Source organism: Glaciibacter sp. 2TAF33 (genome assembly GCF_052114945.1).
Lineage (GTDB): Bacteria > Actinomycetota > Actinomycetes > Actinomycetales > Microbacteriaceae > Cryobacterium.
In genome coordinates this window covers 1-57671 of record NZ_JBFRFS010000015.1, presented here as the reverse complement: position 1 = coordinate 57671, position 57671 = coordinate 1, and the positions used below count along the sequence as shown (strand labels likewise).

The 57671-nt window shown below is 68.3% G+C and carries 44 protein-coding genes, 1 tRNA gene and 2 pseudogenes (1 of these 47 running past the window's edge); 23 read left to right on the top strand and 24 right to left on the bottom strand.

Annotated elements, in window-relative coordinates:
• Both zapE and AB4Y94_RS15535 read right to left on the bottom strand, forming a co-directional pair.
• A protein-coding gene (zapE, locus tag AB4Y94_RS15540) for a cell division protein ZapE (RefSeq protein ID WP_441728859.1) crosses the window boundary here: on the bottom strand, nt 1-410 show its 5' end (the start). It extends 649 nt beyond the left edge of the window; only the first 410 of its 1059 coding nucleotides appear in the window; its start codon is at nt 408-410; its stop codon lies off the left edge, out of view.
• The gene (locus AB4Y94_RS15535) at nt 407-1099 is read right to left on the bottom strand and encodes a YciI family protein (protein ID WP_441728858.1); all 693 of its coding nucleotides are present in this window, start codon (nt 1097-1099) and stop codon (nt 407-409) included. Before AB4Y94_RS15535 ends, zapE begins: the two co-directional genes overlap by 4 nt.
• Before the next feature lie 134 nt (nt 1100-1233).
• Between AB4Y94_RS15535 and AB4Y94_RS15530 the strand changes: the two genes are divergently transcribed.
• Nucleotides 1234-2454: a hypothetical protein gene (locus AB4Y94_RS15530; RefSeq protein WP_441728857.1), complete on the top strand. Its 1221-nt coding sequence runs from the start codon at nt 1234-1236 to the stop codon at nt 2452-2454.
• Nucleotides 2455-2469: 15 nt separating this feature from the next.
• On the opposite strand, the gene AB4Y94_RS15525 is transcribed toward AB4Y94_RS15530, so the two are convergent.
• Together AB4Y94_RS15525 and AB4Y94_RS15520 are read right to left on the bottom strand one after the other, a co-directional pair.
• On the bottom strand, nt 2470-2778 hold the full coding sequence (locus AB4Y94_RS15525) for a hypothetical protein (RefSeq protein ID WP_441728856.1): 309 nt from the start codon (nt 2776-2778) through the stop codon (nt 2470-2472).
• A gap of 8 nt (nt 2779-2786) precedes the next feature.
• A complete protein-coding gene (locus AB4Y94_RS15520) occupies nt 2787-3011 on the bottom strand; it encodes a DUF3107 domain-containing protein (protein WP_441728855.1) in 225 nt (74 codons plus the stop codon).
• 154 nt (nt 3012-3165) lie between these two features.
• Between AB4Y94_RS15520 and AB4Y94_RS15515 the strand changes: the two genes are divergently transcribed.
• Nucleotides 3166-6519, top strand: a complete 3354-nt coding sequence (locus AB4Y94_RS15515) for an ATP-dependent helicase (RefSeq protein WP_441728854.1) — start codon at nt 3166-3168, stop codon at nt 6517-6519.
• Complete coding sequence (locus AB4Y94_RS15510; protein WP_441728852.1) at nt 6516-10079, top strand: UvrD-helicase domain-containing protein; 3564 nt, start codon at nt 6516-6518, stop codon at nt 10077-10079. The genes AB4Y94_RS15515 and AB4Y94_RS15510 overlap by 4 nt, the downstream gene beginning before the upstream one ends.
• Before the next feature lie 305 nt (nt 10080-10384).
• On the opposite strand, the pseudogene AB4Y94_RS15505 reads toward AB4Y94_RS15510, so the two are convergent.
• Nucleotides 10385-11026 (bottom strand): annotated as a pseudogene (locus AB4Y94_RS15505) (phosphotransferase); the annotation flags it as partial.
• A 190-nt stretch (nt 11027-11216) separates the two neighbouring features.
• On the opposite strand from AB4Y94_RS15505, the gene nudC reads away from it, so the two are divergent.
• A complete protein-coding gene (gene nudC / locus AB4Y94_RS15500) occupies nt 11217-12200 on the top strand; it encodes an NAD(+) diphosphatase (RefSeq protein ID WP_441728851.1) in 984 nt (327 codons plus the stop codon).
• 5 nt (nt 12201-12205) lie between these two features.
• A complete protein-coding gene (locus AB4Y94_RS15495; RefSeq protein WP_441728893.1) occupies nt 12206-13981 on the top strand; it encodes an ATP-dependent helicase in 1776 nt (591 codons plus the stop codon).
• A gap of 1012 nt (nt 13982-14993) precedes the next feature.
• Here the strand turns inward: AB4Y94_RS15495 and AB4Y94_RS15490 are convergent.
• The gene (locus tag AB4Y94_RS15490) at nt 14994-16388 is read right to left on the bottom strand and encodes a zinc-dependent metalloprotease (protein ID WP_441728849.1); all 1395 of its coding nucleotides are present in this window, start codon (nt 16386-16388) and stop codon (nt 14994-14996) included.
• A 131-nt stretch (nt 16389-16519) separates the two neighbouring features.
• On the opposite strand from AB4Y94_RS15490, the gene AB4Y94_RS15485 reads away from it, so the two are divergent.
• The 4 genes from AB4Y94_RS15485 (at nt 16520) to AB4Y94_RS15470 (ending at nt 21712) form a co-directional block, all read left to right on the top strand.
• Entirely contained in the window at nt 16520-17638 is a 1119-nt protein-coding gene (locus tag AB4Y94_RS15485; protein WP_441728848.1) for a YlbL family protein, read from the top strand.
• A gap of 91 nt (nt 17639-17729) precedes the next feature.
• Entirely contained in the window at nt 17730-20654 is a 2925-nt protein-coding gene (locus tag AB4Y94_RS15480) for a UPF0182 family membrane protein (RefSeq protein WP_441728847.1), read from the top strand.
• 156 nt (nt 20655-20810) lie between these two features.
• Nucleotides 20811-20884, top strand: a tRNA-Met gene (locus AB4Y94_RS15475).
• A gap of 243 nt (nt 20885-21127) precedes the next feature.
• The gene (locus AB4Y94_RS15470) at nt 21128-21712 is read left to right on the top strand and encodes a class I SAM-dependent methyltransferase (RefSeq protein WP_441728845.1); all 585 of its coding nucleotides are present in this window, start codon (nt 21128-21130) and stop codon (nt 21710-21712) included.
• A 5-nt stretch (nt 21713-21717) separates the two neighbouring features.
• Here the strand turns inward: AB4Y94_RS15470 and AB4Y94_RS15465 are convergent, their stop codons facing one another.
• The 9 genes from AB4Y94_RS15465 to AB4Y94_RS15425 form a co-directional block, all read right to left on the bottom strand.
• On the bottom strand, nt 21718-22860 hold the full coding sequence (locus AB4Y94_RS15465; protein ID WP_441728843.1) for a cysteine desulfurase family protein: 1143 nt from the start codon (nt 22858-22860) through the stop codon (nt 21718-21720).
• Between the two features lie 11 nt (nt 22861-22871).
• Entirely contained in the window at nt 22872-23759 is an 888-nt protein-coding gene (nadC, locus tag AB4Y94_RS15460; RefSeq protein WP_441728842.1) for a carboxylating nicotinate-nucleotide diphosphorylase, read from the bottom strand.
• Entirely contained in the window at nt 23753-25531 is a 1779-nt protein-coding gene (nadB, locus tag AB4Y94_RS15455; RefSeq protein WP_441728841.1) for an L-aspartate oxidase, read from the bottom strand. The genes nadC and nadB overlap by 7 nt, the downstream gene beginning before the upstream one ends.
• Before the next feature lie 2 nt (nt 25532-25533).
• Nucleotides 25534-26886, bottom strand: a complete 1353-nt coding sequence (nadA, locus tag AB4Y94_RS15450) for a quinolinate synthase NadA (protein ID WP_441728840.1) — start codon at nt 26884-26886, stop codon at nt 25534-25536.
• 65 nt (nt 26887-26951) lie between these two features.
• A complete protein-coding gene (locus tag AB4Y94_RS15445) occupies nt 26952-27632 on the bottom strand; it encodes an NUDIX hydrolase (protein ID WP_441728839.1) in 681 nt (226 codons plus the stop codon).
• Nucleotides 27633-27735: 103 nt separating this feature from the next.
• Entirely contained in the window at nt 27736-28497 is a 762-nt protein-coding gene (locus tag AB4Y94_RS15440) for a polyprenol monophosphomannose synthase (RefSeq protein WP_441728838.1), read from the bottom strand.
• 5 nt (nt 28498-28502) lie between these two features.
• A complete protein-coding gene (locus AB4Y94_RS15435; RefSeq protein ID WP_441728837.1) occupies nt 28503-30044 on the bottom strand; it encodes a glycosyltransferase family 39 protein in 1542 nt (513 codons plus the stop codon).
• 65 nt (nt 30045-30109) lie between these two features.
• Nucleotides 30110-31492 (bottom strand): sensor histidine kinase, encoded by a 1383-nt coding sequence (locus AB4Y94_RS15430; protein WP_441728835.1) that lies wholly within the window; start codon nt 31490-31492, stop codon nt 30110-30112.
• On the bottom strand, nt 31489-32163 hold the full coding sequence (locus tag AB4Y94_RS15425) for a response regulator transcription factor (protein WP_441728834.1): 675 nt from the start codon (nt 32161-32163) through the stop codon (nt 31489-31491). The genes AB4Y94_RS15430 and AB4Y94_RS15425 overlap by 4 nt, the downstream gene beginning before the upstream one ends.
• Before the next feature lie 73 nt (nt 32164-32236).
• Here AB4Y94_RS15425 and AB4Y94_RS15420 point away from each other — a divergent pair, with 73 nt between their 5' ends.
• Nucleotides 32237-33064 (top strand): carbon-nitrogen hydrolase family protein, encoded by an 828-nt coding sequence (locus AB4Y94_RS15420; protein ID WP_441728833.1) that lies wholly within the window; start codon nt 32237-32239, stop codon nt 33062-33064.
• An 83-nt stretch (nt 33065-33147) separates the two neighbouring features.
• On the opposite strand, the pseudogene AB4Y94_RS15415 reads toward AB4Y94_RS15420, so the two are convergent.
• Both AB4Y94_RS15415 and AB4Y94_RS15410 read right to left on the bottom strand, forming a co-directional pair.
• Nucleotides 33148-33990 (bottom strand): annotated as a pseudogene (locus AB4Y94_RS15415) (alpha/beta fold hydrolase); the annotation flags it as partial.
• 679 nt (nt 33991-34669) lie between these two features.
• Nucleotides 34670-35872 carry a pyridoxal phosphate-dependent aminotransferase gene (locus tag AB4Y94_RS15410; RefSeq protein WP_441728832.1) on the bottom strand — a complete coding sequence of 401 codons (1203 nt, stop codon included), beginning with the start codon at nt 35870-35872 and terminating at the stop codon, nt 34670-34672.
• A gap of 994 nt (nt 35873-36866) precedes the next feature.
• Here AB4Y94_RS15410 and AB4Y94_RS15405 point away from each other — a divergent pair.
• The 6 genes from AB4Y94_RS15405 to AB4Y94_RS15380 all read left to right on the top strand — a co-directional run bounded on the left by AB4Y94_RS15405 (nt 36867) and on the right by AB4Y94_RS15380 (nt 43795).
• Nucleotides 36867-37652: a PKD domain-containing protein gene (locus AB4Y94_RS15405; RefSeq protein ID WP_441728831.1), complete on the top strand. Its 786-nt coding sequence runs from the start codon at nt 36867-36869 to the stop codon at nt 37650-37652.
• A 120-nt stretch (nt 37653-37772) separates the two neighbouring features.
• Nucleotides 37773-39449, top strand: coding sequence for a S1C family serine protease (locus AB4Y94_RS15400; protein ID WP_441728829.1), 1677 nt, complete (start codon nt 37773-37775; stop codon nt 39447-39449).
• A 216-nt stretch (nt 39450-39665) separates the two neighbouring features.
• On the top strand, nt 39666-40664 hold the full coding sequence (locus tag AB4Y94_RS15395) for a glycosyltransferase family 2 protein (RefSeq protein WP_441728892.1): 999 nt from the start codon (nt 39666-39668) through the stop codon (nt 40662-40664).
• 2 nt (nt 40665-40666) lie between these two features.
• Nucleotides 40667-41473 (top strand): CDP-alcohol phosphatidyltransferase family protein, encoded by an 807-nt coding sequence (locus tag AB4Y94_RS15390; protein WP_441728827.1) that lies wholly within the window; start codon nt 40667-40669, stop codon nt 41471-41473.
• Nucleotides 41460-42362, top strand: a complete 903-nt coding sequence (locus AB4Y94_RS15385) for a glycosyltransferase family 2 protein (RefSeq protein ID WP_441728825.1) — start codon at nt 41460-41462, stop codon at nt 42360-42362. Before AB4Y94_RS15390 ends, AB4Y94_RS15385 begins: the two co-directional genes overlap by 14 nt.
• 89 nt (nt 42363-42451) lie before the next feature.
• A complete protein-coding gene (locus tag AB4Y94_RS15380; RefSeq protein ID WP_441728823.1) occupies nt 42452-43795 on the top strand; it encodes a CDP-glycerol glycerophosphotransferase family protein in 1344 nt (447 codons plus the stop codon).
• Here the strand turns inward: AB4Y94_RS15380 and AB4Y94_RS15375 are convergent.
• The 4 genes from AB4Y94_RS15375 to AB4Y94_RS15360 all read right to left on the bottom strand — a co-directional run bounded on the left by AB4Y94_RS15375 (nt 43792) and on the right by AB4Y94_RS15360 (nt 47131).
• The gene (locus AB4Y94_RS15375) at nt 43792-44712 is read right to left on the bottom strand and encodes a hypothetical protein (RefSeq protein WP_441728822.1); all 921 of its coding nucleotides are present in this window, start codon (nt 44710-44712) and stop codon (nt 43792-43794) included. The genes AB4Y94_RS15380 and AB4Y94_RS15375 overlap by 4 nt on opposite strands.
• A 122-nt stretch (nt 44713-44834) precedes the next feature.
• Nucleotides 44835-45581 carry an ABC transporter ATP-binding protein gene (locus tag AB4Y94_RS15370; protein ID WP_441728821.1) on the bottom strand — a complete coding sequence of 249 codons (747 nt, stop codon included), beginning with the start codon at nt 45579-45581 and terminating at the stop codon, nt 44835-44837.
• On the bottom strand, nt 45581-46363 hold the full coding sequence (locus AB4Y94_RS15365; RefSeq protein WP_441728891.1) for an ABC transporter permease: 783 nt from the start codon (nt 46361-46363) through the stop codon (nt 45581-45583). The genes AB4Y94_RS15370 and AB4Y94_RS15365 overlap by 1 nt, the downstream gene beginning before the upstream one ends.
• Before the next feature lie 75 nt (nt 46364-46438).
• On the bottom strand, nt 46439-47131 hold the full coding sequence (locus AB4Y94_RS15360) for an NTP transferase domain-containing protein (RefSeq protein WP_441728820.1): 693 nt from the start codon (nt 47129-47131) through the stop codon (nt 46439-46441).
• Nucleotides 47132-48540: 1409 nt separating this feature from the next.
• On the opposite strand from AB4Y94_RS15360, the gene AB4Y94_RS15355 reads away from it, so the two are divergent.
• From AB4Y94_RS15355 to AB4Y94_RS15345, 3 genes are read left to right on the top strand one after another with little or no spacing between them, the layout of a single operon-like run.
• A complete protein-coding gene (locus tag AB4Y94_RS15355) occupies nt 48541-49368 on the top strand; it encodes an ABC transporter ATP-binding protein (protein ID WP_441728889.1) in 828 nt (275 codons plus the stop codon).
• Nucleotides 49344-50918, top strand: a complete 1575-nt coding sequence (locus AB4Y94_RS15350; protein WP_441728819.1) for a hypothetical protein — start codon at nt 49344-49346, stop codon at nt 50916-50918. The genes AB4Y94_RS15355 and AB4Y94_RS15350 overlap by 25 nt, the downstream gene beginning before the upstream one ends.
• A gap of 47 nt (nt 50919-50965) precedes the next feature.
• The gene (locus AB4Y94_RS15345; protein WP_441728818.1) at nt 50966-51253 is read left to right on the top strand and encodes a DUF3039 domain-containing protein; all 288 of its coding nucleotides are present in this window, start codon (nt 50966-50968) and stop codon (nt 51251-51253) included.
• A gap of 3 nt (nt 51254-51256) precedes the next feature.
• Here the strand turns inward: AB4Y94_RS15345 and AB4Y94_RS15340 are convergent, their stop codons facing one another.
• Entirely contained in the window at nt 51257-52579 is a 1323-nt protein-coding gene (locus AB4Y94_RS15340) for a nicotinate phosphoribosyltransferase (protein ID WP_441728817.1), read from the bottom strand.
• Between the two features lie 39 nt (nt 52580-52618).
• Between AB4Y94_RS15340 and murI the strand changes: the two genes are divergently transcribed.
• The 4 genes from murI to AB4Y94_RS15320 all read left to right on the top strand — a co-directional run bounded on the left by murI (nt 52619) and on the right by AB4Y94_RS15320 (nt 55854).
• Nucleotides 52619-53488: a glutamate racemase gene (gene murI / locus AB4Y94_RS15335; RefSeq protein ID WP_441728816.1), complete on the top strand. Its 870-nt coding sequence runs from the start codon at nt 52619-52621 to the stop codon at nt 53486-53488.
• Between the two features lie 8 nt (nt 53489-53496).
• Nucleotides 53497-54231 carry a ribonuclease PH gene (gene rph, locus AB4Y94_RS15330; protein WP_441728815.1) on the top strand — a complete coding sequence of 245 codons (735 nt, stop codon included), beginning with the start codon at nt 53497-53499 and terminating at the stop codon, nt 54229-54231.
• Nucleotides 54232-54233: 2 nt separating this feature from the next.
• Nucleotides 54234-54848: an RdgB/HAM1 family non-canonical purine NTP pyrophosphatase gene (gene rdgB, locus AB4Y94_RS15325; protein ID WP_441728814.1), complete on the top strand. Its 615-nt coding sequence runs from the start codon at nt 54234-54236 to the stop codon at nt 54846-54848.
• Between the two features lie 97 nt (nt 54849-54945).
• Nucleotides 54946-55854, top strand: coding sequence for a cation diffusion facilitator family transporter (locus AB4Y94_RS15320; protein WP_441728813.1), 909 nt, complete (start codon nt 54946-54948; stop codon nt 55852-55854).
• A gap of 43 nt (nt 55855-55897) precedes the next feature.
• On the opposite strand, the gene AB4Y94_RS15315 is transcribed toward AB4Y94_RS15320, so the two are convergent.
• Nucleotides 55898-56635 carry a DedA family protein gene (locus tag AB4Y94_RS15315; protein ID WP_441728888.1) on the bottom strand — a complete coding sequence of 246 codons (738 nt, stop codon included), beginning with the start codon at nt 56633-56635 and terminating at the stop codon, nt 55898-55900.
• 102 nt (nt 56636-56737) lie between these two features.
• A complete protein-coding gene (locus AB4Y94_RS15310) occupies nt 56738-57415 on the bottom strand; it encodes a DedA family protein (RefSeq protein WP_441728811.1) in 678 nt (225 codons plus the stop codon).
• Nucleotides 57416-57671: the final 256 nt, after the last annotated feature.

The following is a 57671-nucleotide window of genomic DNA, read 5'->3' as shown; positions in this document are numbered from 1 at the left end:
CCGCGTGAGAATACCACCTCGAGTACCCGGGAGATCAGAACGGCATCGCCGGAGTCGTGCACGTGGAACTCATCGAAGTAGAGCAGGTCGACACCGTCGAGCAGATCGGCGATCGCGTCGCCGACAGCGTCCCCGTGCCCCGGTTCCGCCGCCGTCCGACGCCGCCAGATGGCCTGGTGCAACTGGCGGAAGAACCCGTGGAAGTGCACGCGCCTCTTCGCCGTCGTGGGTAGCCCGTGGAAGAACTCATCGCAGAGCCAGGTTTTCCCGCGGCCGACGGACCCGTGCACGTACACGCCGCGGCTCGGCGGGCCGGGCCGGCCGGCGGCATCCATCGTGGACCCGCGGAGCACGAGCCGCTGGAGGCGGTCGGCCAGCAGGCGCTGGTCGGCGTCGAGTACAGCGGTCACTCGGGTCCGCCCTCGAGAATTCCCCTCAGCCGGGCCAGGTCCGCGGACACGGTCGCGGCGTCAGCGGCGAATTCGGCCTCGGTCACCCCGGGCCGGCGGCTGAGTGTGAAGACCACGAGCGACCCACCGGGTGCCGCGATGACCCGCATCGGATTCCGCACGGTCTCCCCGTTCGGCAGCGTGACGTCGTGGTCGAGCACCCCGTAGTCATTCCGCGGTGCGAACGCGACGACCACTCCGCCCATCGGCGACTCGGCGATCCACTTCCCGTCCACCCGGTGCACCGCGGCGCCCAGGCCGGCGGCCCACGCCGGGAGGTTCTCCGGGTTCCGCACGTAGTCATATACATCGGCGACGGGACGCGCTACGGTGACGTCCACATGACGGGCGACGGATGCCGCGTCCGGGTCCGCCGGGTGCTCGAATGAGATCTCGTCCCAGTCACGCACCTCCCACGATGCGACCACGCCGTTCTCCACGAACGGGTCCCCGGCGGCGAACTCCTCGGCCGACTCGCGCGTGGCGAACACGGCCATCGCTCCGTAGTCCTGCGCGCGGGCGAATGCCCCGATCCGGAGGAGCGTGCCGCGTTCGTGGAACTCGCGGGCGCGGGCCCCGTGGGCGGCGAAGTAGAGCGGCGCCGTCGACGCGATGTTCGGCGCCGGCTCGTACACCAGCACGTACTTCATGATGGCCCCCTTCACGATGACCTCCGGCTTGGTAATCTACGCCGTCACCGGCCGTACAGCGCACCCGCTCTCGTTCGCGTAACGATCGGGTGGGAAGCCTCGACATTGCCAGGCGTCGTCGCAATGGTGAAGCCATGAGCCAGAACGCACAACGCCGTGACCGGGCCGGCCGCGGGTACGCGCCCGCGGTGGGCATGGCGCTGATCGTCGTCGTGCTCAGCGGATGCGCCAACCTCCCCGGCGGCCCGGGCGGCCGGGACACCTGGAACGAGCCCGCGGCGATCGTCGACGGCTACGACTGCCTCGCGCCGAACCTCGGCGGCTGGCTGGTCGAGCCGGAGGTCCAAGGCGACGGGGCGCCCGCGGAGTCGGGCGAAGCCGCCGGCCCCGCGCACCCGGACGCTCCACCGGTCGGCCGCGTGCCCGAGGGCTTCGAGCCCGTCGCCGCGATCCGCTGCAACCTGATGGGAAGCATCGAGGACGCTGACGGCATCTGGAGCGGCACCACCGCCGACACCCTGACCGGTGACCTCGGCCCGCTGCTCGCGGCACTCGACCAGCCCGACGACGCCGCCTGGCTCGGTCCGTGCACCGCCGACATGGAGCTGGTGCCGCCGCTGTGGCTGGTCGACGCGACCGGCCGGGCGATTCACGTGCACTACCCGGTCACCGGATGCGGGAAAACGAAACCCGCCGCGCGGGAGGCGCTCGCGGGCCTCACGACGAGTGAAACCACGACCTTCAAGCGTCGGTTGATCCAGCCCCGGGCGGCGATCCAGGCCGGATGCGATGCCGCGTGGACCGCGCCCAGCGCCGAATGGTCGACGCGGGGCGTCCCGCAGGTCATGACACTGCCGGTGCCGCACTCTCCGTCCACCGCCGGGCCGCACGGGCCGGACTCCGTGATCGGCGCCACGGCTGAGCCCGCTTCACCGTCGTCCGCCCCGATTCCTCACACGGTCGACGGGATGCGCTGGTGCCGTTATGCGACCCAGCCGACCGTTCCCCACGCAGCCGTACCCGATGCCGGGGGGCCCGCATTGGAGGGACTCATCACGCTCCGGACCGGGCGCTTCGTCTCGGGCGGACTACTCGACCAGGCCGACGCCCGGCGTCTGCGTGCGGCAGCCGAGGCCGCACCGGTCGCCGCGCCCGACGCCGCGCCCGACGCGGGGTCGTGCGAACTCGCATCCGTCGCCTTCGTCGTGCTCTGGCCGCTGCGGGACGGCCAAAGCGTCGGCTCGGCGCTGACCGCGGAGCTCGACGGCTGCGGCCTGTTGTACCGGAACGGGGTCGCTCCCCACCCACTGCCGGCGGACGTGCGCGAATTGCTCGCGGGGCTGGCCGCCGCGTGACCCCTCAGGAACGCGCTACGCGCTTTTCGGTGCGCCGGACTTCGTCAGGGCGTGCAGCATCCGCTGGTCGCTGTGCGTGCGTCGGCGCGAGAGCACCAGATCGGCGGAGAGGGAGGCCACCCCCGCCAGGATCAGGGAAACCCACCAGATCCAGCCGCCGTCCCATTTCCAGCCGAGCCAGGTGAGTGCCACCCAGACGACGGATGCGACGGCGATCCCGATCGCAGGAACCAGTGCGAACCCCTGGGTGGAGCGGCCGGGAAGTACGTACCGGGCGGCCAGTCCCACAATCGCGCCGCCGAGGGCGACGAAAAGGAGTTCCATCGGTGTGCCTAGGCGACGAAACCGACGCGACGGGACTCTTCGGTCCCGATCTCGACGTAGGCGAGGGCGCTGGTCGGAACGATGAACAGGCTGCCCTTCGAATCGGTGAGTTTCAGGTACCCGGTCTGGCCGGCGAGGGCTGCAGCCACAGTTTCCTCGACCTCAGTCGCGGGCTGGTTGGTCTCGAAACTGATCTCACGGGGGGTGTTGAAGATGCCAATGCGGATATCCACCAGGTGCGCCTTTCGTTGCCTACCCGCCCAGATTACGACAGAACCGCGGGGCGCCCTGACACCGTTCACTGTCGGCGCAACCGGCCGGCGAGTAGCGGATGCGGGCGAGCGGGTGTGCGCGGCCCTGTCGGTGGTCACCGGTACCGTGGATTTCGTGACCAGTACGGGATTCGAGACGACAGCCGAGCAGACGCTCCCGGGGGATTCCTTCCTGGACGACTCCTTCATCGACGACTCGGTACTGGTTGATTCCTTCCCGCCCGCGTCGATCCTGGATGCCGCCCAGCGCGCCGCCCTCCGGCTGCCCGACGGGACGTCCGCGGCCGTGATCGGTGCGCCCGGCACCGGGAAGACCACCACCCTGGTCGAACTTGTCGCCGAGCGAGTGCTGGGGCGGGGGTATTCGCCGAGCGAGGTGCTGGTGCTGGTTCCGACCCGCACCGGCGCGACGACACTCCGCGACACGCTCGCGCTGCGGCTCGGGGTGCCGAGCAACGGGCCGCTGGCGCGCACCGCGAACTCCGTCGCCTTCCAGGTCGTGCGTGACGCCCATGTCGCCGCCGGCGAAGCCTCCCCGACCCTCCTCACCGGAGGTGAGCAGGACCAGATCATTGCCGAGCTGCTGCAGGGGCATCTCGATGAGGGCACCGGACCGGCGTGGCCCGCCCACCTGGGGCCCGACGTGCGACGGCTCCGCGGTTTCCGCACCGAACTCCGCGACCTGATGATGCGCGCGGTCGAGTACGGCGTGCCGCCGGCGACCCTCGCGCGCCTCGGCGCCGACCACAACCGGCCGGAGTGGGTAGCCGCCGCCGCCTTCATCCGCGGCTACGAAGAGGTGAAGGACCTCGCCCGGCCCGGCCAGTACGACTCCACCGAACTCGCCCAGTATGCCGCGGCACTGGTGCAGGCCGCCGAGCCCGGTCCCGCCGGGGCCGCGTCACTCGGCGCGCTTGCCGGCCTCCGTTTGATCGTCGTCGACGACGCGCAGGAGTCGACCCAGGCCACGCTCACCCTGCTCGCCCAGTTCGCGGCCAGGGGTGTGGCCGTCGTCGCGTTCGGCGACCCCGACATCAGCACCGGGTCGTTCCGGGGCGCCCATCCGGATGCGCTGGGTCGCCTGGGCAGCTACCTCGGCGTCGACCGGGTGGAGACAGTGGTACTCGGCTCGGTGTACCGCCACGACCAGGCCGTGCGCACCGTCGTGCGTGAGGCCACGGCCCGCGTCGGGACCGCTGCAGCCGGGACCCAGCGCTCCGCGGGGCCGGCGAGCCTGGCCGACACGGCGGCCGGCCCGCCGCAGCCTGCTGCGCCGCGGGCCGCCTGGGAGTCCGCACCGGGCTCCGAGGCGGGATTCGTCCAAACCGTCGTCACGGCGACGCCCGCCGACCAGCTCGCCGTCATCGCCCGGCGGTTGCGTGAACGCCACGTGATCGGTCGGATCCCGTGGGGCGAGATGGCCGTGATCGTGCGCAGCGGCTCGCTGGTGCCGGCCCTCGCCAAGGGGCTGGCCGCCCTCGAGGTCCCCACCCAGGTGGCCACCGTCGCCACGGCGCTCCGCGACGAACACGCCGTCAAGGCTTTCATCCTCGCCCTCGACGTGACCCTCGGCCGGCGCCCCCTTGACGGCCAGGCCGCCGTCGACCTTCTCGGCGGCCCGCTGGGCGGGCTCGACCCGATCACCTTGCGCCGCCTCCGCGCGGCGCTCCGGCAACAGGAACTCGACGGCGACGGCGATCGCAGCGCCGACGAATTACTGGTGGAGGCGCTCTCCGTGCCCGGTGCGCTCGCCATGATCGAAACCCGGACCGCCCGCCGGGCGGCAGCGTTCGCGGACAGCCTGCGCGCGGCATCCGCCGACTACCGGGGCGGCGCGACGATCGAGGAGCTGCTGTGGGGGCTGTGGCAGCGGAGCGGCCTCGCCACCGCGTGGCTCGAGCAGTCGCGCGGCACCGGCATCGTCGCCGACGAAGCCAACCACAACCTCGACGCGGTCGTGGCCCTGTTCTCCGCCGCCACGCGGTTCGTGGAGCGCACCCCGGACGCGCCGCCCGTGCTGTTCGTCGAGCACCTGGTCGACACCGACGTCCCCGAAGACACCCTCGCGCCGCGGGCGCAGACCGACGCCGTCGTGGTCTCCACCCCTCCCGGCATGATCGGACGCGAATTCGAGGTCGTGGTGCTCGCCGGCGTGCAGGAGAACGTCTGGCCTGACCTCCGCATCCGAGGCTCACTCCTCGGTGCCGGCGACCTGGCCGCGCTCGCGTCGGGCACCGCGGACACCGCGACAGGTGCCCCCACCGATGCCCGCACCGCGGTGCTGCACGACGAGCTGCGGATGTTCGCCCAGGCCGCCTCGCGCTCCACCCGCGAACTCCTGGTGACCGCCGTCGACAACGAAGACAACCATCCGTCGGTCTTCCTGCGGCTGTTGCCGCAACCTGATCCGGGCGTGGCCAGCCGCTACCCGATGTCGCTGCGCGGCATGGTCGGCCGACTGCGCCGCGACCTGACCGGGGCGCTGCGCCAGACCCCGTCGGGTCGCGGGGGCGCCCTCACCCAGGTCCGGGCAGCGGATGCCGCGGCCACGCTGGCGAGACTGGCCAGGGAAAGCGTGCCCGGCGCCGACCCGGCCGAATGGTACGGACTGCGGGAGCCCTCCACCACCCGGCCCCTCAACGATCCGGAGGCCGGCGACGGTCCGGTTCGGGTCTCGCCGTCGAAGATGAAAGCGTTCGAGAGTTGCCCGCTGCACTGGCTGATCGGCCAGATCGGCGGCGGCACCAGCAACACCGCGGCGAACCTCGGCACCATCATCCACAAGGCGCTCGAGGACGCGACGACGCAGCGCGACATCGCCGGCGACACCAGCACAGACATCAGCACAGACATCAGCCCTGACTCGCTGTGGAATGCGGTGGAAGCGCGCTGGAGCGAGCTCAGCTTCGACGCCGACTGGCAGTCGCAGGTGCAGAAGCGGGAAGCCCGCGCGCTCACCGACCGCCTCGCCTCCTACCTGGCGGATTTCGAACGCGCCGGCGCGACCCTGCTCAGTGCCGAGGGACACTTTGAGCTCGAGGTGGGCACCGCGGTGCTCTCCGGCACCATCGACCGGGTCGAGCAACTCGCCGACGGACGAGCCGTGATCGTGGACCTGAAAACCGGCAAGGGCGACCCCGTCAATGACGCCGGAGTGGCTGACCACCCCCAGCTCGGCGCCTACCAGCTCGCCTTCCACGACGGTGCGATCGACGCTGCACCGGCTGACGCCGAACTGGCCGGCGCACGGCTGGTCATCGTGTCTTCCGGCACGGTCAGGCAGAACTACCGCAATCCCATGCAGCCCGCCTTCGGCCCGGACGAGCTCGCCGCCTTCCGTGACCGGGTCATCGCCGACGCCGCCGGGATGGGCGGAGCCGTCTTCCTCGCCGAGATCGCCGACCACTGCCTCGACCCGTGGTCATTCGGGTCCTGCCGCATCCACGTCATCAAGCAGGTCAGCTCATGAACACCAACAACAACACCAACACCAACACCAACACCAACACCGCCACCAACACCGCCACCAACACCGCCACCAACACCGCCGCGCCCGCGCCGACGATCTCCGCGCCGGCCATCGCCCGGGCGCTGGAGATGTTCCCGCCCACCGCCGAGCAGCAGACTGTGATCGAAGCGCCGCTGTCGCCGGTGCTGGTCGTGGCCGGCGCCGGCAGTGGCAAGACCGAGACCATGGCCAACCGGGTGCTGTGGTTGCTGGCGAACGGCCTGGTGCGTCCGGACCAGATCCTCGGCCTCACCTTCACCCGCAAGGCGGCCGGAGAACTGGGCAAGCGCATCGGTGACCGCATCGCGCAGCTCGAGAAGGCCGGCCTGATGCCGAGGGCCGGCAACACCGGGTCAGCGCCCGGCGCCCCCGACGCCACCGACCTGTTCAATTCCCCGACGGTCGCCACCTACAACTCCTTCGCCAGCCGGCTTTTCAGCGACAATGCCCTGCTGCTGGGACGCGAACCGGAGTCTGTGCTCCTCACCGAAACGTCGGCCTGGCTGCTCGCACGCCGGGTGGTCATCGACCACGGCGACAGTCGGCTGGTCCCGTACGGCAAGAAGCTCGACGCGGTGACGGATGCCGTGCTCGAGTTCAGTCGGATCCTCGCCGAGAATCCACCCCCGTTCCGGCCGGGGGAACCCGCGGTTCCGCACGACCTGGCCGGGCTCGCCGACAGCTTCGGATACCTTGCCGACCTCCCGTACGGCAACCCACGCAAGAACAAGCCGTACGACTCCGTCGTCACCGCCATCGCTGCCGTCGCCCCCCTGCCGGTGCTCGCTGAGCTGGCCCAGCGCTACCAGGACGAGAAGCGTCGGCTGGGGCTGATCGAATTCTCCGACCAGGTCGCCCTCGCGCTCGAGGTGTCGCAACGGGTCGACAGCGTGGTCGCGCACTACCGCGACCAGTACCGGGTGGTCCTCCTGGACGAGTACCAGGACACGTCGGTGCTGCAGACCCGGCTGCTGAGCACACTGTTCGCCCAGCATCCGGTGATGGCGGTCGGGGACCCCCATCAGTCGATCTACGGCTGGCGCGGGGCCAGCTCGGCCAACCTGCTCGGCTTCTCTCAGGACTTCGCCGCCCTGCCGAACGCCGAGCTGCCGACAATGTCGCTGTCCTACACCTGGCGGAACCCGGTGACCGTGCTCGATGCGGCGAACGCGCTGGTCGCACCGCTGAGCGAGGCGCTGCGTGCACGGCCGGGCGGCATCCAGGTCGACACCCTCAAGGTGCCGGACGGCAAGGAACAGGGGAAGGTCGACGGCGCCGTGTTCGAAACCATCGCCGAGGAAGCCAGCGCGATCGCCCGCTGGTTCGCCGAACGCCTGCCGGAGGGCAGCGAACACTCCGCGGCGATGCTGTTCCGGGCCCGGCGAGACATGGACTTCTTCGCCGAGGTGTTGCGGGAACACGGCGTGCGTGCGCACGTGCTCGGAATCGGCGGGCTGCTGTCGACGCCGGAGATCGCCGACGTCGTGAGCGTGCTGCGGGTCGCACACGATCCGTCTTCGGGCACCGAGCTGATCCGGGTGCTCACCGGCGGGCGCTGGCGCGTAGGGCCACGCGACCTGCAGGCGCTCTCCGGCGTTGCCGGCTGGCTGGCGGCCCACGACTGGGCACAGAAGGCCCTCAGTGACGAGCTCAAGGCGAAGGTTCGGGCATCCGTTGCCGCCGAAGACACCAGCTCCCTGGTCGACGCGCTCGACTTCGTCGCCACGGCGCCGGCCGGGCACAGCCAGCTGGTTGGATTCAGTGAAATCGGGCTGGAACGCCTCCGAGCGGCCGGCGCGCAACTGGCCTGGTTCCGCTCCAGGGCCGGCCTGCCGCTCCTCGACTTCGTCCGGCTGATCGAGCAGGAACTGCTGCTCGACGTCGAGCTGGTCGCCAACGAGTCCCGCGGACTGGGCCTGGCCAACCTATACGCCTTCCACGACGCCGTGGCAGCCTTCCAGGACAGTGACGAGCACGGTACCCTCGGCAGTTTCCTGCGCTGGCTGAAACGCGCGGAACTGCAGGATGACATGGGGCCCCGCACCGAACCGGCCGAACCCGGCACCGTGCAACTGCTCACCATCCACGGCTCCAAGGGCCTGGAATGGGACTTCGTCGCCATCCCGGCGCTGACCGAGAACTCCGTGCCCGCCAAGGCGAAGGATGGAGCCGGCTGGCTGCGCTTCGGCGAACTGCCCTACCCGTTCCGCGGCGATCGCGATGAATTGCCCGAGCTGCGCTGGCGCGGCCTGGCCACGCAGGCGGACTTCGACGAGGAGTTCGGGTCGTATAAGGCGGCTCTCGGGGCGCGGCACGACGCCGAGGAACGCCGACTGATCTACGTGGCGACCACACGGGCGCAGCAACAACTGCTGCTCACCGGGTCGTTCTGGGCGGCCGGCAAGACCCAGCGGCGGCCCAGCCGTTTCCTCGCCGAACTGGCCGAAGCCGGCATCGTTCCCGCCCTGCCGGTCGCCAGCATTACCGAGGAAAGACCGGAAACCACGCAAGACGGCACCGAATCCTGGCCGTTCGACCCGCTCGGCACCCGTCGCGGCACGGTGGAGGCCGCTGCCGAGCGGGTGCGGGAGGCGATGGACAGCGAGACGCACGTCGATTCGCCACTGGCGCGCGAGATCACCCTGCTCCTCGAGGAGCGGGCGGAGCGCCAGGCCGGGGCGGGCTTCGTCCCGCTCCCCACCCGAATACCGGCCTCTCGATTCAAGGATTACGTCGACGACCCGCAGGCCGTGGCGGCGGGCCTCCGCCGCCCGATGCCCGAACGGCCCTACCGGGCCACCCGGCTCGGCACGCTGTTCCACGCCTGGGTCGAGCAGCGATCGGGCCTGGCCGGATCCGGCGATCTGATCGACGCCGGACTCGCCGACTTCGACACCGAGCGCGAGTGGGGCACCGCGGGTGGCGCTGGCGCACCGGGTGCGGCGCTCGCCGGTGTCGGGCTCAGTGACGCATCCGCCCCCGGCGCGACTCTCGCCGGCACCGAGCAGGAACAGCTGAACCGGCTCAAGGCCACCTTCGAGTCGTCACCCTGGGCCGGCCTGAAGCCGGATGCGGTGGAGATCGAAATCCACTACGTGCTGGCCGGGCAGGTGTTCATCTGCAAGCTCGACGCCGTCTACCGCACCGCAGACGGCTACCAGGTCGTCGACTGGAAGACCGGGAAGGCGCCCAAGAACGCGGCAGACCTCGAACTCAAGCAGACCCAGCTGGCGCTGTACCGACTAGCGTTCGCCCAGTGGAAGGGCATCGACCCCGATCTCGTCGACGCCGTGTTCTACTTCGTCGCCGACGACGCCATCATCACGCCGGAGCGGCTCTACTCCGAAGACGACCTGGTGTCGGCGTGGTCGTCGGTGTGGTCGTCGGTGGTGGCGGCATCCGTTGTCGCGCCGTCGTCAACGCCGCGGTCGAACCCCGCGCCCGTGTCAGCGACGGGGATCGGCCCGGTCGCTGCAGCGTCGGGCGAGTACTCGAGGGACTCGAACTCCGATAGGTCGTAGGAATCGGTGTGCATCGCGGCGGCCGGCTCGCGGCTCGCCTGTGCTCGTGCGCTTCGGTGCAGCGGAGTCTGGTCCAGCATCGCCTCGACGTCTGACACCTCGAGCACGGGCCCGGTCTCCGGCGAGAGCGGATGCGAGGAACGATTGTGCACCGTGTCCACCAGCCCGTCGAGCATGGCAACGGCGTCGTCGACGATGTTCTGGTTGCGGGTGTCGGTGCCGTGAAGCAGCCAGCGGACCAATTCCAGCTCGGCGTAGAGCATGGCGCGCTGGGTGATTCGCTGGTCGCTGCCCTGGCGGGCTTCGGAATAGGCGGCGACCGCGGTCTCCGCTGCGGCTCCCCGGGAGGCGAGCAGCCAGTGCAAATCGCGGGCCGGGTCGCCGACCGCGAGCCCCGACCAGCCGAGGATCCCCGATACCGCGTCATCGGTGATCAGGAATGACTCCGCCGACAAGGACCCGTGGATGACCGTGGGCGGGAACTGCCACAACGCGTCATCATCGGTGGCCTGCTCCCAGCGGCGCAGCAGTGCCGCGGGCAGGTAGCCGGTGTTGGCGGCCCGGTCGATCAGGTCGATCGTCGAAGTACGGCACTCCTCAGCGCTCTGCTGGGGGAGCCCCGCCGTGCCGATGAACGCGGTGGGGAGGCTGTGGATGGCGGCGATGGCGCGGCCGATGGAGCCGGCCACGCCGGCGTGGCCGGTGAGGGCGTCGGTGTCGTACGAGTCGCCGGGAAGCAGCTCATAGACGACGGCGCGGGTGGAGCCCACCGGCGCCTGGCCGACGAACTCGGGAACGTCGAACGGCAGCCGGCTGCGATTGCCGACCGTCAACGCGCGCAGCGCGACCAGGTCGGCCGACTGCTCAGTCTCGGCGGCCTGGGAGGTGGGAACCCGAGCGATCAGCCGCCGTCCGTCGCGCCCGATGACGAGCGCCGAATCGAACATTCCGTGCGCGCCGTGACTGTGCTTGCGCGCCTGCGCGACGTCCAGGCCGGGAACGGCGGACGTGACCAACGCGGCTAGAGTGAGGTGGGATCTGGCCATGCCTTCTAGGTTAGGTCGAGATCCCCCCGGCGTGGCCACCGCCACGCCTCCACATCACTTCGGCTGCAGCCAGAGATCACACGAGGTCGCCATGTCGTTCGCGTTCACGGCGCGATTGCCGCTCTCCCGGCATGAGGTCGACCGCGACCACATTCGTCGCGCCAGCGACACCCTGTTCGAGACGCTGCGAACGGATGCCGCGGCCCGGGTTCTCCCGTTGTGGCGCGGCAAGGCGCTGGTCGCGGTCGCTTCCGCGGCCGAGCGGGAGACCGGCCGGGCACACCTCGAGCTGGTGCGCCCAGGCCTCGTTCCGGACTCGCTGCTGACCCTCTACCTCGGCCTGTCCCTGGCCACCGACCTCGAGGAACCGGCCGGCACGCCACTGCTCGCCACCGTCCTGTCCGATGAAGCCGCCGCGGACCTGGAACCCGACGAGGGCCGCTGGATCGGCCTCCGGCAGCTGGCCACCGTGCTGCCCGACCGGGACACCGGCGCGTTCGCCGAAGCGCTCGCGCTGGCGAACTGGCATGCGTCGCACGGGCACTGCCCGCGGTGCGGGGCCGAGACAACCGTTGAAGACGGCGGGTGGACCCGCCGCTGCCCGGTCGACGGGAGCCAGGTGTTCCCGCGCACCGATCCCGCGGTCATCGTGTTGATCACCGACGACGCCGACCGCATCCTGCTCGGGTCGAACGCGATGTGGGAACAGAACCGATACTCATTGCTGGCCGGATTCGTGGAGCCGGGGGAGTCGCTGGAGTCTGCCGTGCTCCGGGAGATGCACGAGGAGTCCGGGCTGCGGGTGACGGACGCGGAATACCTCGGATCCCAGCCGTGGCCATTCCCGGCGTCCATCATGTGCGGCTTCACCGCCCGGCTCGCCGACGACCAGCAGCCGCAGGACCTGCTGCCGGACGGCGAGGAGATCCTCGACCTGCGCTGGTTCACCCGCGACGAAGTGCGCGCCGAGGCCGGAAGGGTCATCCTGCCGGGTGCGGCCTCGATCGCCCGCGCCCTGCTCGAGCACTGGCTGGGCGAACCGTTGCCCGCCGGGGCGGACGGGGTGCGCGCGTGAGCGCCATCCGCCCCCCGGCCGGCGAACCCGTCCGCGCCGCGGGCGCCCTCGTCCCCAGTGGCCCGGATGCCCTCCTCGCCGGCCTCGACGACCAGCAGCGGGTTGCCGCCGAAGCCCTGATCGGTCCGGTCTGCATGCTCGCGGGGGCGGGTACCGGGAAGACTCGGGCGATCACCCACCGCATCGCCTACGGCGTGATGACCGGTGCGTACGCCCCGAACCGGGTGATGGCGCTCACCTTCACGGCCCGGGCCGCCGCGGAGCTCCGCGGCCGGCTGCGCCAGCTCGGCGCCGGGGGCGTCGCCGCCCGCACCTTCCACGCCGCGGCGCTGTCACAGCTCAATTACTTCTGGCCGCACGTGGTCGGCGGGCAGGTGCCCCGGCTGCTCGACGGCAAGGGCCGGCTGCTCGGCCATGCCGCCGAGTCGCTGAAGCTCAAACTCGACACCGCCACCCTCCGCGACCTGGCCGCCGAGGTCGAGTGGCGCAAGGTGTCAGGCCTCAGCATCGAGCAGTACGCGGCCGGCATCAGCGCGCGCGCGCAGCCCGGCCGCCTCACCGCAGACCAGGTCGTCGCCATGCAGGAGACCTACGAGCGGATCAAGGACGAGCGCAAGCAGCTCGATTTCGAAGACGTTCTGCTGGCGATGGCCGGGATGATCGAGGCCGAACCGTCCGTCGCCCTGCAGGTGCGTGAGCAGTACCGGTTCTTCGTGGTCGACGAGTACCAGGACGTGTCCCCGCTTCAGCACGACCTGCTCGCGCTCTGGCTCGGCGACCGCCGCGACCTGTGCGTGGTCGGCGACGCCAGCCAGACCATCTACTCCTTCGCCGGAGCGCGCAGCGACTACCTGCTCGAATTCCCCAAGCGATTCGAAGACGCGACCGTTGTGCGCCTGGAACAGAACTACCGCTCCACCCCGGCGATCGTCGCCACCGCGAACCAGCTCATGCGTGGGCGTCCCGGCGCCCTCTCCCTGCACGCCGCAGCCGCCACCGCCGGCCAGCGGGAGATCCATCCGGAGCCGAGTGTGCGCGAGTACGCCACCGACATGGCGGAGGCGCGGGGTGTCGCCCAACGGATCATCGAACTGATCGAAGGCGGCGCGCGCCCCGAACAGATCGCCGTGTTGTACCGGGTGAACGTGCAGGCCGCGGCACTGGAGACGGCCCTCGGCGAGGCCGGGGTGAGCTACCAGATCCGCGGTTCGAAGCGCTTCTTCGACCTCCCGGAGGTGAAGCAGGCGGTGATGTCGCTGCGCGCGGCATCCGTTTCGATCGTCGGTGAGCCGCTGTTCAAGTCCGTCAGCGACGTGCTGCGTTCCCTCGGCTGGAGCCAGACCGCCCCGGAAACCAGGGGAGCGGTGCGGGACAGGTGGGAGTCGCTGAACGCGATCATGGGGCTGGTGGACCAGGCTGTGCCCGGCACCACGTTCCGGCAGTTCACCGACGAACTGATGGAGCGCCAGGCCGGCCAGCACGAACCGACGGTGGCCGCGGTGACCCTGGCCACCCTGCACTCGGCCAAGGGGCTGGAATGGGACGCCGTGTTCCTGATCGGGCTCTCGGAGGGGCTGGTGCCGATCAGCTATGCGGGCACATTCGAGCAGGTCGACGAGGAGCGCCGACTGCTCTACGTCGGCATCACGCGGGCACGTCGCCGGCTGTTACTGAGCTGGTCCGCGTCGGGCCAGCAGCAGCGCTCCCCGCGAGTGCGATCACGTTTTCTGGAAGAGATCGGCATCCGCACCGCTCGTGCGGCAGGTGCACGCGGCGCCTGACCTTCCCCGTCGCGGCGCTCACCGACAGTGATTCACCGAACAGCGGGCGCGAGCCGGTGCGGAAGCGGTCGTCGACCAGGTCGGCGACCCTGGTCGCCACGTCGATCGACGCGCGCGTGGTCTCGGTCGGCGCGATCGCCCTGAGCAGTTGCGCGGCCATCGCCGGCCAAGCCGGGTCGTCGTCGACGTGAGCGAGCTCCAGGCAGTAGAGGCACGGTCCGCTCCCGGGTTCCACGAGCGGTCCCAGCCGGATCGCCGTGTCGCCGAACACGATGGGCAGGTGCGGGATGTCGCGGTTCAGCCAGCGCCCGTGCCGGGCGGGGTCGAGCGCGTAGTGGCCGACGAGGATAGCGAGGTCGATGGCCGGCGCGGGCGGGCGCAGGGCGGGCGGGCTCCCCGCATGTGGGCTCTCCGCGTCTGCGTGCAGCGCGGTCGGCATGGCGGCAGGGACCGCGGCGGGCATCGCTGCGGTGTTGCGCACGGCGTCGATACCGTAGCCGAGCTCATACAGCAGCGAACGGATGCGCGCGGCAGTCGGTCCCGCACCGTCGACGCATACGACCGGAGGGCCGGGCGCCGGCGGACCCGGATCCGGCTGATGCCGATCCCCGTCGCCGAGCAGGGCCGGCCGGAGCCGCCGCAGCAGCGCGAGGATCTCGGCGTCGGAGGCGCCGGCCTCCCGTCCGAGAAGGATCGCGCCCGACCGGGGAACGCCCGCCCGGAGCGCCTCGAGCACCTGCATCAGGGCGCCGGTCACGCCCGGGAACACCACCAGCGGGTCGTCGACGCCGAGCTGGATGGTGTCGGGCGTCCGCCAGACCAGCGGCACCATCGGGTTGATTCGGTAGATCATGCCCCCATGATGCGCGTCCGCATCCATCCCCGCCCGAAGTTGTCCACACCCCATCGCCGAAAACGCATTTGTTGGGGTTATGCGGGCGTCTTGGACCCAACAAGTGCGTTCTCGGCGAAGTGCGCAGGGAGGGGGTAGGGGGAGGGGGTAGGGGGAGGGTTAGTCCTCGCGGGGGCGCTCGGTGTCGTCGTCGCGGAGGAGGTCTTCGAGGGCCGCATCCACCTCGTCGAGCACCGGCTCGGCTCCGGAGGCTGTCCTGGTGAGCCGGGCGATCAGGGCCTGCGGGTCGTCGAGGTCCTCCGATGTGGGCAGGATGTCCGGGTGCGCCCACAGGGCGTCCCTCGCCTCGTTGCCCACGGCATCCGTCACCGCCTGCCACATCGCCGCCGCCTCGCGCAGCCGACGCGGCCGGAGCTCCAGGCCGACCAGGGTCGCGAACGCCGACTCTGCCGGACCGCCCGACGCGCGGCGACGGCGGACCGTTTCGGCGATGGCGTCCGACTTGGGCAGCCGACTGGTCGCCTCGGCCGTCACCACGTCAACCCAGCCTTCGACCAGGGCGAGCATGGTCTCCATCCGGCCGAGGGCCGCCAGCTGGGCGTCGCTCTTGGGCGGGATGAGCGAGCCGTCGACCATCGCCTGGCGCAGTTCCTCGGGGTTGGACGGGTCGAACCCGCTGGCCAGGTCTTCGAGCCGGTCGGTGTCGATGCGGATGCCGTGGGCGAATTCCGTGATCGACGTGATCAGGTGCAGGCGCAGCCAGCGTGAGTGCCGGAACAGCCGTGCGTGGGCGAGCTCGCGCACGGCGAGGTAGATCTGCACCTGGTCGGAGGGTATGTCGAGGCCCTCGCCGAATACTGCGACGTTCTGGGGGAGCAGGGCCGCCTGCTGCTCGTCGAGCAGGGGAATGCCGATGTCGCCACCGGAGACGACCTCGCTGGAGAGCTGGCCCACCACCTGGCCCAGCTGCATGGCGAACAGGGTGCCGCCGAGGCTCCGCATCACCTGGCTGGCGCCGGCGATCATGCCCTGCAGTTCTTCCGGCGCCTGTTCGGTAAGCACCTTGGTGAGGGAATCGGAGATGCTGGTCGCGACCGGTTCGGCCAGCTGGGACCAGAGCGGGAGGGTTGCGGTGACCCACTCCGTGCGAGTCATCAGGCGCGGCTCGCGTGTCAGTTCGGCCACCGAGACCACGTCATCAAGCCACAGCGCCGCGATGTGGAAGGCCTGCTCGAGCTGGGTGCGCTGTTCATCGGTGGCGGTCAGCTGTCCGGCGCGGGCGCGCTCCTGCCCCTGCTTGAGCGCGATGTCCCAGTTGACCCGGCCGTCGCCGCTTCCGCGCAGTGCGCCCTGGAGCTGGTTCATCAGCGCGGCAACGCTCGCCGGGTCGTTCGGCAGCCCGGCGGCGCCGGCCAACTGGCTCGGGTCGATGGACGAGTTGCCGGCGAGGATGTCGCGCAGCATGTCACGGAACTCGTCGCCGGTGCCGCCGTTCTCGCTGTTGTCGTCGTTGCTGGGGTTTTGACCGTCATCGGGTCGTGAGTCGTCGGCCACTTCAGGCACCTCTCAGTTACGTACTTCTACGCTAGCCCCGCGGGAGCTGCCGGGACTGGGAAATGTCCTAGGCTGAGCGACTGCGGTGTCCGCCTGTCGCGAACACCCCTCGACAACCCGGAAGGATCGCGGTGGCCCTCTTCACCGAAGACCAGATGGCATCCGCCCATCGTGGAACGCGTTCCGGCCGTGCCGGCTGGATCGTGCTTGGGATCGCACTCATCGTCGGGCTGATCCTCGCCGTGGCCCCCGCCCCGTACGTCATCGACAAGCCAGGGCCGGTGTTCAACACACTGGGCACAACGGATGCCCTCGGCACGACCACCGCCGGCGCCGGTACGCCGTTGATCAGCATCCCGGGGGAGACCACCTACCCGACGAAGGGCTCACTCGACCTGCTTACAGTGTCCCAGGTCGGCAACCCTGAGCAGCGTCCGAACTGGCTGGCCGTGGCAGCGGCCTGGTTCGATCCCAGCCAGGCCGTCGTCCCGATCGACCAGGCGTACCCTCCGAACGTGTCGCAGAAGCAGGTCGACCAGCAGAACCAACTCGCCATGGTCAATTCGCAGCAGGATTCCATCGCCGCCGCGCTCAGCGAACTCGGATACGACTATCCGAGCACTGTGACGGTGGTTTCGCTGCCCGACAAGTCGCCGGCCGCCGGGCTGATCCGGCCGGACGACCAGGTGGTGTCCGTGAACGGCACCGCCGTCGGCGATATCGCCGAACTCCGCGACGCCCTCAAAGCCAACGGTGCGGGAACCACGGCAACCATCGGCGTGATCCGTGACGGGGCGAAGAAGACCGTCACCGTCACGCCGGTCGCGAACGCCGGCGGCGTGGTCGTGGGGATCAACGTGAAGATGAGCTACCAGTTCCCATTCGACGTGCAGATCCAGCTGGACAAAGTCGGGGGACCCAGCGCCGGCATGATGTTCGCGCTCGGGATCATCGACAAACTCACGCCGGGTGCCATCCAGGGTGGGGCGAAAGTTGCCGGCACCGGCACCATCGACCAGACCGGAACGGTCGGACCGATCGGCGGAATCCAGCAGAAGCTCTATGCCGCCCAGGGTGCCGGGGCCAAGTGGTTCCTCGCCCCCGCCGACAACTGCGACGAGGTCACCGGGCATGTTCCGGACGGCCTGACCGTGTTCAAGGTCACCACGCTCGATGACGCCCTCACGGCCCTGGACGCGATTCGCACCGGTGCCGGCACCGCCTCCATTCCGACCTGCCCGGCTGGCTGAGCCAACGCTGGGCGGATCATGGGAATTCTCTCAGGAGCGCTTGTCTAGGATGGGGGTCTGACCCTGATTTCAGAGCAAGAGGCCTCATCACGTGACATCAGCATCTTCCGCCCAAGCCCCCCGACGGAGCCGAGCGCCGCTCGCGATCACCGCAGCGATCATCGCCGTACTAGTGATTCTGTTCTTCATCTTCGCCGGCCTCTACGCCGACATCCTCTGGTACGACCAGCTCGGGTTCCTCAGCGTGCTGACCACCCAGTGGCTCGCCGGGACAGCACTGTTCTTCGTCGGTTTCATCGGGATGGCCGTGCCGGTCTGGGTGAGCATCCAGCTCGCGTACCGCCTGCGCCCGGTCTATGCGAAGCTCAACTCCCAGCTTGACCGCTACCAGCAGGTGATCGAGCCGCTGCGGCGCCTGGCGATGTACGGCATCCCGGCGCTGCTTGGCCTGTTCGCCGGCGTCGCCGCGGCCACGCGCTGGCAGCCGGTGCTGATGTGGCTGAACCGCACCGAGGTCGGCAAGACCGACCCGCAGTTCCACTTCGACATCTCGTTCTACCTGTTCGACCTGCCCTTCTACCACTCCGCACTGGGCTTCGCCTCCGCAGTCGTCTTCATCTCTGCCCTGGTCGCGCTGGCGACCTGCTACCTCTACGGCTCGATCCGCATCAGCGGCCGCGAGGTTTTGATCTCGAAGTCGGCGCGGGTGCAGATCGCGGTCACCGCGGCCGTGTACCTGTTGCTGCAGGCCGTGAGCATCTGGCTGGACCAGTACTCCACCCTCACCGACGAGGGCGGCCTGATCACCGGCGCCGCCTACACCGACGTGAACGCCACCATCCCGGGCCGCGCCATCCTGGCCGGCATCGCCGCGGTGGTCGCCGTACTGTTCCTGGTCACGGCCATCATCGGTCGCTGGCGCCTCCCGGTGATCGGCACCGTGCTGTTGATCGTCTCCAGCCTGATCATCGGATCGCTCTACCCGTGGGTGGTCCAGCGTTTCCAGGTCGACCCGAGCGCCAAGACCCTCGAATCGACGTACATCCAACGCAACATCGACCTCACCCGGGACGCGTACGGCCTCGCCGACATCGAAGAGATCCCGTACAACGCCACCACCACCGCCGAGCCCGGCGCGCTCCGCGCTGACGCCGAAACCACGGCGAACATCCGCATCATCGACCCGGCCAAGGTCAGCGACGCGTTCTCCCAACTGGAACAGTTCAAGCAGTACTACCAGTTCCCGGCCAACCTCGACGTCGACCGCTACACGATCGACGGAAAGTCGCAGGACACGGTCGTCGCAGTGCGTGACCTCAACCTGGAGGGCCTGAACACCGGTAACACCTGGGTCAACTCCAGCACGGTCTACACCCACGGATACGGCGTGGTCGCGGCGTACGGGAACCAGCGTTCCGCAGACGGCCAGCCCGTGTTCCTGGAATCCGGCATCCCCACCACCGGTTCGCTCGGCAAGTTCGAGCCCCGGGTGTATTTCGGTGAAACGTCGCCGACCTATTCCATCGTGGGAGCGCCCAAGGGCACCAAGCCGGTCGAGCTCGACTACCCGTCGAGTACCGCCGCCGGAGCCGAGCAGACCTACACCACCTTCACCGGCAACGGTGGCCCCAAGCTCGACAACGCGTTCAAGAAGCTCGTCTACGCGCTGAAGTTCCAGTCGGAGCAGATCTTCCTGGCCAACTCGGTCAACGACAAGTCGCAGATCCTCTATGACCGCGACCCGGTGACCCGCGTGCAGAAGGTCGCGCCCTACCTCACGCTCGACTCGGACGCCTATCCGTCGGTTGTCGACGGCAAGATCAAGTGGATCATCGACGCGTACACGACGTCGGCGAGCTACCCGTATTCGACGGCCGTCGGTCTCTCGGACGCGATCGCGGACAGCGAGACCCCGGCGCAGCCGTTCGCGCTCGACAAGATCAACTACATCCGCAACTCGGTGAAGGCCACCGTCGACGCGTATGACGGTTCGGTCACGCTTTACGCCTGGGACACCACCGACCCGCTGCTGAAGACCTGGCAGAAGATCTTCCCCTCCACGGTCAAGCCGATGAGCGCGATGTCGGGTGACCTGATGAGCCACGTGCGCTACCCGGCTGACATGTTCAAGGTGCAGCGGTCGATCCTCAAGCAGTACCACGTGACGGATGCCGGATCGTTCTACTCCAAAGACGACGCGTGGACCACGCCCGATGACCCGGTGGCCCCCACCGGCGACACCACACTGCAGCCCCCGTACTACCTGACCATGCAGATGCCGGGCCAGGACAAGCCGTCGTTCTCGCTGTACACGACCTTCATCCCCGACGCCTCGGGCGCCACCAGCCGGAACGTGCTGACCGGCTACCTCGCGGTGGATGCGGACGCCGGAGCGACCGACGGTAAACGCGCGGCGGGCTACGGCAAGCTCAGGCTGCTCACGCTGCCCAAGGACGACACCGTGCCAGGCCCCGGCCAGGTGCAGGCGAAGTTCAACGCCGATCCGGTCGTGTCGCAGGCCCTCAACCTGCTGAAGCAGGGCCAGTCAAAGGTCAGCAACGGCAACCTGCTCACCCTCCCGGTCGGCGGCGGGCTGCTGTACGTGCAACCGGTCTACGTGCAGTCCACCGGAAACACCTCGTATCCGCTGCTGCAGAAGGTGCTGGTGGCCTTCGGCGACCAGATCGCGTTCGAGGACACCCTCGACAAGGCGCTCGACGTCCTGTTCGGCGGGGACTCCGGTGCAACGGCGGGGGACACCGCTGTGCCACCGGCCGTCACGCCGCCGGCGACCGGAGGCGAGACGCCGCCGACGACCGGCACCACGACGCCCCCGTCGACCCAGACCGGCAACCCGGCGACGGATGCCCAGCTCAAGTCGCTGCTCGAGGTCGCCAAGGGCGCTCTCGCGGACAAGCAGGCAGCGCTGTCGGCCGGGGACTTCGCCGCCTACGGTGTGGCAGATAAGAAGCTGGCCGACACGGTCGCCAGCATGCTGGCCCTGCTCGGCGGTTAGCCCGCCCCGTCCATAACCAGCGCGCCCGAAATGGCGAAGCGCTCCCGCCCCGGCGGTAGCGGTTCGCCATTTCGGGCGCGCTGCTGCGTTTCAGGCCCGGGACGCACTGGGTTGGTTCGACCAGGTCCCAACCGCGTGATAGAGTAATTCTTGTAGCGCGGGGTGGAGCAGTTCGGTAGCTCGCTGGGCTCATAACCCAGAGGTCGCAGGTTCAAATCCTGTCCCCGCAACAGAACAAAAGTCCCGGTCTCGCCTGTGTTCATCACAGGCGGGCCGGGACTTTTGGGTTTAACCGTCTGAGTTCAACAAAACCATTTGAGCTCGACAAGGCGATGCACTGCATGAAGCCGCGGCGCCTCTGTGAACCCTGGGTGGCAGCGCGGGCCTACGCTAGCGTCTACAGGCGGAACCGCGTGTTGCTGGAAGCTGGGAGGCCGGTCATGGGAGTCTACCGGGACAGGATTCTTCCGCGAATGATCCACACCATTGGCGGAGGGAAATCGGTCGAGCCGCTCCGGCAGCGCGTCTGCACGGGCCTGGCGGGCGAGGTCGTCGAAATCGGATTCGGATCGGGGCCCAACGTCCCGTTCTATCCCGCGTGCGTGACCCGCGTTGCCGCGGTGGAGCCGGCCGACAGGGGCTGGAAGCTGGCCGCATCGCGCATCGCTGCCAGCGCTATTCCGGTCGAGCGCTCGGGACTCGACGGTCAACATCTGCCCTTCCCCGACGACACCTTCGACGCCGCGCTCTCCACCTGGAGCCTGTGCACCATCCCAGACCCTGGCGCGGCGCTGGGAGAACTGCGACGTGTACTCAAGCCCGGTGGAGCCTTCCACTTCCTCGAGCATGGGCTCGCTCCCGATGAGGCGGTCCAGCGCTGGCAGCGTCGGCTCGACCCGCTCCAGCAGGTCGTATTCGGCGGCTGCCATCTGGCCCGCCCGATCGTGGGACTTCTGACTGACGCGGGCTTCGTGATCAGCGAACTCGACGTTTTCTACGAGCCCGGGCCCAAATCGCAGGGTGCCGACTCACTCGGAGTCGCGATTTCCCCCTGGTAAACCGCTCAAGCACCGAGCCGCACGACGGCGCCCACCGCGTGACGAACGGATGCCGCTGCCTCGGTGATCTCCGCCGCTGTCGTGGTCGCCGCGAGGGTGAAACGCACCGCGGTCTGGGCGATTTCGGCGGGCACCCCGAGGGCGGTCAGCACGGGGGAGGGCTCGTCGCTGCCGGCCGCGCAGGCTGAGCCGCTCGAGCACACGATCCCGCGGCGCTCCAGCTCCAGCAGCACCGCCTCCCCGCTGGTGCCGGGGAACACGAACGACGCGGTGCCCGGCAACCGGTTCGACGGATGCCCGGTGAGGGTCGCCCCAGGCACCCCGTCCAGCACCGCGGCGATGAACTCGTCGCGGAGCGCGGCTGTCCTCCCGGCCGCTTCCACCCGCTCCCGGTCGGCGAGCCGGATGGCCGTGGCCAGTGCGACAGCGCCGGCCACGTTCTCGGTGCCGCTGCGCTTTCCGCGTTCCTGGCCCCCGCCGTGGAGGAGCGGTTCGATGGGGAGCCGGCCGCGCAGGTAGACGGCGCCGATGCCCTTCGGCGCTCCGACCTTGTGACCGGATATCCCGAGCGCGTCCACGCCGAGCTCGCCCACGTTCAGCGGCAGCCAGCCTGCCGCCTGTACCGCGTCGGTGTGGAACGGAACACCGGCGGAGCGTGCCACCGCAGCCAGCTCGGCGAGGGGCTGCACGGTGCCGACCTCGTTGTTCGCGTAGTGGATGGAAACCAGGGTGGTGTCCGGCCGGAGGGCGCGACGCACCTCGTCGGGGTCGACGCTGCCCGTCGCATCCGTCGGCAGGAAGGTGACGTCGAAACCGTGGAGGCGGCGGAGGTAGTCGACGGACTGGAGGACTGCCTCGTGTTCGATCGGGGTGGTGACCAGGTGGCGGCCCCGCGCCGCGCCGAGCGCGATGCCCTTGACGGCGAGGTTGGCCGCTTCCGTGCCGCCGGCGGTGAAGACGACGTCGCCGGCCCGGCAGCCCAGGACGCCCGCGACGCTGCGCCGGGCCTCGGCGAGTGCGGTCGCGGCGGCTTCGCCCACCTCGTGGTGGCTGGACGGGTTGCCGAAGCTGCCGGTGAGGTGTGGCCACATGGCCTCCAGCGCCTCGGGGCGCACCGGGGTGGTCGCGGCGTTGTCCAGATAAATCATGGTCGAGGCACTCAGGCCAGGGGGAGCGCGAACCCGGCGGCTGCGCGGGTGTGCACCACGACGTCGAGCCCGAGGTCGAGTGACTGAACGCTGTGGGTGAGGGCTCCGACCGAGATGACATCGACGCCGGACGCCGCGATCTCACGGACCGTCTCCAGGGACACGCCGCCGCTGGCTTCGACGATCGCGCGCCCCGCGACGATACGCACGCCCTCTCGCAGGGCGTCCGGCGAGAAGTTGTCGAGCATGATCGAGTCGACCCCGGCCGCGAGCACGGGTTCGATCTGGTCGATGCGGTCGACCTCCACCTCGAGATGGGTGGTGTGCGAAAGCCGTCCCCGCACCTCACGGAGCGCCTCGGTGAGGTCGCGGCCGCCGGCGCTGAGCACGGCCAGGTGGTTGTCCTTGGCCATCACGGCATCGGACAGGCTGAACCGGTGGTTGTGGCCGCCGCCGTCCCGCACGGCCTGGCGCTCCAGGGCGCGGAGCCCCGGGGTGGTCTTCCGGGTGTCGACGATGCGCGCGGAGGTGCCGGCGGTCTCGGCGACGTAACGCGACGTGAGCGTGGCGATGCCGCTCATCCGCTGGACGAAATTGAGGGCGATGCGTTCGGCCTGCAAAATGCCGCGCGCCGGGCCGGACACTTCGGCCAGCAGCGCCCCGGCATCGAAGACGATGCCGTCGTCGGCCAGGCCGCGCACCTCGATACGCGGGTCGGTCAGCCGGAACGCGGCCTCCACCACGGAGCCGCCGCTGAAGACACCCGGCTCGCGGGCGATCAGGTGTGCCGTGGCGATGGCGTCCGCCGGGATCAGTACCTCGGAGCTGAGGTCGCCCCAGGGGGCATCCTCGTCGAGGGCGGCGCGGACGACTGTGTCGATCTGGTGGGCGGTCAGCATGCGAGGGCCTCCTCGGCCTGGGATGGTGCGGTGGCTGGTGGGGTGGTCGTTGGGCTCTGCTCGGTGTGTGGCTGGGCGCCGAGCGCGGAGTGGGAGGGGCTGGTGACGAAGTCGACCGGCACCGATCGTGCCGAGCCGCGGGTCCAGGCCAAGGAGCTGGCCAGTTCGGCGCGCTGCCGAGGGAAGTCGGCGCGGCGATGCGCGCCCCGGGACTCTTCCCGGCCGAGCGCAGCACACACCGTCAGCCGGGCCAGGTCGAGGAGGTTCGCGTCTTCCTGCGCCCGCATCCGTTCGCCGGCGGTCGCGCCGGGCATGGCCGTTGGCCGCCCAGCGCCGGCCAGCGTGGCGGATGCCGCGGCCAGCCCCTCGCCGGACCGCAGGACACCGGCTTCCCGCCACATCAGCCGCTGGAGCGCGTCGCGCGTCATGACCGGAGCGTCGGGTGGCGTGTGCCGCATGGGCGGGAGTGCCGCGTCGCCTGGCGAGGCGAGGGCCGCACCCGGGGTGTGGCGGGACTGTCCGGAGGTTCGCACCGGCCCTCGTGGCATCGGCACAGGCCCAGGCATCGGCACAGGTTCCCCCAGCGCACGCACGGCCCGGTCGGCGAAGACGGCGGCCTCCAGCAGCGAGTTCGAGGCAAGCCGGTTCGCGCCGTGAGCTCCGGTGCGGGCCGTCTCTCCGACCGCGAACAGGCCGGGAAGGGTGCTGCGCCCCCACCCGTCGGTCACGATGCCGCCCATCCAGTAGTGCGCGGCCGGTGCGACCGGGATCGCCTCGACGGCCCAGTCCAGTCCGGCGGCGCGGCACGCCGCGGTGATGGTGGGGAACCGGCTCTCCAGCAGTGCGGGCCCGAGGCCGGTGGCGTCCAGCATCACCGGTTCGCCGTCCTGCGCGGCCATCTCGAGCGCGATCGCGCGAGCGACCACGTCACGCGGTGCGAGTTCGGCGTCGGGGTGCACGCCCAGCATGAACCGCTCGCCGTGGGCGTTTCGCAGCACCGCCCCTTCGCCGCGCACGGCCTCTGACACGAGCGGGGTGCCGGGCACCGCGAGCGCGGTCGGGTGGAACTGGTAGAACTCGAGGTCGGCAACGGATGCGCCGGCTCGCCACGCGGCGGCGATCCCGTCTCCGGTGGCCACGGCCGGGTTGGTGGTGTGCCGGTACAACATTCCGGCGCCCCCGGTGGCGAGGATCACCGCATCGGCGCGGAGGTGCTCCGTTGGCGCAGCCGATTCGCCTCCGACGCCGCCGGTGGAGAAAACGGTGGCACCGGCCACGCGGTCGCCGTCCACGAGCAGGTCCACCACCATGGTGTGCTCGCGGATCACCAGGCGGGGATTCCGCATCATCCGCCGCTGCACCGTGGCGCCGAGCGCGCTTGAAATGGCAGCCCCGGTCGCGTCACCACCCGCGTGCAGCACCCGGGACTTGGAGTGTGCGGCTTCGAGTCCGCGGGTGAGGCCGGACTCGTCGCGGTCGAATGCGACACCGAACCGGATCAGATCGCGGACCCGCTCCGGCCCGTCGGAGCAAAGCACCCGGGCGATCTCGGCGTCGACGAGGCCGGCGCCGGCGTGCAGGGTGTCACGAACGTGCGAGTCAACGGTGTCGTCCGGGAACAGCGCCGCCGCGATACCGCCCTGCGCGTACCGGGTGTTGCTCTCCGACAGCGCGGCCTTGGTCACCAGCGTCACGTCGTGGCCGGCGTCCGATGCGCGGATCGCGGCGATCAGCCCGGCCAGGCCGCTGCCGACGACGAGAACGGATGCCACGGTCAGGCCAGAGTCTCGACGGGCTCGACCACCGGGGCGGGTTCGACCACCGGGGCCGATACCGGCGGCTTGGCTGCCAGCATCCGCTCCAGGGCCACTCGGGCGTGACCGGCCACATCGTCGGACACGGTGATGCGGTTCAGCACCTCGGCCGGCCGCTCTGCGGTGCCCACCAGCGCCTCGAGCACCCAGGCCAGGTAGCCGGAGTGGATGCGGTACATGGTCGAGCAGGGGCACACCACCGGGTCGAGGCAGAAGATCGTGTGCTGTGGGTACTGCGCCGCGAGCCGCTGAACCAGGTTGATCTCGGTGCCGATCGCGAACGTCGATCCGGCCGGAGCGGCGGCGATCGCCTTGGCGATGTAGTCGGTCGAGCCGTATTCGTCAGCGGCGTCGACGACCGGCATCGGGCACTCCGGGTGCACGATCACGCGCACGCCGGGATGGGAGACGCGGGCCGCGTCGATCTGGGCCACGGTGAAGCGCTTGTGCACGCTGCAGAAGCCATGCCACAGGATCACACGGGCGTCGTCCAGCGACGACGCCGTGTTGCCGCCGAGCGGCTTGGTGGGGTTCCACATCGGCATCCGCTCAAGGGGAACGCCCATCGCCTTCGCCGTGTTGCGGCCGAGGTGCTGGTCGGGGAAGAACAGCACCCGCTGTCCGCGCTCGAACGCCCACTCGAGGACCGTCTCGGCGTTCGACGAGGTGCAGACGATGCCGCCGTGCTCACCGCAGAAGCCCTTCAGCGCCGCTGAGGAGTTCATGTAGGTGACGGGAATCACCGGGACCCGGCCGTCGGCGTCCCGCTCGGTGCCGTACAACTCCTCCAGCTGTTCCCAGCACTCGGTGACCGAGTCGAGGTCGGCCATGTCGGCCATCGAGCAACCCGCGGCCAGGTTCGGCAGGATCACCGCCTGCTCCGGCCCGGAGAGCAGGTCGGCGGTCTCGGCCATGAAATGCACGCCGCAGAAGATGATCGCCTCCGCGTCCGGACGGCTCTTCGTGGCCTGCGCCAGCTGGAACGAGTCGCCGACGAAATCGGCGTACTGCACCACTTCCTCGCGCTGGTAGAAGTGGCCGAGGATCACCGCCCGGTCGCCGAGCGCGGCTTTGGCGGAGTGGATGCGCGCATCGAGTTCGTCCGGACTCGCCGTCCGGTAGACGGCGGGCAGTTCGCCCTGTCGCGGGGCACCGGTAGGAATGACGTCTCCCATCGACGACCCGGGCCCGTAGCCCGGTTCGCCCGCGTCGAACTCCCACGGTCCCTTGGCCAGGTCAGGGCTGCAGGTGCTGCCGGCGGAGGCGCCGGTGCCGATCAGGCGAATGGTGGTGTCGACTGATGCGAGGGTCATGGGGTCTGCCTTTGCTGCTGGAAGCGGGGTTCGGGGATTCACGTGGTGGTGGCCGGACGATGGAGTCATGCCCGGGTGCGGTTCGGGGAGGCGGGTGCCGTGTCGTTGTAGCGGTACAGGCGGGGTGGGCGGTGTGGCGCACCCGCTACGCGGAGGCCGGTGTCGACCACGGTGCCGGAGGCCTCGATGGTGCGACGGAAGTTCGCCGGGTCGAGGGCCTTCTGCAGAACGGCCTCGTGAACTTCGCGCAACTGGGTGAGGGTGAATGTCTCGCCGAGGAAGGCATGCGCGATCCTGGCGTACTCGACCTTCGTCCGAAGCCGCCATAGCGCGTACTCGACGATCCGGTTGTGGTCGAACGCCAGCCGGGGCAGGTGGTCGGCGGGGAACCAGCGCACGTTTTCGCCCACCGCAACCACTTCGGCCTCATCGGACTGCACCAGGGCCCAATACACGACTGAGATCACCCGGCCGCCGGGCGAGCGACCGATGTCGCCGAAGGTGTACAGCTGCTCCAGGTATTTCGGGGCCAGGCCCGTGGTCTCGCGGAGCGTTCGGGCGGCAGCGGCGGGCAGTTCTTCATCGACCGGGAGCCAGCCGCCGGGAAGCGCCCACTCGCCGAGATGCGGTTCCCGAGTCCGGCGGACCAACGGAAGCCAGAGTGCGTTAAGACCGGACTCCTCGTCGGGGCGCAGCGCGAAGATCACGGTCGACACGGCGAGCGTGGCGGCTGGTTCTGTGCTCATGACGGGTCCCATCAGTAAAGGTCACGGTGACTCTAACTGCTGGAACCATCATATAGTCATATTGACCAGAACTCGAGCGGATGACGTGGGGTCACGCTGCGGGTCAGGCTGCGGGCTCGCGCGCCGGTGTCGGCTCGGTGGCCTCGGCCTGGCCGACGCCGAGCAGTGTTGCCAGCCCCCAGATCGTCACCCGTCCCATCGCTTCGACCACGATCGTCCCGCTCATCTTCGAGGACCCGCGGGAGCGCTCGACGAACGTGATGGGCACCTCGACGACCCGTAACCCGGCCGAGACGGCGTGCCGAAGCATGTCGATCTGAAAGCAGTAGCCGCGACTGTGAACGTCGGCCAGGATCATCCGTTCCAACGCACTCTCGCTGTACACCCGGTATCCGCCGGTGACATCGCGCTGGGGTAAGCCGAGCATCGCACGCGAGTAAATCGACCCGCCTCTGGAGAGGACGCGGCGGTGCCACGGCCAGTTCCGTACCTGGCCGCCCGGCACCCACCTCGAGCCCATGACGACGTCGGCAGTGTCGGCGGCCGCCAGCAGGCGCGGAAGCTGTTCCGGCAAGTGGGAGCCGTCGGCATCCAGCTGCACGAAACGGTCGTACCCACGATCCAGTCCCCAGCCGAAGCCGTCGAGGTAGGCGGCGCCGAGGCCGTTCTTGAGCGTGCGATGCAGCACGTGCACCGCTGGGTCGGCAGCGCTGAGGGCGTCAGCCAGGCGACCGGTGCCATCCGGGGAGGAGTCATCCACGACCAGCACATCGGCATCCGGGACACTGTCGCGCACCCGGGAGACGATCGGTTCGATGTTGTCCGCCTCGTTGTAGGTGGGGATGATGACCAGCGTTTTCGGCATGTCGGCTACCTCGTCATTTCGATCACGACGGTGCGGTCCACCGGCGTGGAGTGGGCAACGGAGAATCCCGCCTGCTCAAGTGTTCGCAGGCTTGTCCCGCTGGTGTTGTCCCGGCTGCCGCGGTTCTGCAGCAGCCAGACGGTTCCGGTGTTCGCGAGCTGCGGGGTCGCCCGGTTCAGCGGAATCGTGGTGTCCCAGAGCCAGTCGGTCTCGGCATACGGCCGGTCCAGGGTGATGTCCCGGACCCCTTGGAAGGAATCGGGGTATAGGTGCAGGGCCAGGCGGGTCTTCCGGGACGGCCGCACACCTTCGTCGAACACCACAGCATCGCCGGGATGGGCCCCGGCCTGGACGATAGCGGCGACCTGGCGCCAGTCGCTGCCGCCGTCCTTGCCGTACTGCCCGCGCTGGATCAGGTAGGTCGGGGCGGCGAGTCCCACCACCACCAGCACCGCAGTCACCTGAACCCAGCGCAGCCGCACCGAGGCGATCCCGATGGCGATCATCAGCGCGGCGGCCGGCGTGCAGATCGACAGGTAGCGGAGCGAGTACATCGGCGTCACCAGCCGGGTGCCCACGAGCAGCACGGTCGTCGGGATCAGCATCCAGGCCAGCGCGACCAGCACGGCCGGGCGGATGGACCGGCCTCCCGGCAGCGTCCCCCGACGGGTGGCGAACACGGTGACGGCGCCGAGCACGACGAGCAGCCAGGCCACCGCTGCCAGCGCGGGGTTGCCGAACCACTGGTCGACGGCGGCAGTCAGCGGGCTCACCTGGGGGCGACGGCCGATGAAGGAGATCTGCTGCTGCTCGTGGACGCCCCAATACACAACCGGCGCTGCCAGCAGCACCGCGGCAACGGTGGCCGTGAGCCACGGCACCAGCGCGTTGCGGACCGGCGACGCACGGTGGACGAGCAGCACGGCCAGTGCGTGAACCGGGACCAGGAGGATCGTGTACAGGAACATGTATGCGCCGGACGCGGTGACCAGGGCGTATCCCGCCCAGAGCCAGAACGCCACCCGGCCGGTCTCCTGCTGCCGGCGGAGGATGTGCACGAGCAGCACGGTGGCCCAGGCCACGATCGCGGTGGCGAGGGCGGTCGACCGAGCCTCCGCGCCCATGTAGGTGACCCGCGGCAGCACGGCGAAGACGAGGGCGGCGATGATCGCCACCCGGGTGTTGACCAGGGAGCGGGCGAGCACCGCCACTCCGGCCGTCGCCAGACCGACCGCAAGGGCGCTCGGCAGCCGGGTGGAGAATTCGGACGTGCCGAAGAGGCCGATCCAGTAGTGCAGGAACAGGTAGTACGTGCCGTGAACCGCGTCGATGTGCCCGAGCATCCGGAACAGGGACGGCAGCGTTCGTTCGGCCGACATCACGCTGGCGGCTTCGTCGCCCCAAAATGACGGCTGCCACGAGCCGGCGGCGGAGACGACGAACCCGAAGAGCCCCAGGAGCGCCGCTGTTGCCCCGAACCCGCGACGATACGGCAGTCGCGGCGGGGTCGCGGCCTCGGCTGTCGGGGGAGCGAGAACGGCTGTCACATTTCGAAGCTACGGCGCTCGCCGTCGACATTTCCCGAAAGAGCGGTCGACGCGACTGCGAAGACTCACAGGTTGGTCGTGGCCCCCGGGGTGATGGCGGGAAGTCGCACCGTGGCTTCCAAGCCGGCGCCGGTGTTGCGGAGCGTGATGGTGCCCGCTGCGCGTTCGACGATGGTGGAGACGATCGCGAGGCCGAGCCCTGAGCCGCTTGAGCCGTCGGCACGGGAACGCTCCGGCCTCGAGAACCGGTCGAACGCCACCGGGATGTACGACTCCGGCATGCCGGGGCCGGTGTCGACGACGGTGATCACGGCGGCGGCATCCGCTCGGCCCAGGGTAACGGTGACGGTTCCGCTGTCGGAGACGGCGGCCATCGCATTGGAGACAAGGTTGTCCACGAGCTGGCCGGCGTTGGTGCGCGACAGCCGGTACCGAGCGGCGGTGTCGTCGGCGCTGATGTCGTAGGCGACCTCGATGTCCCGGCCGTTGCGGGCGATCCGCGCCCGGTCGACGGATGCCGTGACTTCGCTCACGAGTCCGGCCCAGTTCGTCTCGGGTGGCGCCTGCTCACTCTCCAGCTTCGAGAGCTCGAGGAGGTTCGTCGCCAACCGTGACAAACGTTCGGCGGTGACCGAGGCGTCGTCGATGTCACGCTCCAGCGCCTCAGCGTTGCCGGAGTTGAGATGGGCGAGTTCCAGCTGAGCCTGAAGCACCGCCAGTGGCGTGCGCAGTTCGTGGCTGGCGTCCGAGACCACCTGCTTCTCCCGGTCGACCGAACTGCGCAGTCGCTCGATGAAGGCGTTCAGGGTGACGGCGAGCTGGCTCACCTCGTCCCGTCCGGCCGGCACCGGGAGCGGGGCGGACGAGCCGACGGCGCTCAGGCTCTCGGCCTCTTCGCGAAGCCGGTTCACCGGGCGGAGGGCCGCTCCGGTGAGCAGCCAGGAGGCGACGGCGAAACCGGCGATCAGCACCAACGCTCCGATGATGAGCACCCTGGTCAGCTCATCGAGCAGGAGGTTCAATGCCTCCTCCCTGCGGGCTGCAACGATCGTCCAGGTTCCATCGGCCGCCGTCACAGTCACTGCTGAAACGAGGTAGGTGGAACGCCCGGCCTGCACCGACGACAATTCGTCACCGAGGGTGACCAGCTGCGGGGTCTTCCGGGCGAGGGCCTTGGGGAGGGTGGACACCTGCACCGTTCCGGCGGGGTCGACTACCGCGAGGAGCTGGCCCTCACCCGGTTCGTCGATCGGCTCGGTGGGATGCCCCACGATCTCCGAGATGACCGGCGCGGCGTCGTTCCGCAGCAGGCTCGCCGTGGTCTCCGCGAGGATCGACTGCACCTCCATACGGAAGAAGAAGGCGGCGGTGCTGAACAGCACCGCCGCGATGACGAGGCTGCCGAGGGTGATGCGCGCCCGGATGGAGAGCCCGGGCATCCGCTTCATTCCGTCAACTCCACCGTGTACCCGGAGCCGCGCACCGTGACGATCCTGAAGCCCGCCGCCTCTGAGTCGATCTTCCGGCGCAGATAGCTGATGTACTGGTCGACGATATTCGGATCGATGTGGGCGGTCCCGTCCCAGATCTCGTCGAGGATCGTGGCCCGGTCGACGGTGGAGCCGGCGCGACTGATCAGCAGGCGCAGCAGGGCGAACTCCTTCGGGCTGATCGGAACGGACCGGCCGGAGACGGTGACTTTGAGGTCCCGGGAATCAAGCACCAGGTTGCCCAGTTCGACCTGCAGGGGGGTGCCCATCGACTGTCGGCGCAGCAGTGCGCGCACCCGGGCCTTGAGTTCGGCGAACGCGAACGGTTTGGTGAGGTAGTCGTCTGCGCCGCTGTCGAGCCCGTAGACGCGGTCTTCCACCGTGTCTCTGGCCGTCAGGAGCAGCACGGGCATGGTGCTGCCGGTCTCCCGGATCCGCCGGCAGATCTCGAACCCCGACATCTGCGGCAGCATCACGTCGATCGCGGCCAACGCGAAATCGCCGTTGGCGACGGCGATGAGGGCGTCCATGCCGGTGGCCACCCGGACGATCTCGTAGCCTTCGGTGCCGAGGCCGCGCTCGATCAGCGCACCCATCTGCTCGTCGTCTTCCACGACCAGTATCTTCATGGATTCATGCTGGCATGGTTCGACCCGCGGTGGTGGCCGCAGCCCGGTAAAGGCGCGCGGCTAGGCTGTCGACATGGTTGAACCCGTGCCGACAACGCCCGCCCCCGTCGGCGTGGCCGTTGCCCAGTTCCGCCCGGGTGCCGACCGGGCCGAGAACCTCGCCACCATGCGCTCCCTGGCCGTTCTCGCGAAGGCCCGCGGGGCATCCCTCGTGGTGTTCCCTGAATACTCGGCGTTCTTCGAACCGACGATGGGCGCATCATTCGTGGCAGCGGCGGAACCGCTCGACGGCGCGTTCATCACAGCGCTCGGAGCGCTCGCCGCGGAGCTCGGAATACATGCCGTCGCCGGCATGCTCGAGCAGACCAACGACCCGCAGCGGTTTTCGAACACCCTGGTGGCGGTGTCGCCAGCGGGGGAGCGGGTCGCGATCTACCGCAAGCTCCATCTTTACGACGCCTTCGGCGAGAAGGAATCGGACTGGGTGCTGGCCGGCGCCATCGCGGCGCCGCAGACATTTGACCTGCAGGGGGTGACGGTCGGGATGCAGACCTGCTACGACATCCGTTTCCCGGAAGTCACGCGTCGCCTGGTCGACGCCGGGGCCGACCTGGTGCTGGTGCCCGCGGAATGGGTGCGCGGACCGCTCAAGGAGCAGCACTGGCGCACCCTCGTCACCGCCCGGGCGCTGGAGAACACGATTTACGTCGCGGCGGCCGATCACACCCCGCCGGTGGGTGTGGGCAACAGCATGGTGGTGGATCCGATGGGCGTCGAGCTGGTCACGATCGGCGAGGCGACGGATGTCGCGGTGGCCTGGATCTCCGCGGACCGGATTTCCCAGGTGCGTCGGGTCAATCCTGCCCTGGCGCTGCGACGGTTCGGGGTCGTGCCGCGCTGATCGTGGTGGTGGGTCTGGCGCCCTGGATGGTGGCCCGTTGACGCCGGCAGCAGCGCCGAGAGCGTCGAGAACGGCCGTTCGATGTGCCCGAAGTGCCCGCAGTCCGGGATGGTCGTGGCCTCGAAATCCCCGAGGGCTGCGGCCAGTCGGAGGTCATCAGACGGAGCCACGAACACATCGTGGTCGCCATGCACCGAGCGTACCGGGCAGCTGATGCCGGGCCAGGCCGCGGCCGACGTGCCCCCGGCAGCGTGGGCGGCGGCGCGGGCGAAGGCGCGTGGCCGAGCCTCGTGGGCCAACGCGGCGACAATGCTGCGGTCGACGCGGGCGGCATGCCGGAAGAGCGGGGCAACCAGGAACCATAGCAGCTGAAGCCGGTCGAGGGCACGCACCAGTGCCCGCCCGGCGTTGTCGGCCAGCCCGAACACTCGCATCACCCCTAGCAGTGCGGTGAAGGCAGGCACTTGTCCGAACTGTGCCAGCGGATGCCGCACACTGTCGATCACCGAGAACGTCGTGGCGGAGACCAGCCCGACCGATTCGGTGGCCTCGGGCTGGCGGGCGGCCAACTCGAGGGCGACGAACCCTCCCAGGGAGTGGCCGAGGACGGTCCACCGCCGGTAGCCGAGGCTGCGCGCGACCTCGGCGACGGCATCCGCTATCGCCGGGGCTGTGAAGGAGGCGACGTCGGCGGGTGAGGGGCTGTCGCCCCAGCCGGGGAGGTCGGGGATGACGAGGTCGGCCAGTGCGTGGCTGAGTGAGCCGGCGGCACGTGTATCTGCGGCGCATGAGTGTGCGGCGCAGGCATCTGCGGCGGCCAGGAGTGGCGTCCAGGTGGTCCACGAGCCGGCGGCGCCATGCAGCAGGATCAGAGCCGCTCCGGTGCGCGTTCGTCGGCCGTGGCGCACGGTGAGGCTGCCGAGCATGGTGGGGACGATTGTCGTTGCGAGTCCGAATCGCACGGGATCGGCGCTGACCGGGAACGGGCAGTAGGGCTCTGGCGGACACAGAATGTTACTCGCGACTAGTGCTCTGGCGCTGGCGGCATGAAGCTCGGTGGTCATGTGGTTGGTTCGTCGCGGTGGCAGTCGCGGATTGCCCGCGGCGGACTCGTGCGGCGGGCACGTGCGGCGGGCACGTGCCCGCCGTGCGGCGCCGAGGTGCGGCGCCGGTGCGCCCACTGAGGTCGCCCCTGACGTGGCGGCCCTCCGCGATCGCGCCCGACGCGGTCCTCGCTGCACGCTGCGCCCGCCCGACGTCGCGGCCCCCGTTGAACGCTGTCCCCGCCCGCAGCGCCCACCTCACCGGGCCGATACGCGAAAACAGCAACCTAGCGCCGACGCTGCACGCTGCGCCCGCCCGCAGCGCCCACCTCACCGGGCCGATGCGAAAACCGCATGCTAGCGCCGACGCTGCACGCTGTCCCCGCCCGCAGCGCCCACCTCACCCCGCCGGTGCGCGAATACAGCACGCTCGCGCCCCAAACGGTGTGTTTCGTGATGTTTTGGCGCGGTTGAGCACGATCCCTGCTGTTTTCGCGCACGGCGGTCCCGGCCGCAACCGTGCGCGGCGGCGGCGGCAGCGGACTGGGGGTCCTGATCCGCGCTATACGGCAGCTGGGATGCGAGCAAGCTGTTCTGCCGCGCGCTCCAGCACATCCGCTTTCTTGCAAAATGCGAATCGCACGAGCGAGGCATACTCGCCGTGGTGCTCCGGTGCGCAAAACGCCGTGATCGGAACGGCGACCACCCCGGCCAGGTCCGGAAGCCGGCGACAGAATTCGGCACCGTCCGGGAAGCCGAGTGGCGCAGCATCCGCAACGATGAAATACGACCCCTGCGGACGGGTGATCGTGAACCCGGCCGCGGTCAGCCCATCGGCCAGAAGGTCGCGTTTGGCGCCGAGTTGCGCTGCGGCATCGTGGAAGAACGCGTCGGGCAGGCCCAGGCCCACGGCGATGGCCGGCTGGAACGGCGCACCGTTGACGTAGGTCAGGAACTGCTTCACTGCCAGGATCGCCGTGACAAGCGGCGCCGGTGCGGTGAGCCAGCCGATCTTCCAGCCGGTGGTGTTGAACGTCTTGCCACCGGACGAGATCGTGATTGTGCGTTCAGGGGCGCCGGGCAAGGTCGCGAGGGGGATGTGCGGCACGCCGAAGGTCAGGTGCTCGTACACCTCGTCGGTGACGATGAGCGCGTCGTGCCGGTGGGCCAGCTCAACGATGAGCTCCAGCGTGCGGCGGGAAAGTACGGTGCCGGTGGGATTGTGCGGGTTGTTGACCAGGATGATCCGGGTGCGGTCCGTGATGGCGGCGGCGAGGGCGTCGGCGTCGGGCTGGAAGTCAGGTGCGCGGAGGGCGACCGTGCGGTGGACGCCGCCGGCCATCGTGATCAGAGCACCGTATGCGTCGTAGAAGGGCTCGAAAGTCACGACCTCGTCACCGGGCTCCAGCAGGCCGAGCAGTGTGGCGGCCAGTGCCTCGGTTGCGCCGGCGGTTACCAGCACCTCGGTGGCTGGATCGACGGTCAGGTTGTAGAAACGTTGCTGGTGGGTGGCGATCGCAGTGAGCAGCACCGGCGCGCCGCGACCCGGTGGGTACTGGTTGATTCCGTCGCTGATTGCCTGTCGGGCGGCTTCGAGCACTTCGGGCGGGCCGTCCTCGTCGGGGAAGCCCTGCCCCAGGTTGATCGCGCCTGTCGTGCTGGCGAGTGCGCTCATCTCGGCGAAGATCGTGGCCGCGATGGTGCCGTCAGCCCTCAGTAGCCCCGCCCCGTGTGCTGCACGTTGCCAAGCACCGGGAATCGTCATCGTTCTACCTGCATGCCCTCCAAACTACGACATGACGCAGTCGCAGTCGCAGTCGCAGTCGCCGTCTCCCGTGGCCGGCTCCGGAAATCTTGGAGGGCGATGCCCCCTGCCCGTCAATAATGGTCGCGCCGGAGCCCGGCCGCCTACCTATCCTGCATTGTCCACCACCCGCGCCCCACAACTCCTGCAGAATCACGAACGGGCTGTGCACCTTCCGCGGAAACGCGCGGTTCTCAGTTTGTGCGCTCCAGATTCTGCAGGAGTTATGGCAGACGGGGCGCACTGACGAGCGGCGATACGGACATTTCACGGCTCAAACGTCCGCCCGACTGTGGATAACTCGCCCGCGGAAGCACAATTTGTTCTACTTTGGGCGCATGCGGAGTGCGAATGCTCGTTGGGCGGCGGCCGCCGCGGCCGCCGTGCTCACTGTGCTCGCGCTCACCAGCTGCCAATCCGCGCCGACGCCCGTTCCCACCTCGACTGGAACAGCAGATGCCCCGGTGTTCGCCTCCGACGAGGAGGCGCTCGCCGCGGCGACGGACGCTTATGGCGTCTACCTAAAGGCAAGTGATGACTCGTGGTCCGGAGAGGGGACCACTGAGGAGTTCCTCGCACTTTCAACCGGACAGGCCCACGAAGAGGACATCGCTGCCAACGATCTCTATAGCGACAACGGGTGGAGGAAAACCGGTCACACAAAATTTGATTCCATGAAGTTTCAGTCTTCGTCGATGAGAGCTGATGGCACGTGGGAAGTGCGCACCTATCTATGCCTCGATGTGAGCGAGACCGATGTAGTCGACTCGAGCGGGACTTCAGTCGCGCCCACTGACCGCCCAGTGCGATTGCCGTTGGAAGTCTCATTTGAGTTGCAACCCACCAAAATGCGCAATCTCCTCGTATCGGAGTCTCGAATATGGTCTGGCTCAAGTCCCTGCTGATTGGTGTGTGCGCTGCTGTACTCCTGGCGCCGGGAGTAGTAGAAGCTGCCATGGCTGATGATGGAGCATGTGCACCGCAGTCCGCAGTGGCCGGACTGTGCGACCCGCCACCGGCCAGCGGCGCGATCAACGACGGGGGTGTCGACCTCTCGGCGGGGTACGACGCGAATTCGGGCGGGGGCGGCCGGTCAAATGGCGGGACCAGCGATGGTCCGGGCGCCAGCAACGGCGACGGGCGGGTCGTGGTCGACGACAACGGCACAGCCGTGAACGACCCGAACAACCCGCTCGTCTTCGTGAGGGACGGCTTCACCGTCAACTGCACACCGGGCACCCCGTGCGACCCGAATCTGGTCGTGAGCATCAGCGACGTCGCGAGCTTCAAGCCTGCGGTCCCTAGCCAGGGGATGGAGCCGGACGGCTGGATGGTCGTCGGGCTGCCGACCAATTTCTATGCGGCAGCGTCCGTGCATGTCCGCTCCGGCTTGCTGCTTGGCTTCCCGGCCGATGTCCGCTTCACTCCGGCGGGGTACCGCTGGGACTACGGCGACGGCGACAGCCTCCACTCGCGCACCGGCGGCGCCACTTGGGCCGCCCAAAACCTCCCGGAATTCTCGGAGACCACAACGAGCCACACCTTCCGAGCCAGCGGCAGCCACACCATCGTTTTGGACGTGATCTTCACCGCGGAATACCGCTTCGCCGGCCAGCCGTGGCGAGGCATCCGCGGTACGCTGGCAGTACCGACGCAGCCATTGACCGCTGTGGCAGGGGACGCAAAAACCGTACTCGTTGAGCGCGAATGCACGCTCAATCCAAGCGGGCCGGGCTGCTGACCCGACCGGCACCTTCTCCACCAAGCAAGGTCACGGCTTCGCCATACACTGCTCTAAGCCTCGTCATATAAAACGTTCAGGTTGGAGCGCGAAGCTGGCTGCGCTTGGAAGGAGCACCTCATGACCGACAGCACTCAAACACCCGGCAACAACCCAGAGCCCAACGACGCCGCAGCCTTCGAGGTCAGCGCGTCGGGTGAGACGGCCGTTCCTGCCGAGCAGGCCCCATCCGTTCCGCCGGCGAGTGACGCCGACCCTGCTATTGACGGCTTAGCGGATGCGACCACTCCGGCCGCCGCACAGCCCGCGACCCCGGCGACAGCCCCAGAAACGACAACCGCCGCCGCGCAGCCCACCGCCGCGACCGCCGCTTCCGCGGTACATGCCCCTCACCTCAACGGCTCACACACCGGAGCCGCACCCACCGACGTTTCGCACACCGCGGCTTACCCGACCGACGCCTTCGGGCGCCCCTTGACCGAGAATCCCGGCTACGCGAATCCCGCATACGCCCCGAACACCGCGCCGCAGAGCTACGCCACCGACACCGGCCAGCAGCCGCGCCAGGCCAAGGACCCCGCCAAGCGCCGATCCACCGTCGCGCTCGTCGCCGCGCTCGCTATCGGCGCCCTGGTCGGCGGCGCATCGGGTGCCGGCGTGGTGGCTCTGGTCGACGCCAATTCGAACAACGGTGTGCCGGTCAGCCAGGCCCAGGGACCGTCGAACGTCGTCGTCAACAACAATGACAGCGTCAACAACATCACCGCCGTCGCAGCCAAGGCGTCCCCGAGCGTCGTCACCATCAACGTGTCGAGCGGCGACTCGGCCGGCACCGGCTCCGGCGTCATCCTCACCTCGGACGGCTACGTCCTCACGAACACCCACGTCGTCACCCTCGACGGCGCAGTGGCCGACGGCACCATCCAGGTCAAGGACAACAGCGGCAAGCTGTACGCGGCTAAAGTCGTCGGGACCGACCCGGTCTCCGACCTCGCTGTGATCAAGCTGACGGATGCCTCGGGCCTGACCGCGATCAACTGGGCCGATTCCAGCAAGCTCAATGTTGGAGACGCAACGATCGCCATCGGTGCGCCGCTGGGACTCTCCGGAACGGTGACGAACGGCATTGTCAGCGCCCTCAACCGCAGCATCACGGTCGCATCCTCCGCTGCTCCGACCACGCCGGACGAGACGACGCCCGACCAGAACAGCGGCCAGAGCCCGTTCGACTTCTGGAACTTCGACATCCCCGGCCAGGGCAACCAGTCCCAGGGACAGCAGTCGGCGCAGAGCAGCATCTCGCTCTCCGTGATCCAGACGGATGCCGCGATCAACCCCGGCAACTCCGGTGGCGCCCTGCTGAACAGCAAGGGCGAGCTGATCGGCGTCAACGTCGCGATCGCCAACGCCAGCAGCACCTCGTCAACGGCCGGCAACATCGGAGTCGGCTTCGCCCTCCCGTCGAACCTGGCCAAGCGCATCTCTGACGAGATCATCGCCGGCGGCAAGGCCACCCACGGCCTGCTCGGGGCGACCGTGGGCGACGCTGCGAGCACCGCCAACAGCACGACGGTCGGCGCTTTGATCAGTGACGTCAGCTCCGGTGGGGCAGCCCAAAAGGCGGGGCTGCAGAAGGGTGATGTCGTCACCAACTTCAACGGGGTTCCGATCACGGATGCGACGGACCTCACCGCCCAGGTCCGATCGCTGGCCGCAGGTGCCGACGCGAAGGTCACCTACGTGCGCGACGGAAAGTCGGTCACCGTGGACGTGACCCTCGGCGAGCTCTCCAGCTAGCCGGCGCCTCCTTCCACGCCCTGCGCCGCCGGTCATCGACCGGCGGCGCAGTCGCGCCAGCCCGCGCTCGGCCGAGCCCGTGCGCGCCGAGCCCAAATGTCTCGGCTGGTAGGCTCAATCGTCCTGCTCACCACACGGAAAGACGGCTCACAGGTGCAGAATCTCGGGGACGGATCGACCGGCGCCCTCTTCAGCACCAATGGCGTCTCCTACGTGATGCCCGTGCTGAACGAAGTCTCGCATGTGCGCGACGCGGTCGACAGCCTCCTGGCGCAGGACTACGACGGGCCGTTCGAGGTCACCCTCGCCCTCGGCCCGAGCATTGACGGAACCACAGAGCTGGTGGCCGAAATGTCGTCGGTCGACCCGCGCATCCGGGTGGTCGAAAACGAGATCGGGTCAACACCGGCCGGCCTCAACACGGCGATTCGCGCGTCCCGGTACCCGGTCATCATTCGTGTCGACGCCCACTCGGTGCTTCCTCCCGACTACGCGCGCATCGCCGTCGAGACGTTGGAGCGCACCGGTGCCGACAACGTCGGCGGCATCATGGACGCCCGGGGCACGACGCCGTTCGAGAAGGCGGTGGCCCGCGCCTACGGAACGCGGGTCGGGCTGGGCGGCACGCCGTTCCACGTCGGCGGCGCCGAGGGCGCGGCCGACACCGTGTATCTCGGCTGTTTCCGGCGGGAGAGCATCCTCCGGGTGGGCTTGTTCGACGAAACCATCAAGCGGGGCCAGGACTGGGAACTCAACCGTCGGCTGCGGGAGAACGGCGGAACCGTCTGGTTCACGCCGCGGTTGCGCGTGACCTATCGGCCACGCCCGAGCCTGTCCCGACTGGCCAGGCAGATGCTGTCCACCGGGCTCTGGCGCGGTGAACTGGCGCGTCGTTTCCCGGCCGCCAACGGCATCCGCTATTTCGTCCCACCGGTCATGGTCCTCGGCGTCTCGGTGGGGCTCCTGCTCGGGATTGCGGGCTTGGTTCAAGCCCTGCTCGGGGCGGCGCCGTGGCTCCTGGCCGGCCTCGTCGTTCCGGCGGTCTACGCGGTCTTCGTGATCCTGGCGACGATTGCTGTCTCGCGGCCCGACGGGTTACGTGGAGCGCTCTGGTTTCTCGTAGTCTTGCCGTGCATCCACTTTTGCTGGGGGATCGGGTTCGTCCTCGGCTACCTCAAGCTCACCAGCAATATCACCGCGCACACGGGAAGATGACTATGACGCAAGGCTCAGCGGCTCGGCCGTCGTCGATCGCGGAGCTTCGTGCAGTCGCCCAGCCGCCCGAGGTGCGCCTGCGGGACAACGCCGAGCACTGGACTGCGTCGCTGTACCTGCGGGACCTCTCGCCCTACGTCACCTGGATGCTGCTGAAGACTAACATCTCGGCGAACGGCGTCACCGGTTTGATGATCCTGGTCGGCTGGTCCACCGCCGCCGCCCTGCTCATTCCCGGCATCTGGGGGGCTCTCCTGGCGCTGGTCCTGGGTCAACTGCAAATGTTGGTCGACTGCTGTGACGGCGAGGTCGCCAGGTGGCGACGGACCTCCTCACCGGCCGGCGTGTTCCTGGACAAGGTCGGGCATTACTCCACCGAGGCCCTGATCCCGATCGCACTCGGCGTGCGCGCGGCCGCATACCCATTCCAGTCGCCGGCCGACTTCCTCTGGACGAGCCTGGCCCTGCTGCTGGCTCTGATCATCGTGCTGAACAAGGCGCTCAACGACATGGTGCACGTGGCCAGGGCGAACGCCGGGCTGACCAAGCTCGCTGACACGCACGGCGAGAAAGCGCCCACATCGAGTCTGCTGGCACGCATCCGACGGGTGGCGCGGTTCGTCCCGTTCCACCGCCTGTACCACTCGGTGGAGATGACCATCATCATCTTCGTGGCGGCCGTCGTGGGGCTGTTCTTCGGCCAGCCGCTCGTGGACCGGGTGTTGCTGACTGCTCTGGTCCCGCTGGCCTTACTGGCCCTGGTCGGGCATTTCGTCGCGATCATGGCGTCCAAGCGTGTCCGGTCCTGACGATATCGGGTCGCCGGATTCGGCCATCCCGACGATCGGTGTGGTGCTGCTCACGCAGGGGACACGTCCCGACGACCTGGACCGCGGCATCCGGAGCCTTCTGGCCCAGCAGGGGGTGACGCTGGACATCGTCTGCGTGGGCAACGGATGGCGCCCCACGGGTTTACCGCCGGAGGTGCGGTCGCTGGCCCTGCCGGTCAACCTCGGGATCCCGGCCGGCCGCAATCGCGGCGTGTCGCAGGTCGCCGGCGACTACCTGTTCTTCCTGGACGACGACGCGAGCATCCCCGACCCTCGGTTCCTGGCCACCGCGGTGCGGAAGCTCCGCGCCGATCCCTCGATCGGGCTGATCCAGCCGCGCGTCGTCGATCCCACCGGCGTCGCGTCGCCGCGGCGGTGGATCCCGCGGATCCGGAAGGGATCAGCGACTCATTCGGGCAATGTGTTCTCGGTCTGGGAGGGGGCGGTCATCCTGCCACGCCGCGTGTTCGACGCCACCGGCGGCTGGGCCGAGCCCTTCTTCTACGCCCATGAGGGGATCGAGCTGGCCTGGCGGGTCTGGGACCAGGGCCTTCGTGCCTGGTACGCCGGCGACCTGGTCGCCAACCATCCGGTGATCCTCCAGACCCGGCATGCCGACTACTACCGGCTGAACGCCCGCAACCGGGTCTGGCTGGCCCGTCGCAACCTGCCCGGAGTCTTCGTGCCGGTGTACGTGGGCGCGTGGACGGCGATCCAGGTGCTTCGCTGGGCGCGGAACCGGACCGCGCTGCGGGCTTGGTTCGGCGGGTGGCGAGAAGGCTGGCAGAGCGATCCGGGGGAGCGTCGGCCGTTGTCCGCCCGGACGGTGCTGCGGATGACCATGGCCGGACGCCCGCCGATCGTATAGCGGGCGCGCGTCTAACGATTCAGTACCGGAGAGACCCGTTCGGGGGGCATGCTGGGCGAACGCGGATTATCGATCGGTAGTCTGGATCAGTGGGAATTCGTAACGACGCCAGGCTGGGGCTCAAGTTCGTCAAAGACGTCGCGGCGTCCCGTAAGGCCAGGCGCGCGCTGAGCGGACGCCTGGCGTCCCGACCGCCGCTGCCGAAGCACCACTTCAAGATCGCGGTGTACTACGCGGACGGCGCCGTGAACCTCTACCAGATGCGGCAGTGGTACAAGCCGCTGGCGAAGCTCGCCGAGACCTGGCCGGTCCTGGTGCTCAGCCGTACCGGTGGCGGGTCACTCGGCCTGATCGACGAGTCCCCCCTCCCGGTGGCCCACGTGCGGAAGGTGACCGAGCTCGAGCAGGTCATCGCCGACCAGGACATCCGAATCGTCTTCTACGTCAACCAGAACGCCAAGAACTTCCAAATGATGCGCTACGGGCGGCGCTGGCACGTTTTCATCAACCACGGTGAAAGCGACAAGATGTACATGACGACGAACCAGTTCAAGGCGTACGACTATTCGTTCGTCGCGGGTGACGCAGCCCTGGTCAGGCTGAACAAGGTGCTCTGGGACTACGACTTCGGCAAGCGCGCCATCACGATCGGCCGCCCACAGGCTGACTACTACTCGGGCGACCTGCCCTTCACGCCCGACGGCCGCCAGGTCGTGCTCTACGCCCCCACCTGGGAGGGCGATCGTTCGGCGGCTGCCTACGGATCCGTGGCGACGCACGGGGTCGCCCTGGTGACCTCGCTGCTCGCGACCGGACGGCACCGGGTGATTTACCGGCCGCACCCCCGAAGCGGTGTGGTCGACCATTCGTACGGCGCAGCCAACAAGCAGATCATCGCCATGATCAACGGCGCCAACGGTCGCGACCCTGCCGCCCACCACGTGTACGACGCCGGGTCAGAACTGGGCTGGCAGCTCGCCGTGGCCGACGTGGCCATCGTCGACATTTCGGCCATGGTCTACGACCGGCTGGCGACGGGCAAGCCACTGATGGTGACCCGTCCCCTCAACCCGGCCGCCGAAATCGATACCGGTGGATACCTCTTCGACTGTGAGTGGTTGGACGCCGGCCGATCGGGCGACATTGTGGACGCCCTCGACGAGCTCACGCACGACGACGAGGCCGAGACGAGACTGCGGTCCTGGGTGGAGCGGTACTTCGGCGACACCACCCCCGGGGCGGCCACCGCCCGGTTTCACGCCGCCGTTGCGCACCTGATGGACGAATGGGACATCCACGCTGCGCTTCACGCTGACGACGAGGACGTCGAGGAGGCCGGCTTCGACGGCCTCACGCCCCTGGCATCCGGTGAAATCGCCGAAGAAATCGCCACCGAAGTCATGGGCGGCACCGAGGGCGAACGCGAAGGCTAGCGCTCCGGCTCGCCCGTCGAGTCGTGCAGTGCTTCGATCGACGGTTGTTCCTCGGGAGGCTTCCGACGGCCACCGCGTCGGAGCGCCGGGGGAACAGCCCGGGGAAGAGCCTTCCTGGCGCTGTAGACCATGCCGCTGACGCGGCGTCCCGTCGCTTCGCGCACAGTGTAATCGTGCACGCGCGGGTCGAGCCCCGACCGGTAGGACGCGGGCGCCTGCCCGAAGGCCAGGCGCGATGAATGCACGACCTTGTTGCCCAGGATGCGGTTGCCTGCGCCGCCGATGACCGCTCCGATGCCGAACGGGACCGCCTTACCGATGATGCTCGCACCGCCCTTGGTGGCGAACTGCCTGATGAAGAGGCCCTTCAAGCGGTCGGTCAAGGGGCCCATGATCGCACGGGGAATGTTGTTCGTGACCAGTTCACCCCAATATGCGGTGCGGGCGACCCCTTCGCCGGAGAACTGGTTGGCCAATTGACGGACCAGGTCCGATCCTTCACGACCCAGCATCATGGTCATCACCAGAGCGCGAGCACGGTCAGGATCCTCGATCGCGATGCCGTGGACCTCGCTCACCGATTGGGCGTACAGGGCCGTCGCCTCAAGGAAACCAGCTGTCTCGATTCCGGAGAGGGCCAGCGTGATGCCTGTTCCGACGCCGGGGATGACGGCGGTGGCCCCGACCGCGGCGCCGCCCGTGGTCACCATCGCGAGATAGCGGCGCTCGAGGATGCGAATCAGCTCTGCCGGGCTCGCCTCGGGGTGGCGCTGACGGATGCTCCGAATATGCGCGAGGACCGCTGGCCGCTGGATCGCCATCACGCGGTCGAATCCCTTGACGACGCCGGAGGGAAGCGCGCCGCTTTGCGGCGTGCCGCCGGTGGTCGAAATGATCGGCTTGGTTTTCCTGGCCATGGCTCGAGTTTACGGTGAGTTGTCCAACCCGTGGCGCGACCCCGACGCCACCCTCGACTTTCGCCAGGAGCAGGCGGAACGCGCCCCGTCGACGTCGAGCTGAGAAGCCCGCGCGACATCGCTCAGGCCGACTTGACCCCATAGTCGGCGTTGTACTGGGCAAGGACATCCGTTATCGGACCGTCGAGCACCAGCGCGCCCTTGTCCAGGTACAGGCCCCGCGCGCAGAAGCGGCGGAGGTCGCGCTCATTGTGTGAGACGAAGAACAACGTGCGGCCGCCGGCGAGCAACTCCTCGATGCGTTGGTAACACTTCTCCCGGAATGCCTTATCGCCGACGGCCAACACCTCGTCGACCAGGATGATCGGCTCTTCCAGCCGGGAGATCACGGCGAACGCGATGCGCACCTTCATCCCGCTGGAGAGGTGTTTGTACGGGGTGTCGATGAAGTCGCCGATCTCCGCGAAGTCGATGATGTCGTCGAACCGGGATTCAATCTGCTTCTTGGTCATCCCGTGCAGCCCGGCCGTCAGGAATACGTTGTCGCGCACGCTGAGGTCGTCGACGAAGCCTCCCGTGATCTCGATCAGGGGCGCCACGCCCTCGAGCACCTGCACGCGGCCCTCGTCGGGGAGCACGACTCCGGTCACGAGTTTCAGCAGCGTCGACTTGCCTTGGCCATTCCGTCCGACCACGCCGATCGCTTCGCCGCGTTGCACCGTGAAGGAGACGTTCCGCAACGCCCAGAACTCGCCCGGTCGGCTTCGCCGTTTGTTGCCCGCGAACAGGTCTTTGAAGGTGCGCCTGCCGCGCCGGTTCCTGCGAAAGCGGATGCCGACATCCGTCAGCGTGATGACCGGGTGCGCCACTAGATCTCCTTCAGCACGGCGTGCTCGGTGCGGGAGAAGACGAGGATGCCGAGTGCCAGGAACGCCACCGAGATCGCAGCGCCCACCCCGACGACGAACCAGTCGAGTTGCTCGGGGAAGAACGCCGAGCGATACAGGCTGAATATTCCGCTCAGCGGGTTGAACGCGGCCCAGAAGTGAAGCTGGGCCGGAAGGTCGGTTGTGCCGTAGATGATGGGGGAGGCGTAGAAGAGGAAGCGCAGAACCAGCTTGGCCGCGCGCTCGAGGTCTCGGAAGAAGACGACAAGCGGTGCCACGATCAGGCCGATTCCCGCGGTGAGCACCGCCTGGATCAGGATCGCCAGGGGGAAGAAGACGACATTCGGTGTGACCTGGGCGCCGAAGATGACCGCGAACAATACCAGGACCGGTAGTGACGCCAGGAACTCGATCCCCTTGGAGAGCACGAGTCGGTTGACCCAGATCGTGCGCGGAATCCGGGTGGACCGCATCAGCTTGGCCTCGCGAAGGAACGCGCGTGTGCTGTCGGAGATCGCGCCGTTGAACCACATCCACGGCAGGAGCGCCGAAAGGAGGAAGACGATGTACGGCACGTCGCCGACGGTGCGCTGGAAGACCTGGGTGAAGACGAACCAGTAGATGCCCGCCATCACCAGCGGGTCGAGGATCGACCAGAAGTAGCCGAGCAGCGACGTGGAGTAACGCACCCGTAGGTCACGTTGGGTGAGCAGCCATAGGGAATGACGGTAACGCGCGAATGGGGTGCGCTGTCCAGGGCGCACTTCGGCGTAACTACTCACAAGCACTATCGTAGGTGAGCGCTCCGCGCGACCCTGACCGGGTCAGCGCGAGCCGCCTCACACGTAGAGGTTCGCGCGCACCAGGTCCTCAGCGAAGTCGACCTCCACCGCGTACAGGTCGGAGATGTCGACCGGTTCGACCAGGAGGCGGTTCTTCTCGATTGCCAGCTCGATGCCGCGCTCGAAGTAGTCCTGGTCGCCGACCTTGGTGAGGTGGTGGAGCAGTACCGCTTTGTCGGCACTCGAAATGTAGTTGATGCCGACGGCCTCGCCCAGCCCGCCCTTGACGGTCTTGGAGAGTTCCTTGATGTAGCCCTCGGCGCTGGTCGTGTACTTGACCTCTTCGTCGGACACCTTGGACGTGTTGACGGTCACGAACGACTGGTCGCGGGCGATCATCGCGGCGGCGCGGTCGAGCACGGTCGGGTCGAAGACCACGTCACCGTTCATCCACAGCACTCCGCCGGGAGCGGATGCCTGCAGCGCGCGCATCAGGCTCTTGGAAGTGTTCGTCTGGTCGTACTGTTCGTTGTAGACGAACGAAGCCTGCGGGAATGCTTCGATGATGTGCTCGAGCTTGTAACCGACTACGATTGTCACCTTCGCGTTCTTCCCGAACGCGTGCTCGATGTTGTCGAATTGCTGTCCCATTATGGTTCGGCCATCGTTCAACTCGGTCAGCGGCTTCGGCAGCGAGCGGCCAAGCCGGCTCCCCATGCCAGCGGCAAGAATGACTACCTGGGTGGTCACGATTATCTCCTCAATAAAGGTCTGGGTACGTCACGACGGCTACTTTCTAATCTGAAAGTTTGCGTTCGGTTCACCCATAAGTTCACGTTTAGACACACCGTTATGCCACTCTCACCATACCGTGGCCCCCGATTTGGGGAAAGGGCGGGTAGACAGCGTGTCCATTTCGTGACCCGTTGTTGGGCTGATTCACAGGATGTGCCAATGCAGGACGGCTCGAACCAGCGATGTCGGACGGTCCTTGGTAGGTTAGCGGAGTGACTTCCGTGCCCCCCGACTCCGAGCCAGAAAAGCCTGTCATCGCTGCCCGCGATACGGCTGTTCCGCCCGCAAACGAGGGCCAGGGTGCCAGCGGGCAGTCAACGGATGCCGCCGCCGGCGAAGCGACGCCCAAGCCGGCCCGCAAGACGCCGACACGCAAACCCGCCGGCTCGGCCGCCCAGAGCGCCGCAGCGCGCAGCACGAAGAAGCCCGCACCCCGCAAACCTGCCGCTCGAAAGCCTGCCGGAACCGCGGCTGCCGCCTCCGGTCAGGCGGATGCCGTCGCACCAGCTGGCGTAGTCGCAACACCGGGTGACGTGAAATCTTCGCCGACCGCTGCGGCGAGTACTGCACCGACAACGAGCCCGCCGGCGGCTTCGCCGGGCACGTCTGATCCCGCACAATCAACGACCGCGGACTCGGCTACCGCGAACTCAACGACCGCGAATTCAACTATCGCGAACGCAACGACTGCAAGGTCATCGGGCGCGAAGTCCGCGCACCCCGCACCTGCCAAAGCGGCGCGGCCGGCTGCCGCGAAGTCAACTGCCGCTCGATCGACCGCCGCGAAGTCCACGGCTGCCAAGACAGCGGCCGCCAAGACCGCCGCCGCGGCCAAGACCGGTGCCGCCCGGTCGACCGCCGCACAGGCGGCCGCTGCCCGTACCCGTGCCGCGAAGGTGGCCGAGCTGGAAGCTGCCCAGCGGGCCGCGGAACAGGTAGCCGCCGAGCAGCGCGCCGCGGAGCTGGAAGCGGCCCAGCGTGCCGCCGAGGAGCGTGCCGCCGAGGAGAGCGCTGCCGCCACAAAGCGTGCCGCCGAGGAGAGCGCTGCCGCCACAAAGCGTGCCGCCGCCGAGCGTGCCGCGGAGGAGCATGCTGCCGCCGAGGAGAGTGCTGCTGCCGCCGCTGCCGCCGAGCGTGCCGCTGCCGACGAGGCAGCCGCTGATCGGGCTTCCGCCGATAAGGTAGCGGATCGCGCTTCCGGCGACGACGAGACGACAGGCCACGCCGCAGACCTCAGGTCGCTGTCCCGTGCCGTGGCGACGGCCGCAGCATTGACAGGGTCGGCGGGGACCACCGTCGCTGAATCACCGGCCCCGGTGCTCTCGCCGGAGCCGCTCGCGAAGTCCAGGCCGCCGGCGCGTTCGCTGAGGCCGGCGGGAAAACGTACGCCGCGGGCAACCCGGCAGACCGCAGCGGCTCCGGATCCCACGGCTCCCGTCGTGCTCTCGGTGTCGAACCTCGTCAAGCGCTTCGGTCAGAACGTGGCAGTGTCGGGCATCGACCTCGAGGTGCGCGCCGGTTCGTTCTTCGGCATCGTCGGACCGAACGGGGCCGGGAAGACCACGACCCTGTCGATGATCACCGGCTTACTGCGGCCGGATGCCGGCACCGTTCATGTGCACGGCATCGATGTGTGGGCCAAACCGGTCGATGCCAAACGCATCATCGGGGTGCTGCCTGATCGTCTTCGCCTCTTCGACCGGCTCACGGGCGCGCAGCTGCTCTACTACTCCGGAACCCTGCGCGGCCTGGACGCCGAGACGGTGCGCATCCGTTCAGCCGACCTCGCCGCAGCCTTCGGGCTGGAAGACGCGCTGAACCGGCTGGTCGCCGACTACTCGGCCGGGATGACCAAGAAGATCGCCCTCGCCTGCGCAATGATCCACAGCCCGCGCGTCCTGGTGCTCGACGAGCCATTCGAGTCAGTCGACCCGGTGTCGGCGGTGAACGTGACCGAGATCCTGCAGAAGTACGTCGCGAGCGGCGGGACGGTTTTGCTCTCCAGCCACGGGATGGACATGATCCAGCGGGTCTGCGACCACGTCGCGATCATCGTGCAGGGCGCCGTACTGGCCTCCGGCACCGTCGACGAAGTCCGCGGCGAGAAGTCCCTCGAGGAACGATTCGTCGAACTGGCCGGCGGACGCAAGATGGCGGAAGGCATGGAATGGTTGCACAGTTTCTCGGACTGAAACTCCGGCTTCTGATCAACCTGTTCCGGCGCAGCCCGTGGCAGGTTGTCGGCATTTCGATCGGTCTCCTGTACGGGCTCGCCATTGCGTCGGGGTTCGTGGCCGTCCTGGTGGCCCTGCGTTACGTCGACGACGTCGCCCTGATCAGGAACGGGATGGTCGTGGCCGGTTCAGCCGTTGTCCTCGGCTTCCTGCTTGTACCGCTCGTCTTCGGGGTCGACGACAGCATGGACCCGCGCAAGTTCGCGGTTCTCGGCATCCCGACCCGGCAACTCTCGCTCGGCCTCGCGGTGTCGGCGCTGATCGGCGTTCCTGCGATTGCCCTCACACTGGTCTTGCTCGGCACGGTGTTCACCTGGTCGCGGGGGATTCCGGTGACAATTTTGGCGGTCGTGGCCGGGGCGCTCCTCTTGGCCACGTGCACCCTGGCGTCACGGGTGACCACCTCGATCGCCGCTTTCCTGTTGTCGACCCGCCGGTCCCGCGAGTTCACCGGCTTGATCGGCATCCTGCTGCTGGTGATGATCTCGCCGGTGGTGGTTCTGCTGCTCACAGTCGACTGGGCCCGGTACGGGCTCGACCTCCTCTCCGGGCTCGCCGGCACCCTGAGCTGGACACCGCTCGGTGCGGCCTGGGCGATACCGGGCGATGCCGCAACGGGCGAGTGGGGCGCCGCCCTCCTGAAGCTGTTGATCTCGATCGCGACAGTTGCGGTGCTCTGGTACGCCTGGCGGGGACTGGTCGCGAAGATGCTCGTGACACCCGGCCGGGAGGCGCATCTCAAGCAGTACGGCGGCCTCGGTTGGTTCGACCGGATGCCGCGCACGCCGATCGGCGCGATCGCCGCCCGCAGCATCACCTACTGGGGCCGCGATTCGCGGTACTGGGTCTCGCTGATCATGATCCCGATCGTCCCCGTGATCGCCATCGTTCCACTCGCCGTCGCCGGCGTGCCCCTCAACTATCTGGCGTTACTGCCGGTGCCCCTGATGTGCGTGTTCCTGGGCTGGACGATGCACAACGACGTGGCCTACGACAACACGGCGATTTGGCTGCATGTGGTGTCAGGCACCCGCGGCGTTGCAGACCGCATCGGCCGGCTGGTTCCGGCCTTGATCGCCGGGATCGTCGTCATCGGGCTGGGGTCCGCCGTCAGCATCTATTTCTACGGCGACTGGGCCGCATTGCCGGCAATGCTGGGTGTCAGCACGTGCATCCTGCTTTCCGGGCTCGGCTTCTCCAGCTACACCTCGGCGCGTTTCCCGTACCCCGCCACTAAGCCCGGGGACAGTCCCTTCGCGCAGCCGCAGGCGTCGGATACGGCGTCGGCGCTGATCCAGTCCCTCAGCTTCACCGGGTCGATCATCCTGTCGCTGCCTGCGATCGCCTGCGCGTTGCTGGGCACCTTCGTGGACCCGCTGTGGAACATGCCTGCCCTGTTCGCCGGGATCGGCGTGGGGTTGGTCGCCGTGATCGGCGGAATCTGGCTGGGTTCGCGCACGTTCGAGCGGCGCGGTCCCGAAATGCTCGCGTCCGCACTTCGCGCCTGACTCCGGCAGCTTCCGCATTTGCGGCGGAAGCTATTTAGACTGGACGTATGACTGACGACTTCCGTGCGAGCATCGCAGACCCAGGCCAGCCGGGCGGCGGTACCTCAACGCTCGACCGTGAACTCGAGGAACTCCTGAACCAGGAGCAGATCGAACCGGGCGACCACGAGCGCTTCTCCCACTATGTTCCGAAGGATAAGATCCTCGAGTCCGCCATCACCGGTAAGCCGGTCCGCGCTTTGTGCGGCAAGAAGTGGCTTCCGGGCCGCGACCCGGAGAAGTTCCCGGTCTGCCCGACCTGCAAGGCCATCTACGAGAAGATGAAGGCCGAGTAGCTCCTAGCGGAACACGGTCGGGATGACGGCGTCACCCCGACCGAGACGGAAGGCCTGGATCGGCAGTTCCGCCATGACGGATGCGTGGTGCTCGCGAGCGCGGCGCGTTCCGTCCGCGCCGAGGTACTGTTCGTCGATCACGCCGTTGGTGATCAACGGCACTAACAGGGGGCGTTCCTTCACCGCCTCAGCGTCGGTTTCCGGCTCACCGCCTGGCCCGTCGCCCAGGACAACGACCTCCTGGCGCGCGATTCCGTGTGCGTCGAGGCTCCGGAATGCGTTCTTGCGGCCGCCGACAGAGGCCTTCGAGGCCGAAGTCTTAGCCACGGACACCCAATCGCCGGCATTGTCGTGGTGGGCGACCAGTTTGTAGACCATTCCGGCGGCCGGCGAACCGGATCCGGTGACCACCGATGTGCCGACCCCGAACGAGTCGACCGGTGACCCGGACAGGGCGGCGATCGAGTATTCATCGAGGTCGCTGGTGACGGTGATGCGAGTGTTCACCGCGCCGAGGGAGTCGAGTTGGGCCCGTGCCGCGGCGACGACGGTTGGCAGGTCGCCGGAGTCGATGCGGATGGCGCCGAGCTGGGGGCCGGCCACCGCGACGGCCAGTTCGATGCCCCGCTCGATGTCGTAGGTGTCGACGAGGAGCGTGGTATCCGCTCCGGACGCGGCAATTTGGGCACGGAAGGCGTCTTCCTCACTGTCGTGGAGGAGGGTGAACGAATGGGCCGCCGTGCCCATGGTGGGGATTCCCCAGGCACGTCCGGCTTCGAGGTTGCTGGTGGCGGCGAATCCGGCGATGTAGGCTGCCCGGGCAGCGGCGACGGCGGCGTATTCACTGGTGCGGCGGGAGCCCATCTCCGCGATCGGGCGACCGAGGCCGACCGACACCATCCGGGCGGCCGCGCTGGCCACCGAGGTGTCGTAGTTCAGCACGCTGAGCACCAGCGTTTCCAGTACCACTCCCTCGGCGAAGGTCGCGTCCACCACCAGCAACGGTGAACCCGGGAAATACACCTCGCCCTCCCGATACCCCCAGATATTCCCGGAGAAGGAATAGTCGGCGAGCCAGTCGAGCGTGGGTTGTCGCACAACAGCGTTGTCCTTCAACCAGGTGAGTTCGGCATCCGTGAACCGGAACTGGCGGATGAGTTCGAGCAGGCGGCCGGCCCCGGCGAGGACGCCGTAGCGGCGGCCGGCGGGAAGCCGGCGGGCAAATGCCTCGAACATGCATTCGCGATCGGCGGTGCCGCTTTGGATGGCGGCGTCGACCATGGTGAGCTCGTAGCGGTCGGTGCGGAATGCTGAGGATTCGGTCACGCGGAAAGCCTATCCGCCCGCGCGACTAAGCTTGCTCGGGTGACGGATGCACCGATTGGAATCTTCGACTCCGGCGTCGGTGGTCTCACCGTTGCCCGGGCGGTCAGGGACCAGCTGCCGGGGGAGTCGATCCTCTACATCGGCGACACGGCGCACTCGCCGTACGGGCCGAAGAAGATCGCCGACGTGCGCGGCTACGCCCTCGACGTGCTCGACGACCTGGTCGCACAGGGCGTTAAGATGCTCGTCATCGCCTGCAACACAGCCTCTGCCGCCATGCTCCGAGACGCCCGCGAGCGTTACAGCGTTCCGGTGATCGAGGTCATCCAGCCCGCCGTTCGACGGGCTGTGGGAACTACGCGCAACAACCGGGTCGGAGTGATCGGCACCGTCGGCACGATCAACTCGCGGGCCTATGAAGACGCCTTCGCCGCGGCGACAAACCTGCAGTTGTTCACCCGCGCATGCCCGCGGTTCGTAGAGTTCGTCGAAGCCGGTGTGACCACCGGGGATGAGGTGCTGAGAGTCGCCGAGGAGTACTTGGCGCCGCTCCGCGACGCTGGCGTGGACACCCTGGTGCTCGGCTGCACCCACTACCCCTTCCTGAAAGGCGTCATCTCCTACGTGATGGGGGATGCCGTCACACTGGTTTCCAGCGACACCGAAACCGCCAATGACGTCTACCGGGTGTTGGTGAGCCAAAACCTGCTTCGGCAGTCCGCCAGCCCGCCCGTTCACCGCTACGAGGCCACCGGCGACAGTGCCGATGAGTTCCTGCAGCTGGCCCACCGCCTGATCGGCCCTGAGGTGAATCGGGTCGACCTCGTCGAAACAGGATCGATCAGCCTCGCCGCGCTCGGCGCCCACCGTCTTCCTTCGACCCGCCCCATCATTCCGACCACTCGCTAGGAGTACCAGTGACCGACATTCTGCGTTCAGACGGCCGCACCAACGACGAACTCCGTCCGATCACCATCGAGCGCGGCTGGAGCGCGCAGGCCGAAGGGTCTGCGCTCATCTCGTTCGGCCGCACCAAGGTGCTCTGCACCGCCTCGTTCACCAACGGTGTTCCTCGCTGGATGTCCGGCAAGGGCAAGGGCTGGGTCACGGCCGAGTACTCGATGCTGCCTCGCTCCACGAACGAGCGGATGGACCGGGAATCGGTGAAGGGTCGCATCGGCGGGCGTACGCACGAGATCAGCCGGCTGATCGGCCGGAGCCTCCGCGCGGTCGTCGACATGAAGGCACTCGGCGAGAACACCGTCGTGATCGACTGCGACGTGCTGCAGGCTGATGGCGGGACCCGTACCGCGGCGATCACCGGCGCCTATGTCGCGCTGGCCGATGCGCTGACGTGGGGCAAGGACAAGAAATTCATCGGGCAGAAAGCGCAACCCCTCATCGACAGCGTGGCCGCGGTATCCGTTGGAATCGTCGGCGGGGTACCTATGCTCGATCTGGCATACGTCGAAGACGTGCGAGCCGAGACCGACATGAACGTCGTGGTCACGGGCCGCGGCTCGTTCGTCGAAGTGCAGGGAACCGCGGAAGGGGCGCCGTTCAACCGGGGCGAACTGGACTCGCTCCTCGACCTCGCCCTGGGCGGCGCCGTGACGCTCACCGAGTTCCAGCGCGCGGCCCTGGGCCACTAGCGATGCCGGCCCAATCGCGCAGGCAGGTGGTGCTCGCCACGCACAACCCGCACAAGGTGCTTGAGTTGCGGCAGATCCTGGAGCCGCGGCTTCCCGGTATCGACGTGATCGCCTACGACGGGCCCGAACCCGTCGAGGACGGCGTGAGCTTCGCGGAGAACGCACTGATCAAGGCGCGAGCCGCCGCCGCACACACCGGACTGCCAGCCATCGCCGATGACTCGGGAATCTGCGTCGACATCCTCGGTGGCTCGCCGGGCATCTTCTCAGCCCGCTGGGCGGGGCCGGCAAAGGACCCGGGTGACAACCTGCGGCTGCTGCTCTGGCAGTTGAGCGACGTGCGCGATGAGGACAGGCGGGCGCACTTCACGTGTGTTGCCGCGCTTGCGTTTCCAGATGGCCGGGAGCGGCATGTCACCGGCATCTGGCCGGGACGCATGCTGCGTGCGGCGGCGGGGGGCGGTGGTTTCGGCTATGACCCGATCTTCCAGCCCGACGGGCACGAGACGTCGGCGGCTGCGCTCACCGACGACGAGAAGAATGGGGTGAGTCATCGGGCGCGTGCCTTCGACCAGTTGATTCCGGTGCTCGCGGAGACGCTGGGCGAGGTTCGCTGACGGACATCGTCGGACCGGCGCCGTTGCTGAGAATGGCATTCATTCCCATCAGCTGAGCCCGGTAGCGGGCCTGCGACGACCGCCGTACCGTTGACTCATGGGGCATGATCACGCTGCGCAGCAAGCGAATCGAACGCGGCTGACCGTCGCGATCGGCATCGTCGCGTGCGTGCTCGTCGTCGAGGTGATCGGTGCGTGGCTGACCGGCTCCCTGGCCCTGCTGGCCGATGCCGGCCACATGTTCTCAGACCTGGCCGGGCTGCTCATCGCCCTGGCTGCGACTGTCGTCGCCGCCCGGCCGGCCACCGACCGGCAGACCTTCGGCTTCCAACGGGCCGAGGTGTTCGGAGCGCTGATCAACGGTCTGATCCTGTTGGCGGTAGCCGTTTCCGTAGTGATCGGTGCGGCCTTGCGGCTGCTCACCGGCCAGGCCGGTGAGGTGCAGGGTGGACCGATGCTGGTGGTCGCGGTGATCGGTCTGGTCGCCAACGTCGCAGCACTCCTGCTCTTGCGGCCGGCGGCCGGGTCCTCCATCAATATGCGCGGCGCCTATCTCGAGGTGCTCGGTGACGCGCTCGGCTCTGTGGCGGTCATTGTGGCGGCCGTGCTCGTCCTGGCGACGGGCTTCACCCAGGCGGATGCCATTGCGTCGCTCCTGATCGCGGCAATGATCGCGCCGCGTGCCTTCATGCTGCTCCGCGACGCGGTGCGGGTTTTGAGCGAGTCGGTGCCCGTGGACACGGACGTCGCCCAGATCCGGGACCACATCCTCGGAACTACAGGTGTCGTGGCAGTTCACGACGTGCACGTGTGGGCCATCACGTCCGGAGCGCATGTCTTCTCAGCCCACGTCGTTGTCGAACCCGGAGTGCTCAATTCCGGTGGCGCTGGTCGCCTGCTCGATGAGCTCTCGGATTGCCTGTCCCACCACTTCGACGTGGCTCACTCCACGTTCCAGCTTGAACCGGCCGGGCATGCCGCCCACGAGGACCAGTCGCACCGGTAGGACCGGGTGGGTCCCTGTGGACTGCCCGCGTCGCGGTGCCGTCCTAGTGTCCTGGCTTGGCCTCGTGGCGCCCGTCGCGGTGCGCCTTGAACGCTTCGGGATCGAGAACCAGGCCCGCGGTGTCGACCGAGCTGGCACGTGCCGCGCGCTTCGCCTTCATCGACGACTGCACGTAGTGGAAGATCGTGGGGATCAAGGTGACCAGGACGGCACCGATCAGGATCAGGTCGATATAGGACTTCACGAAGTCGGCGACCGACGGGATGAGGTTCAGCAAGTGGCCGAAATAGGTCAGGCCAGCGCCCCAGATCAGCGCCCCGATGAGGTTGTACAGCGAGTACTTGCGGTAGTCCATATGCCCGACTCCGGCCGCAACCGGTGCGAAGGTGCGGACGATCGGAATGAAGCGGGCGATAATGACGGCCAGGCCGCCGAAGCGGGTGAAGAAGGCGTTGGTGCGGCGGACGTTCTCGACGCTGAAAATCCCGGATTCCTTGCGCTCGAACACGCGCGGCCCGAGCTTGTGCCCGATCAGATAACCCACTTCACCGCCGAGGAAGGCCGCGAAGCCGATGGCCAGGCATACCCACCAGATGTCGATGTTGATCAGGGTGCCCGTGACCAGGCCGGTGATGACCAAGAGGGTGTCGCCAGGAAGGAGGAAACCGATGAGGAGTCCCGTCTCTGCGAAGACGATTGCGCACACCAGCACCAGCGCCCATGGTCCGGCTGAGTTGATGAGGACCTCGGGGTCGAGCCACGGGATAAGGGAGGTGTGAATCACTGAAAATCTCCAGTCGGGTGCGGTCAATTCGGCCACGCGGTGGGGATCGCTAGCACTAGCTATGAGGTTACTGGGTGAATCCGAAAGATACCCGTGGGGTTAACCCCCCGATTCGGCCGGTTCTGCAACGGCATCCGGTGTCGACCGACGTGACTCGCGCCGGTCGAGTAGCCACGCCCGGATGCCGAAGATGATCGACAGGACGATGAAGAAGCCTGCGATCACGTAGGCGGCGCTCTTGACGCCTGGAATCGAGGCAGCGTAGTAGCCGGTGAGGGTGATTCCGACGCCCCAGGCGAGGGCGCCGACCACGTTGCTGCTGAGGAAGCGGTAGTAGTTCATTCGACCGACACCGGCGATGACCGGAACGAACACCCGGGCCCACGGCATGAACCGAGCGATCACGACTGACCACCAGCCGAATGTGCGGTAGAACGACTCCGTTTTCGCGATGGCGGCCTGGGTTCTCCGGCCACCGTGGCGGTCGAGGTAGCCGCGGCCGTAGCGACGGCCCAACAGGAAGCCGACTTGGTCGCCGAGGAACGCGGCGACCCCTGTCCCGACGACCAGCACCACGATGTTGAGGTTCTGCGACGAGGCGGCGACCAGGCCGGAGGCGAAGAGCAGGGAGTCGCCGGTGATGAAGGGGATGAAGACGCCCAGCAGCAGCGCGGTGCCGGCGAAAACGAGTCCCCAGATCAGCAGGTAGAACAGAACGACGCCCACGTTCGAGAGCGTGTCATCGAGCTGGTCGTTGAGGGCGGACAGGCGAAGCATGGGCACCATTCACGAGAGGAGTGAGGCAAGCCTAACCTGTCGGGCTGCGCGCGTCACTCGGGATGTTGCTGTCACTCGGGATGTGGCTCTGGTCGACGTGCTGGGCGGCTTGCGGTGGGGTTGTGGTGGGTTATTGGATGCGGCCGCCGCGGCGGGGGGTTCTGGTGATGTCGATGCTGGCTGGGGGGATGAACCAGGGGATGTTGTCGATGATTTTGATGTCCCAGCCTTCGCTGTGGAGGAGGTGGTGGTGGGG

Bases quoted from the DNA above. Each gene is read 5' to 3' on its own strand.
- AB4Y94_RS15525 (WP_441728856.1), bottom strand. From the start codon at position 2,778: ATGGAACTCCTTTTCGTCGCCCTCGGCGGCGCGATTGTGGGACTGGCC.
- AB4Y94_RS15430 (WP_441728835.1), bottom strand. From the start codon at position 31,492: ATGAAGCGGATGCCCGGGCTCTCCATCCGGGCGCGCATCACCCTCGGC.
- AB4Y94_RS15410 (WP_441728832.1), bottom strand. From the start codon at position 35,872: ATGACGATTCCCGGTGCTTGGCAACGTGCAGCACACGGGGCGGGGCTA.
- AB4Y94_RS15425 (WP_441728834.1), bottom strand. From the start codon at position 32,163: ATGAAGATACTGGTCGTGGAAGACGACGAGCAGATGGGTGCGCTGATC.
- AB4Y94_RS15440 (WP_441728838.1), bottom strand. From the start codon at position 28,497: ATGCCGAAAACGCTGGTCATCATCCCCACCTACAACGAGGCGGACAAC.
- AB4Y94_RS15405 (WP_441728831.1), top strand. From the start codon at position 36,867: ATGGCTGATGATGGAGCATGTGCACCGCAGTCCGCAGTGGCCGGACTG.
- AB4Y94_RS15395 (WP_441728892.1), top strand. From the start codon at position 39,666: ATGCCCGTGCTGAACGAAGTCTCGCATGTGCGCGACGCGGTCGACAGC.
- nudC (WP_441728851.1), top strand. From the start codon at position 11,217: ATGTCGTTCGCGTTCACGGCGCGATTGCCGCTCTCCCGGCATGAGGTC.
- AB4Y94_RS15510 (WP_441728852.1), top strand. From the start codon at position 6,516: ATGAACACCAACAACAACACCAACACCAACACCAACACCAACACCGCC.
- rdgB (WP_441728814.1), top strand. From the start codon at position 54,234: ATGCCGGCCCAATCGCGCAGGCAGGTGGTGCTCGCCACGCACAACCCG.
- AB4Y94_RS15420 (WP_441728833.1), top strand. From the start codon at position 32,237: ATGGTTGAACCCGTGCCGACAACGCCCGCCCCCGTCGGCGTGGCCGTT.
- AB4Y94_RS15400 (WP_441728829.1), top strand. From the start codon at position 37,773: ATGACCGACAGCACTCAAACACCCGGCAACAACCCAGAGCCCAACGAC.
- AB4Y94_RS15320 (WP_441728813.1), top strand. From the start codon at position 54,946: ATGGGGCATGATCACGCTGCGCAGCAAGCGAATCGAACGCGGCTGACC.
- nadC (WP_441728842.1), bottom strand. From the start codon at position 23,759: ATGCTGACCGCCCACCAGATCGACACAGTCGTCCGCGCCGCCCTCGAC.
- AB4Y94_RS15530 (WP_441728857.1), top strand. From the start codon at position 1,234: ATGAGCCAGAACGCACAACGCCGTGACCGGGCCGGCCGCGGGTACGCG.
- AB4Y94_RS15465 (WP_441728843.1), bottom strand. From the start codon at position 22,860: ATGATTTATCTGGACAACGCCGCGACCACCCCGGTGCGCCCCGAGGCG.
- AB4Y94_RS15470 (WP_441728845.1), top strand. From the start codon at position 21,128: ATGATCCACACCATTGGCGGAGGGAAATCGGTCGAGCCGCTCCGGCAG.
- AB4Y94_RS15375 (WP_441728822.1), bottom strand. From the start codon at position 44,712: ATGGCCAGGAAAACCAAGCCGATCATTTCGACCACCGGCGGCACGCCG.
- AB4Y94_RS15390 (WP_441728827.1), top strand. From the start codon at position 40,667: ATGACGCAAGGCTCAGCGGCTCGGCCGTCGTCGATCGCGGAGCTTCGT.
- AB4Y94_RS15445 (WP_441728839.1), bottom strand. From the start codon at position 27,632: ATGAGCACAGAACCAGCCGCCACGCTCGCCGTGTCGACCGTGATCTTC.
- AB4Y94_RS15345 (WP_441728818.1), top strand. From the start codon at position 50,966: ATGACTGACGACTTCCGTGCGAGCATCGCAGACCCAGGCCAGCCGGGC.
- AB4Y94_RS15310 (WP_441728811.1), bottom strand. From the start codon at position 57,415: ATGCTTCGCCTGTCCGCCCTCAACGACCAGCTCGATGACACGCTCTCG.
- nadA (WP_441728840.1), bottom strand. From the start codon at position 26,886: ATGACCCTCGCATCAGTCGACACCACCATTCGCCTGATCGGCACCGGC.
- AB4Y94_RS15350 (WP_441728819.1), top strand. From the start codon at position 49,344: ATGGTTGCACAGTTTCTCGGACTGAAACTCCGGCTTCTGATCAACCTG.
- AB4Y94_RS15535 (WP_441728858.1), bottom strand. From the start codon at position 1,099: ATGAAGTACGTGCTGGTGTACGAGCCGGCGCCGAACATCGCGTCGACG.